The organism is Streptomyces aureoversilis (assembly GCF_042657885.1).
Classification (GTDB): Bacteria; Actinomycetota; Actinomycetes; order Streptomycetales; family Streptomycetaceae; genus Streptomyces; species Streptomyces aureoversilis.
Genome location: NZ_JBHSKJ010000026.1, coordinates 1 through 55960, shown reverse-complemented (window position 1 = coordinate 55960; position 55960 = coordinate 1). Strand labels below are relative to the sequence as shown.

Annotated in this window: 50 protein-coding genes, 2 tRNA genes and 2 pseudogenes; 33 read left to right on the top strand and 21 right to left on the bottom strand. The window is 72.5% G+C overall.

Annotation, left to right across the window (positions count from 1 at the left end; genetic code table 11):
• The first annotated feature begins 299 nt into the window (after positions 1-299).
• Together ACFPP6_RS32605 and ACFPP6_RS32600 are read left to right on the top strand one after the other, a co-directional pair.
• Positions 300-1529 carry a cytochrome P450 gene (locus ACFPP6_RS32605; protein ID WP_382049973.1) on the top strand — a complete coding sequence of 410 codons (1230 nt, stop codon included), beginning with the start codon at positions 300-302 and terminating at the stop codon, positions 1527-1529.
• A 122-nt stretch (positions 1530-1651) separates the two neighbouring features.
• Entirely contained in the window at positions 1652-2878 is a 1227-nt protein-coding gene (locus ACFPP6_RS32600; RefSeq protein ID WP_382049971.1) for a cytochrome P450, read from the top strand.
• 102 nt (positions 2879-2980) lie between these two features.
• Here ACFPP6_RS32600 and ACFPP6_RS32595 read toward each other — a convergent pair.
• From ACFPP6_RS32595 to ACFPP6_RS32585, 3 genes are all read right to left on the bottom strand, one after another.
• Positions 2981-3053: transfer RNA gene (locus ACFPP6_RS32595), tRNA-Arg, on the bottom strand.
• 39 nt (positions 3054-3092) lie between these two features.
• Positions 3093-3437 carry a hypothetical protein gene (locus ACFPP6_RS32590; RefSeq protein WP_382049969.1) on the bottom strand — a complete coding sequence of 115 codons (345 nt, stop codon included), beginning with the start codon at positions 3435-3437 and terminating at the stop codon, positions 3093-3095.
• A 1-nt stretch (position 3438) separates the two neighbouring features.
• Entirely contained in the window at positions 3439-3588 is a 150-nt protein-coding gene (locus tag ACFPP6_RS32585; RefSeq protein ID WP_335581768.1) for a hypothetical protein, read from the bottom strand.
• Positions 3589-3688: 100 nt separating this feature from the next.
• On the opposite strand from ACFPP6_RS32585, the gene ACFPP6_RS32580 reads away from it, so the two are divergent.
• Complete coding sequence (locus ACFPP6_RS32580) at positions 3689-4321, top strand: TetR family transcriptional regulator (protein ID WP_382049967.1); 633 nt, start codon at positions 3689-3691, stop codon at positions 4319-4321.
• On the opposite strand, the gene ACFPP6_RS32575 is transcribed toward ACFPP6_RS32580, so the two are convergent.
• The gene (locus tag ACFPP6_RS32575; protein WP_382049965.1) at positions 4287-5627 is read right to left on the bottom strand and encodes a M6 family metalloprotease domain-containing protein; all 1341 of its coding nucleotides are present in this window, start codon (positions 5625-5627) and stop codon (positions 4287-4289) included. The genes ACFPP6_RS32580 and ACFPP6_RS32575 overlap by 35 nt on opposite strands.
• 451 nt (positions 5628-6078) lie before the next feature.
• On the opposite strand from ACFPP6_RS32575, the pseudogene ACFPP6_RS32570 reads away from it, so the two are divergent.
• Both ACFPP6_RS32570 and ACFPP6_RS32565 read left to right on the top strand, forming a co-directional pair.
• Positions 6079-6702, top strand: a pseudogene (locus ACFPP6_RS32570) (TetR/AcrR family transcriptional regulator); the annotation flags it as partial.
• A gap of 265 nt (positions 6703-6967) precedes the next feature.
• On the top strand, positions 6968-8473 hold the full coding sequence (locus ACFPP6_RS32565; RefSeq protein ID WP_382049963.1) for an MFS transporter: 1506 nt from the start codon (positions 6968-6970) through the stop codon (positions 8471-8473).
• Positions 8474-8669: 196 nt separating this feature from the next.
• Here the strand turns inward: ACFPP6_RS32565 and ACFPP6_RS32560 are convergent, their stop codons facing one another.
• Positions 8670-9209, bottom strand: a complete 540-nt coding sequence (locus ACFPP6_RS32560; protein ID WP_382049961.1) for a MarR family winged helix-turn-helix transcriptional regulator — start codon at positions 9207-9209, stop codon at positions 8670-8672.
• 157 nt (positions 9210-9366) lie between these two features.
• Here ACFPP6_RS32560 and ACFPP6_RS32555 point away from each other — a divergent pair, with 157 nt between their 5' ends.
• The gene (locus ACFPP6_RS32555; RefSeq protein ID WP_382049959.1) at positions 9367-10161 is read left to right on the top strand and encodes a dioxygenase family protein; all 795 of its coding nucleotides are present in this window, start codon (positions 9367-9369) and stop codon (positions 10159-10161) included.
• A 190-nt stretch (positions 10162-10351) separates the two neighbouring features.
• On the opposite strand, the gene ACFPP6_RS32550 is transcribed toward ACFPP6_RS32555, so the two are convergent.
• Entirely contained in the window at positions 10352-10798 is a 447-nt protein-coding gene (locus ACFPP6_RS32550; RefSeq protein ID WP_382049957.1) for a hypothetical protein, read from the bottom strand.
• 449 nt (positions 10799-11247) lie between these two features.
• Here ACFPP6_RS32550 and ACFPP6_RS32545 point away from each other — a divergent pair, with 449 nt between their 5' ends.
• Entirely contained in the window at positions 11248-12252 is a 1005-nt protein-coding gene (locus ACFPP6_RS32545; RefSeq protein WP_382049955.1) for a sigma-70 family RNA polymerase sigma factor, read from the top strand.
• Positions 12253-12416: 164 nt separating this feature from the next.
• On the opposite strand, the gene ACFPP6_RS32540 is transcribed toward ACFPP6_RS32545, so the two are convergent.
• On the bottom strand, positions 12417-13379 hold the full coding sequence (locus tag ACFPP6_RS32540; protein ID WP_382049953.1) for a helix-turn-helix transcriptional regulator: 963 nt from the start codon (positions 13377-13379) through the stop codon (positions 12417-12419).
• Between the two features lie 121 nt (positions 13380-13500).
• Between ACFPP6_RS32540 and ACFPP6_RS32535 the strand changes: the two genes are divergently transcribed.
• Entirely contained in the window at positions 13501-14988 is a 1488-nt protein-coding gene (locus tag ACFPP6_RS32535) for an MFS transporter (RefSeq protein ID WP_382049951.1), read from the top strand.
• A 122-nt stretch (positions 14989-15110) separates the two neighbouring features.
• Here the strand turns inward: ACFPP6_RS32535 and ACFPP6_RS32530 are convergent, their stop codons facing one another.
• Positions 15111-15650, bottom strand: a complete 540-nt coding sequence (locus ACFPP6_RS32530) for a DUF6879 family protein (RefSeq protein WP_382049949.1) — start codon at positions 15648-15650, stop codon at positions 15111-15113.
• A gap of 78 nt (positions 15651-15728) precedes the next feature.
• Here ACFPP6_RS32530 and ACFPP6_RS32525 point away from each other — a divergent pair, with 78 nt between their 5' ends.
• Positions 15729-16118 (top strand): NUDIX domain-containing protein, encoded by a 390-nt coding sequence (locus tag ACFPP6_RS32525; protein WP_382049947.1) that lies wholly within the window; start codon positions 15729-15731, stop codon positions 16116-16118.
• Here the strand turns inward: ACFPP6_RS32525 and ACFPP6_RS32520 are convergent.
• Positions 16079-16399, bottom strand: a pseudogene (locus ACFPP6_RS32520) (DUF6879 family protein); the annotation flags it as partial. The gene ACFPP6_RS32525 and the pseudogene ACFPP6_RS32520 overlap by 40 nt on opposite strands.
• Positions 16400-16650: 251 nt before the next feature.
• On the opposite strand from ACFPP6_RS32520, the gene ACFPP6_RS32515 reads away from it, so the two are divergent.
• The 6 genes from ACFPP6_RS32515 (at position 16651) to ACFPP6_RS32490 (ending at position 21728) form a co-directional block, all read left to right on the top strand.
• The gene (locus ACFPP6_RS32515) at positions 16651-17580 is read left to right on the top strand and encodes a hypothetical protein (protein ID WP_382049945.1); all 930 of its coding nucleotides are present in this window, start codon (positions 16651-16653) and stop codon (positions 17578-17580) included.
• A gap of 109 nt (positions 17581-17689) precedes the next feature.
• Positions 17690-18121, top strand: coding sequence for a GntR family transcriptional regulator (locus ACFPP6_RS32510; protein WP_382049943.1), 432 nt, complete (start codon positions 17690-17692; stop codon positions 18119-18121).
• A gap of 55 nt (positions 18122-18176) precedes the next feature.
• A complete protein-coding gene (locus ACFPP6_RS32505) occupies positions 18177-19085 on the top strand; it encodes an ATP-binding cassette domain-containing protein (protein ID WP_382049941.1) in 909 nt (302 codons plus the stop codon).
• Positions 19082-20062: a transporter gene (locus tag ACFPP6_RS32500; RefSeq protein ID WP_382049939.1), complete on the top strand. Its 981-nt coding sequence runs from the start codon at positions 19082-19084 to the stop codon at positions 20060-20062. The genes ACFPP6_RS32505 and ACFPP6_RS32500 overlap by 4 nt, the downstream gene beginning before the upstream one ends.
• Before the next feature lie 121 nt (positions 20063-20183).
• A complete protein-coding gene (locus tag ACFPP6_RS32495) occupies positions 20184-20969 on the top strand; it encodes a class I SAM-dependent DNA methyltransferase (RefSeq protein WP_382049937.1) in 786 nt (261 codons plus the stop codon).
• Between the two features lie 27 nt (positions 20970-20996).
• Positions 20997-21728 carry a VIT1/CCC1 transporter family protein gene (locus tag ACFPP6_RS32490; RefSeq protein ID WP_382049935.1) on the top strand — a complete coding sequence of 244 codons (732 nt, stop codon included), beginning with the start codon at positions 20997-20999 and terminating at the stop codon, positions 21726-21728.
• Between the two features lie 374 nt (positions 21729-22102).
• On the opposite strand, the gene ACFPP6_RS32485 is transcribed toward ACFPP6_RS32490, so the two are convergent.
• Complete coding sequence (locus ACFPP6_RS32485; RefSeq protein ID WP_382049933.1) at positions 22103-23197, bottom strand: P1 family peptidase; 1095 nt, start codon at positions 23195-23197, stop codon at positions 22103-22105.
• A 13-nt stretch (positions 23198-23210) separates the two neighbouring features.
• Positions 23211-24422, bottom strand: a complete 1212-nt coding sequence (locus ACFPP6_RS32480) for a low temperature requirement protein A (RefSeq protein ID WP_382049931.1) — start codon at positions 24420-24422, stop codon at positions 23211-23213.
• An 86-nt stretch (positions 24423-24508) separates the two neighbouring features.
• Between ACFPP6_RS32480 and ACFPP6_RS32475 the strand changes: the two genes are divergently transcribed.
• Complete coding sequence (locus ACFPP6_RS32475) at positions 24509-24736, top strand: hypothetical protein (protein ID WP_382049929.1); 228 nt, start codon at positions 24509-24511, stop codon at positions 24734-24736.
• Between the two features lie 22 nt (positions 24737-24758).
• Here ACFPP6_RS32475 and mscL read toward each other — a convergent pair whose 3' ends face one another.
• The 5 genes from mscL to ACFPP6_RS32450 all read right to left on the bottom strand — a co-directional run bounded on the left by mscL (position 24759) and on the right by ACFPP6_RS32450 (position 29762).
• Positions 24759-25232, bottom strand: coding sequence for a large conductance mechanosensitive channel protein MscL (gene mscL, locus ACFPP6_RS32470; protein WP_382049927.1), 474 nt, complete (start codon positions 25230-25232; stop codon positions 24759-24761).
• Between the two features lie 148 nt (positions 25233-25380).
• A complete protein-coding gene (locus ACFPP6_RS32465; RefSeq protein WP_382049925.1) occupies positions 25381-26232 on the bottom strand; it encodes an S-methyl-5'-thioadenosine phosphorylase in 852 nt (283 codons plus the stop codon).
• 91 nt (positions 26233-26323) lie between these two features.
• Entirely contained in the window at positions 26324-26644 is a 321-nt protein-coding gene (locus tag ACFPP6_RS32460) for an FmdB family zinc ribbon protein (RefSeq protein ID WP_382049923.1), read from the bottom strand.
• Positions 26645-26710: 66 nt separating this feature from the next.
• Positions 26711-27982 carry an MFS transporter gene (locus ACFPP6_RS32455; RefSeq protein ID WP_382049921.1) on the bottom strand — a complete coding sequence of 424 codons (1272 nt, stop codon included), beginning with the start codon at positions 27980-27982 and terminating at the stop codon, positions 26711-26713.
• Between the two features lie 214 nt (positions 27983-28196).
• Entirely contained in the window at positions 28197-29762 is a 1566-nt protein-coding gene (locus tag ACFPP6_RS32450) for a potassium/proton antiporter (protein ID WP_382050037.1), read from the bottom strand.
• A gap of 253 nt (positions 29763-30015) precedes the next feature.
• Between ACFPP6_RS32450 and ACFPP6_RS32445 the strand changes: the two genes are divergently transcribed.
• Positions 30016-32877, top strand: a complete 2862-nt coding sequence (locus ACFPP6_RS32445; RefSeq protein WP_382049919.1) for a penicillin acylase family protein — start codon at positions 30016-30018, stop codon at positions 32875-32877.
• A gap of 121 nt (positions 32878-32998) precedes the next feature.
• On the opposite strand, the gene ACFPP6_RS32440 is transcribed toward ACFPP6_RS32445, so the two are convergent.
• Positions 32999-33640: a 5-formyltetrahydrofolate cyclo-ligase gene (locus tag ACFPP6_RS32440; protein WP_382049917.1), complete on the bottom strand. Its 642-nt coding sequence runs from the start codon at positions 33638-33640 to the stop codon at positions 32999-33001.
• A 51-nt stretch (positions 33641-33691) separates the two neighbouring features.
• Here ACFPP6_RS32440 and galU point away from each other — a divergent pair, with 51 nt between their 5' ends.
• The 7 genes from galU (at position 33692) to ACFPP6_RS32405 (ending at position 39105) form a co-directional block, all read left to right on the top strand.
• On the top strand, positions 33692-34594 hold the full coding sequence (gene galU / locus ACFPP6_RS32435; RefSeq protein ID WP_382049915.1) for a UTP--glucose-1-phosphate uridylyltransferase GalU: 903 nt from the start codon (positions 33692-33694) through the stop codon (positions 34592-34594).
• A 70-nt stretch (positions 34595-34664) separates the two neighbouring features.
• Positions 34665-35945 carry a molybdotransferase-like divisome protein Glp gene (glp, locus tag ACFPP6_RS32430; RefSeq protein WP_382050035.1) on the top strand — a complete coding sequence of 427 codons (1281 nt, stop codon included), beginning with the start codon at positions 34665-34667 and terminating at the stop codon, positions 35943-35945.
• A 71-nt stretch (positions 35946-36016) separates the two neighbouring features.
• Positions 36017-36520, top strand: coding sequence for a cyclic pyranopterin monophosphate synthase MoaC (gene moaC / locus ACFPP6_RS32425; RefSeq protein ID WP_382049913.1), 504 nt, complete (start codon positions 36017-36019; stop codon positions 36518-36520).
• Positions 36517-37023 (top strand): MogA/MoaB family molybdenum cofactor biosynthesis protein, encoded by a 507-nt coding sequence (locus tag ACFPP6_RS32420; RefSeq protein ID WP_382049911.1) that lies wholly within the window; start codon positions 36517-36519, stop codon positions 37021-37023. Before moaC ends, ACFPP6_RS32420 begins: the two co-directional genes overlap by 4 nt.
• 56 nt (positions 37024-37079) lie before the next feature.
• Positions 37080-37643, top strand: coding sequence for a GNAT family N-acetyltransferase (locus ACFPP6_RS32415; RefSeq protein WP_382050033.1), 564 nt, complete (start codon positions 37080-37082; stop codon positions 37641-37643).
• A 151-nt stretch (positions 37644-37794) separates the two neighbouring features.
• The gene (gene sepX / locus ACFPP6_RS32410; RefSeq protein ID WP_382049909.1) at positions 37795-38931 is read left to right on the top strand and encodes a divisome protein SepX/GlpR; all 1137 of its coding nucleotides are present in this window, start codon (positions 37795-37797) and stop codon (positions 38929-38931) included.
• A gap of 100 nt (positions 38932-39031) precedes the next feature.
• Positions 39032-39105: transfer RNA gene (locus tag ACFPP6_RS32405), tRNA-Ala, on the top strand.
• A gap of 82 nt (positions 39106-39187) precedes the next feature.
• Here the strand turns inward: ACFPP6_RS32405 and ACFPP6_RS32400 are convergent.
• The gene (locus ACFPP6_RS32400) at positions 39188-41524 is read right to left on the bottom strand and encodes an alpha-N-acetylglucosaminidase (RefSeq protein ID WP_382049907.1); all 2337 of its coding nucleotides are present in this window, start codon (positions 41522-41524) and stop codon (positions 39188-39190) included.
• A 241-nt stretch (positions 41525-41765) separates the two neighbouring features.
• Here ACFPP6_RS32400 and ACFPP6_RS32395 point away from each other — a divergent pair, with 241 nt between their 5' ends.
• Both ACFPP6_RS32395 and ACFPP6_RS32390 read left to right on the top strand, forming a co-directional pair.
• The gene (locus ACFPP6_RS32395; RefSeq protein ID WP_382049905.1) at positions 41766-43010 is read left to right on the top strand and encodes an ATP-binding protein; all 1245 of its coding nucleotides are present in this window, start codon (positions 41766-41768) and stop codon (positions 43008-43010) included.
• A gap of 37 nt (positions 43011-43047) precedes the next feature.
• Complete coding sequence (locus tag ACFPP6_RS32390) at positions 43048-43542, top strand: hypothetical protein (RefSeq protein ID WP_382049903.1); 495 nt, start codon at positions 43048-43050, stop codon at positions 43540-43542.
• A 29-nt stretch (positions 43543-43571) separates the two neighbouring features.
• Here the strand turns inward: ACFPP6_RS32390 and ACFPP6_RS32385 are convergent, their stop codons facing one another.
• On the bottom strand, positions 43572-44078 hold the full coding sequence (locus tag ACFPP6_RS32385; protein ID WP_382049901.1) for a GNAT family N-acetyltransferase: 507 nt from the start codon (positions 44076-44078) through the stop codon (positions 43572-43574).
• 35 nt (positions 44079-44113) lie between these two features.
• On the opposite strand from ACFPP6_RS32385, the gene ACFPP6_RS32380 reads away from it, so the two are divergent.
• Positions 44114-44902 (top strand): exodeoxyribonuclease III, encoded by a 789-nt coding sequence (locus ACFPP6_RS32380; protein WP_382049899.1) that lies wholly within the window; start codon positions 44114-44116, stop codon positions 44900-44902.
• A 211-nt stretch (positions 44903-45113) separates the two neighbouring features.
• Here ACFPP6_RS32380 and ACFPP6_RS32375 read toward each other — a convergent pair whose 3' ends face one another.
• The gene (locus tag ACFPP6_RS32375; protein ID WP_382050031.1) at positions 45114-45920 is read right to left on the bottom strand and encodes a MerR family transcriptional regulator; all 807 of its coding nucleotides are present in this window, start codon (positions 45918-45920) and stop codon (positions 45114-45116) included.
• A 162-nt stretch (positions 45921-46082) separates the two neighbouring features.
• Between ACFPP6_RS32375 and ACFPP6_RS32370 the strand changes: the two genes are divergently transcribed.
• From ACFPP6_RS32370 to ACFPP6_RS32355, 4 genes are all read left to right on the top strand, one after another.
• Positions 46083-47606, top strand: coding sequence for a flavin-containing monooxygenase (locus ACFPP6_RS32370; protein WP_382049897.1), 1524 nt, complete (start codon positions 46083-46085; stop codon positions 47604-47606).
• Positions 47603-48490, top strand: coding sequence for an SDR family oxidoreductase (locus ACFPP6_RS32365; protein ID WP_382049895.1), 888 nt, complete (start codon positions 47603-47605; stop codon positions 48488-48490). The genes ACFPP6_RS32370 and ACFPP6_RS32365 overlap by 4 nt, the downstream gene beginning before the upstream one ends.
• Before the next feature lie 99 nt (positions 48491-48589).
• Positions 48590-48772, top strand: coding sequence for a hypothetical protein (locus tag ACFPP6_RS32360; RefSeq protein ID WP_382049893.1), 183 nt, complete (start codon positions 48590-48592; stop codon positions 48770-48772).
• A 14-nt stretch (positions 48773-48786) separates the two neighbouring features.
• Positions 48787-48972: a hypothetical protein gene (locus ACFPP6_RS32355; RefSeq protein ID WP_382049891.1), complete on the top strand. Its 186-nt coding sequence runs from the start codon at positions 48787-48789 to the stop codon at positions 48970-48972.
• Positions 48973-49030: 58 nt separating this feature from the next.
• On the opposite strand, the gene ACFPP6_RS32350 is transcribed toward ACFPP6_RS32355, so the two are convergent.
• Positions 49031-52357: a S41 family peptidase gene (locus tag ACFPP6_RS32350; protein ID WP_382049889.1), complete on the bottom strand. Its 3327-nt coding sequence runs from the start codon at positions 52355-52357 to the stop codon at positions 49031-49033.
• Positions 52358-52568: 211 nt separating this feature from the next.
• On the opposite strand from ACFPP6_RS32350, the gene ACFPP6_RS32345 reads away from it, so the two are divergent.
• Positions 52569-53168 carry a TetR/AcrR family transcriptional regulator gene (locus tag ACFPP6_RS32345; protein ID WP_382049887.1) on the top strand — a complete coding sequence of 200 codons (600 nt, stop codon included), beginning with the start codon at positions 52569-52571 and terminating at the stop codon, positions 53166-53168.
• A 128-nt stretch (positions 53169-53296) separates the two neighbouring features.
• Entirely contained in the window at positions 53297-55513 is a 2217-nt protein-coding gene (locus tag ACFPP6_RS32340) for an MMPL family transporter (RefSeq protein WP_382049885.1), read from the top strand.
• Positions 55514-55960: the final 447 nt, after the last annotated feature.

Here is a 55960-nt window from a genome sequence, read left to right as displayed (position 1 = left end):
CCAGTGGTCAAGTCGACTTTAGCCGCCTGACGGACAATCCGATCAGCTGTAAGTCGTACGAGGGGGGTGGGGTGAAGGGGTGGCCGAAGGGGGCGGCTGGGGGGCGGGCCGAGGGGCCGGTCGGGGGCGGGCCGGGGAGGTGGCCACGGGTCGGCGGTCTGTAAGCCGTACGGGTGATTTTCCCGGCGTGCCCTGTTGCCGGTGCGGCTTTCCGGGGAGCTTGTCCTGGAAGAGCCGCGTACAGGCGTCCGGTTCGTGAGCAACGGTTCGTAAGCGACGGGGTGGGCGGGAGGGCACTGATGGTGACGACGACAGCATCCGAAGCATCCGACTCGGATCAGTACCCGGTGCGCTTCTGGGCCGTGGACGATCTGCGCGGGCTCGATTTCGACCCGTTCATGGCCGAGCGGCTCCGGGAGGAGCCCATCGCCCGGGTGAAGCTCCCCCACGGCGAGGGGCACGCCTGGCTCGTGACGCGCTACGAGGACGTCAAGTTCGTCACGTCCGACCCGCGGTTCAGCCGGCAGGCCGTGCTCGGCCGCCCGATCACCCGGCTCGCCCCCCACTTCATCCCGCTCGACGAGGCGGTGGGCTTCGCCGATCCGCCCGAGCACACCCGCCTGCGCAAGGCCGTGGCGCGCTCCTTCACGCCCGCCAGCCTCGAACGGCTCCGCCCCCGGGCCGAGCGCGTGGCCGCCGAACTCCTCGACGCCATGGAGCGCGAGGGGCCCCCGGCGGACCTCATGGCGCACCTGAACGGCCCGCTGCCCCTCGCCGTCATCAGCGACCTGATGGGCGTCCCCGAGGCCGACCTGCCGCGCATGGCGCACTGGACGGAGGTCCTGCTGTCCGCGGGCCACGGGCGGGAGGCCAGCGACCGGGCCAAGGCCGAGATGGCCGCCTATTTCGTTCAGATGCTGGCGCAGAAGCGCGCGGAGCCGGGCCCCGACCTGGCGAGCGAGCTGGCCGCCGCCGTCGCGAAGGGCGACCTCAGCACGGAGGAAGCCGTCGCCATCGCGCTCCTCATCCAGGCCAGCGCCGCCCACGCCGTGCGCAACAACAGCAGCAACATGGTCTACGCCCTGCTCACCCACCCCCACCACCTGGAGCGGCTGCGCCGCGAGCCCGGGCTGCTCCCGCAGGCCATCGAGGAGTTGCTGCGCTACATCCCGCACCGCAACGCCGTCGGCCTCGGCCGCATCGCCATGGAGGACGTCGAAGTGGGGGGCGTGCTGATCCGGGCCGGCGAAGTGGTGCACTCCTCGTACCTCACGGCCAACCGCGACCCCTCCGTCTTCGACCACCCGGACGAGATCGACTTCGACCGGGAGCACAATCCGCACCTGTCCTTCGGGCACGGACCGCACTTCTGCCTGGGCTCGATGCTCGCCCGCCTGGAATCCGAGATCATCCTCTCCAGCCTGATCGCACGCTTCCCGGACCTGCGCCTCGCGGAACCGGTGGAGAAGATCCGGTGGCAGCGGAGCGCGCTCATCCGGGGGCCGGAGCACCTGCCCGTCGCGTGGTGAGCGATGCCCGGCGAGCGAGGAAGGGTCCGATGGCCGAACCGCTGACGAATCCGACGCCCGATGCGACGCCCGATGCGAGGTCCGCCCCGGAGCCCTCCCCGGAGTCCGCTCCGGAATCTGCCATGGCCGGGGAATCCTGCCCGGCCTTCCGCAAGCCGGGCGAGACGGTCCACGACTGGCCGGTGGATCACCTCCCCGGCCTGGAATTCGACCCCCTCATGCACCGTCTGCTGCGCGAGGAGCCGATCGCGCGGATCCGGCTGCGGTTCGGCGAGGGCGACGCCTGGCTGGCCACCCGGTACGAGGACGTCAAGGCGGTCGCCGCCGACCCCCGGCTGAGCCGCGCCCTCACCGTCGACCGGCCGGTCACCAGCATGACGCCGCACGTCGTCGCCCCGGCCGGCGGCGTCGGCCGCACCGACCCGCCCGACCACACCCGGATCCGCCGGCACGTGGCCCTCACCTTCGGCCGCAAGCGCGTCGCCGCCCTGCGCCCCCGCGCCGAGGAGCTCGCCGACCAGATGCTCTCCCGCATGGCCGAGCACGGCTCCCCGGCCGACCTGACCGAGTGGCTCACCGACCCCCTGCCCGCCCAGCTCATCGGCGAGCTCCTCGGCGTCCCGCCCCACGACCTCGACCGGCTGCAGACCTGGCGCAGCGTCATCCTCTCCAGCAACCACTCCGAGCAGGAGAGCAACGCCGTCAAGGGCGAGATCGCGAGCTACTTCAAGGCCATGGCCGCGCACCGCCGCGAGCACCCCGGCGACGACCTGTTCAGCGCCCTGGTCGAGGCCCAGAAGGAGGGCGGCCTCAGCATGCCGGAGCTGATCTCGCTTGCGGTGATGCTCGTCCTCAACGGCATGGACGCGGTCCGCAACCAGGTCTCCAACATGGTGTACGCACTGCTCACCCACCCCGAGCAGCTGGCCCGCCTGCGCGCCGAACCGGCCCTGCTCCCACAGGCGGTGGAAGAGCTCCTGCGCTACATCCCGCACCGCAACGGCGTCGGCCTGCCCCGCGTCGCCACCGAGGACATGCAGGTCGGCGAGGCGGTGATCCGCAGCGGCGACGTCGTCTACGTCTCCTACCTCGCCGCCAACCGCGACCCGTCCGTCTTCCGCGACCCGGACCGCCTCGACCTCACCCGCGACGACGCCCCCAACCTGTCCTTCGGCCACGGCCCCCACTACTGCGTCGGCGCCCTGATCACCAGGATGGAGGCGGAAGTCATGCTCACCGCCCTCCTCAACCGCTTCCCGGACCTGACCCTCGCCGTCCCCGAAAACGAAATGCGCTGGCGCCGAGGCTCCATCAACCGCGGCCCGGAGTCCCTCCCGGTCGCCTGGTGAGCAGCGCCCGGTGAACGCCGCCCGGTGAAGTCGCCCGGGCAGCGTCGCCGGGGAACGCAGAAGCCCTCCCGTCCGGAAGGACGGGAGGGCTTTCTGTCCGTGTGCCCCCGGGCAGATTCGAACTGCCGACACCTGCTTTAGGAGAGCAGTGCTCTATCCCCTGAGCTACGGAGGCAAGGTAGCCGCCAGTGTAGCGGGTGGCGGCGGGCGGGGGTCAGGGGCCGAAGCTCCAGGAGAGGGTGTGGTCCGTGGTGGCCAGGGCGGCCAGGACGATCAGGTCGGCCGCGCCCAGGGTCAGGCCCAGGGCGGCGCGGCCGCGGCGGTTCGTGCCGCGGAGGAGGGCGAGGCCGGCCAGGGTCAGGGCCAGGGGGCCCAGGACGATGTTGAAGATCAGGAGGCCCACCAGGCCCAGGACGAAGGAGGCGACCGCCATGCCGTCGGCCTCCCGGCGGGCGGGCGGCTTCTCCGGCTGCGGCTGCGGCTGCGGGTGTGGTTGCGGCTGCGGTTGCCGTTGAGGCTTCGGCCGCTTCGTCAGGGTCGTCGTCGGAGTCGTCGGCATTTCAGTGCTCCCTCCTGCGCTCGCGGATCGCGAAGACCAGCAGCCACAGGGCGATCGCCGTCGCCGCCGGGATGATCACGGGGAGTGCGAGATGGGCGGCGGCGCCCACGAGGACTCCCAGGAGGAGTACGGCCGCCACTAGGAAGATCATGTCCTTCCCTTCTTGGGTGAACAGTTGGAATGACAGTTGTTCACTGAAATCCAGCGTAGCGCTCCTGGCGTCCCGTGGCAAACAGTTGTTTACTGAATCCATGAGCAGCAGCACCCACGCCACCCTCGGGGTCCGTCAGGCCCAGAAGCTGAAGACCCGTCAGGCCCTTCTCGACGCCGCGCTGCGGCTGCTGGAGGAGCAGAGTCTGAGCAGCCTCGGGCTGCGGGAGGTCACGCGGGTCGTGGGGGTCGCGCCCGCCGCGTTCTACCGGCACTTCCGGGACATGGCCGAGCTCGGGGTCGCGCTCGTGGAGGAGTCGCTCGGCAGCCTGCACGTGATGATCCGGGCCGTGCTGGCGGAGCAGCAGGAGGCCGAGGAGGTCATCGACCGCAGCGTCGAGGCCGTGGCCGGCCACGTGCGGCGGCACCCGGCGCACGTGCGCTTCATCGCCCGCGAACGGCACGGCGGGGTGCGGGCGGTGCGGGAGGCCATAGCGGCGGAGCTGGAGCGGTTCGGGGACGAGGTCGCCGCCGCCCTCGCCGCGCAGGAGGTCTCGCAGGGGTGGAGCGCCGAGGACGTGCGCATGCTCGCCGGGCTCTATGTCGACCACCTCGTGATGACCGCGTCCGCGTTCCTGGAGGCGTCCCCGGAGGAGGAGCGCGCCATCGCCGACACGGCCGGGCGGCAGCTGCGGCTGATCAGTCTCGGCCGCCGTCACTGGCACGCGGCCTGACCGTCCGCACCCGCACCTGCCAGTCGCCCTCGTCGTCCTCGCCGAGCACGTCGACGGACATGCCGGGCGGCCCGGTGTACCGCTGCCCGGCGGCGTACGGGGCGTCGCTCAGCGCCGCGTTCACGTTCAGGTCGGTGGTGTAGCAGCCCTTGCTGCCGGGGGTGGCGTCCGCCGTGCGCACGGGCCCGGAGCCCGTGGACATGGTGGTGGTGATCGCGGTGACCAGGACGCCGGGGCGGCACACCGCGTGGTCCAGCGGCCCGGGCGTCCGCGCCTCGAGAGTGATCACGGTGTGCCGGGAGACGGGGACGACCGCGAGCTTGAGGCCGCCCGGGACCGACGTGGGGGTCAGGGCGAACGAGCGGACGCCCGGCCCGTCGAGGCAGCGCACCTGCGCGGGCGCGAGCCAGCCCAGCTTCCACTTGTGCCAGGCGAGGAAGTCGTTGGACGGGCCCCAGTCCTCGTCCATCGGGTCCCAGTGGCCAACGGGCGTCTTCAGCAGCGCGGCGCCGCGGCCCGTGTAGTAGAGGTCGGGCAGGCCGAAGCTGTGCGCGTTCTCGTGGTTGAGGACGCGGAAGGGGCTGTCGCCCGTCTGACGGCTCCAGATGAACGAGACGTTCCTGAAGGGGGCGCCGTCGGCCGTGGTCAGGCCGGTGGAGGAGCCGGCGAACGTCACCGACCGCACGTCCTCGGTGGCCGGCGGCCCCGCGCCCGGCGTCACCAGCACGTTGATCAGGTCGTAGCGGCGGAAGTCGACGGTGTCGTCCACCGCGTCGAGGATCTCCGCCGCGATCGCGTGGTAGCCGTCGTCGCTGTCCGCGTCGAAGGGCGTGCCGCGCTCGATCCTGTAGGCGGCGTACGGGCGGGACATCCGGATCCAGCGCAGCACCGGCGTGGAGCGGTAGTCGAGCCGCCCGTAGGAGCTCGCCCGGTAGTAGTCCGCGACGGCCGGGAAGAACTCGGCGTAGCGCGCCTGCGGGGTGGTCGTGGCGGGGGAGTCCGGGAAGTCGATCAGGAAGGTGACGGCGCGGACGGTGCCGCTGGAGCGGGCGTAGCCGGGCGGCGTCCGCGCGGTCTCGGAGACGTTGTCGGTGGCGCCGGGCAGGGCGCACGGGCCGGAGGGTGGCCGGCCCCCGGTGTCCCCGGCGGCGGGCGGCCCGCCCGCCCCGGCCTCGGCGCCGGGCCCGAAGTGCCCGAAGTGCCCGGCGGGCACCGGTGAGGTCATGGCGATCGCGGTTGCCGCCATGACCACGATGGCCAGGGCCTTCATGCCGGCCAGGGCCTTCACGCCGGCGAGCGCTTTCATGTCGGCAGGGCCTTCATGTCGGCAGGGCCTTCATGCCGGAGTCTCCGGGCCGGGGCTCATGCGGGCACCTCCAGGACTGGCGCGCCTCCAGGGCTGGCGCCTCCAGGCCTGGCACTTCCAGGACCGGTACCTCCAGGACCGGTACCTCCAGGACCGGTACCTCCAGGACCGGCTCCTCCAGGGCGCGGCGCCGCCGCTCTCTGTGATCACCTTCTGCCGCCGCGGCCCCGCGCGCTTCCCGGACTGCGGCAGATGGGGGCACGCCCGTCGGCCGCCCGCGCGTCGGTGACAGGGAGTGACGTACGTCACCCTCCGCCCGTGAAATATCCGGGGACCTTCTCCCCGTTTACCCCTCGTCCGAGGAAAACGGGGAACCTCTCCCCGGTTCCGCCTCGGGCCGCGTCCCGCCCGTCCGTACCCGTACCCGCCCCCGCCCCGAAGGAGCAAGGCCGTGGCCACCGCTCAACCGCCGCGCCTCCGCGCGGACGCCCTGCGCAACCGCGAGCGGATCATCGCCGCCGCACGGGAGGCGCTGGTCGAATACGGGGCGGAGAGCTCCCTCGATGAAATCGCTCGACGGGCCGGGGTCGGAAATGCCACGCTGTACCGGCACTTCGCGGACCGCCGCGAGCTGATCCACCATGTCACCCTCTCCGTCATGGCCCGTCTAGCGGACCGGGCCGAGGCGGCACGAGCCGAGGAGCCCGATGCTTTCCGATCGCTGAGGCGGTTCGTCCACGCCGCCGCGGACGAACGGGTGGGCGCGCTCTGCACGTTGCTGGACGAGGGCGTCGACCCCAACCACCCCGAGCTGGTGGCTGCGCGCGACCGTCTCGACGAGCAGGTCGAACGCATCATGGCCGACGCCCGCGCGTCCGGTCAGCTGCGCGGTGACATCGGGCTCGGTGATCTCATCGTCGCCATCACGCAGTTGACCCGGCCGCTGCCGGGCAAGGGATGCGCGGCCTTCGATCAGTTCGTCCACCGGCACCTGCAGCTGTTCCTCGACGGCCTGATGGCCCCGGCCCGGTCCGAACTCCCGGGATCCGCCGCCACGCTGGAGGACCTGCGCCGTCACAAGCACTGTTCCGCGGCCGGCACCGACGTCGATGCCGGAGCCGGGGCCGGAGCTGACGCCGGCCTCGATGCCGGCCCGGCATCACGCCCGGATTCCGGCTCCGGCTCCGACTCCGGCTCCGGCGTCGACGTCGGCTCCCGCTCCGACTCCACCCCCCGGTGACCCCCCAGACTTCGCAGGCCCAGCCGGGCCCGCACCTTCACCACCACCACCACCACGACCCCACCGTCCCGCTCCACCGAGCGCCGAGGTAGACACACTCATGCCAGACATCCGTACCGCCCCCGACCCGAAGCGCTGGAAAGCGCTCATATTCATCGCCCTGGCCCAGCTCATGGTCGTCCTCGACGCGACCATCGTGAACATCGCCCTGCCCTCCGCCCAGGCCGACCTCGGCATCTCGGACGGCAACCGGCAGTGGGTCATCACGGCTTACGCCCTCGCCTTCGGCGGTCTGCTGCTCTTCGGCGGCCGCATCTCCGACCTGTGGGGCCGCAAGCGGGCCTTCGTCATCGGCCTGATCGGCTTCGCCGCCGCCTCGGCGCTCGGCGGCGCCGCGGTCAACACGGGGATGCTGCTGGGCGCCCGCGCCCTGCAGGGTGTCTTCGGCGCGCTGCTCGCCCCGGCCGCCCTGTCGCTGCTCGCCGTCCTCTTCACCGAGGCGAAGGAGCGCGCCAAGGCGTTCGGCATCTTCGGTGCCATCGCCGGTGCCGGCGGTGGCGTCGGCCTGATCCTCGGCGGCCTGTTCACCGAGTACCTCAACTGGCGCTGGACGTTCTTCGTGAACATCCCCTTCGCCGTCGTCGCCGCGGCCGGCGCGATCGCCGTCATCCGTGAGCCGGCCGAGGCCCGCAACCCCTCGAAGCTGGACGTCCCCGGCGTCATCCTGGCCACCCTCGGCCTGGTCTCGCTGGTCTACGGCTTCACCCGCGCCGAGTCCGACGGCTGGACGGCCGGCAGCACCCTCGGCTTCTTCGCCGCCGCCGCCGTCCTGCTGTTCGCCTTCGTGCTCGTCGAGAAGAAGGTCAAGGCCCCGCTGCTGCCGCTGCGCGTGCTCACCGACCGCAACCGCGCCGGTGTCTACGTCTCGCTGGGTCTGGCCGCCATCGCGATGTTCGGCCTGTTCCTCTTCCTGACCTACTACCTGCAGATCGTCCGGGGCTACTCGCCGGTCAAGACCGGTCTCGCGTTCCTGCCGATGATCGCCACGATGATCGCCGGTTCCACGCAGATCGGCGCCCGCCTGATGACCCGCGTCCCGGCGCGCTGGCTGATGGGCCCGGGCTTCCTGCTCGCGGCCGTCGGCATGGGCCTGCTCACCCGGATCGACCTGGACACCTCCTACGCGGCGGTGGTCCTGCCCGGTCTGATGCTGATGGGCCTCGGCATGGGTACGGCCTTCATGCCGGCCATGAGCCTGTCCACGTACGGGGTGCAGGCCCGTGACGCCGGTGTCGCCTCGGCGATGGTCAACACCTCGCAGCAGGTCGGCGGCGCCATCGGCACCGCTCTGCTGAACACGATCGCCGCCAGCGCCACCACCGACTACTTCAAGTCGCACGCGGGCGCCGGGTCCGACCCGAAGCTGCTCACCTTCCAGTCGATGGTGCACGGCTACTCCACCGCCGTGTGGTGGGCCGTCGGCATCCTGGCGCTGTCCGCACTGGTCGCGATGACCTTCGTCAACGCCGGTCACCAGGGCGGTGTGGTCGCCGGTTCGGGCGACGGCGAGGGCGCGGAGAACTCCGTCCCGGTCATGGCGCACTGACCCGCACGAAGCAAGCAGGAGTAAGCAACTGACGAAGGCCCCCGCCACGTACGGCGGGGGCCTTCGCGCATGCGGGCGCCGCGGACGACCCTCACGGACCGGCGCCGCGGACGGCCCCCCGGCGGACCGACGCCGCGGACGCCGCGGACGACCCCCGTGGACCGGCGCCGCTGACGACCCCCGCGAACCGGCTCCGTCAGCGCAGCCAGGGCAGGTCCGCGCCCGCCGGCTGCAGCCCCTCCGCGATCGTCCGGCACATCTCACCCAGCTGGACGACCTGCTCGGGGGAGAGCCGGTCGAAGAGCGCCGCCCGGACGGCGGCGACGTGGCCCGGGGCGGACCTCTGCAGCATCGCGAAGCCCTCGTCCGTGAGGACGGCCAGCTGGCCGCGCTTGTCGGAGGGACAGTCCTCGCGGCGCACCCAGCCGTTCTTCTCCAGCCGCGCGACGGCGTGCGAGAGCCGCGACCGGGTGATCTTGGCCTGCTGGGCCAGCTCGGTCATCCGCATCCGGCGGCGGGGCGCCTCGGAGAGCGAGACGAGCAGCCCGTAGTAGACGTGCGGCATGCCCGCGTCGCGCTGGAGCTGCCGGTCGAGATGGTCCTCCAGCAGGGTGGTGGCGTGCAGGAACGCCCGCCAGACGTCCTGTTCGGCGTCGGTGAGCCAGCGCGGCTCCGCCGCGGCGGCGGAGACCTTCCGCTCCGTTCGAGCGGTGTCCTCTTCGGGTCGTTTGGTCATGACATCCACTGTTTCACCCACCGGCTTCCTGTCGCTGCTGTCGCGCTCTCGGTCGCGCTCTGGATCCTTGAAGTTTAAATAAGGCCGAGTTAAGCTCATACCCAAGAGCTTGAGAGTTCAAGTACTCCTTCGAGTGCTGCCCCGACCAGGAGGGTCCATGCCGGCCACCGACACCCGTACCGGCGCGCGCATGCCCGCGCTCTACCTCTCCCACGGCGCCCCGCCCCTCGCCGACGACGAGCTGTGGACCGCCCAGCTCGCAGCCTGGGGCGCGGAGCTGCCCCGGCCCACCGCGATCCTCGTGGTCTCCGCGCACTGGGAGGAGGCGCCGCTCGCCCTCGGCGCCACCGGGACCGTGCCGCTCGTCCACGACTTCTGGGGCTTCCCCGAGCACTACTACCGGGTCCGCTACGCCGCCCCGGGCGCCCCCGGGCTGGCCGAGCGCGTCCGCAAGACGCTGCGCGGCGCGGGCACACCCGTCCAGGACGTCCCGGACCGGGGCCTGGACCACGGCGCCTACGTGCCCCTGGTCGAGATGTACCCCGAGGCCGACGTGCCCGTCCTGCAGATATCCCTGCCCACCCTCGAACCGCGCCGGCTGATGGAGATCGGGCGCAAGCTCGCGCCCCTGCGCGACGAGGGCGTGCTGATCGTCGGCAGTGGCTTCTTCACCCACAACCTGGCCGCGCTGCGGCACGCGGGCTCCGGGCCGCCCGCCTGGTCGGCGGAGTTCGACGCGTGGGGCCGCGAGGCGCTCGACGCCCGGGACGTCGACGCGCTCCTGGACTTCGAGCACAAGGCTCCCGCGGGACACCTCGCCCACCCGCGGACCGAGCACTTCGCACCCCTCTTCGTCACCCTCGGCGCCGCCGAGGACGAGCTGGACGGTCAGCGCAGCGTCATCGACGGGTTCTGGATGGGGCTGGCGAAGCGCTCGGTGCAGTTCGGGTAGCGGCAGTTCGGGTAGCGGCAGTTCGGACAGGTGCGGTTCGGATAGTGGCATCGGCCCTCACGCTAGGGCCGGTTGTCAGATACACGGAACCGTCTGAGGTCCTACGTCGCTGGGTCCGTCACCCCACCGGGCCCGCAACTCGCCCGGGCCCGCAACTCGCCCGGGCCCGTAACTCGCCCGGGCCCGTCCGTCACACGTCCGCCCGGTGCTCGTGCCAATAGAACACGTAGTACGAGGCGAGGCCCATGGCCATCCCCGTCAGCAGCCCGATGCCCGAGGAGCGCAGCACCGTGCCGCCGCTGAGGCTGTGCAGGAATCCCATGCTGCCCCCGAAGAGCGCCCCGAAGGCCGCCGCGCGGACCTCGGTGATCATCGTGTTGCGCTCGCGGAGCAGGGCGTAGCCGGCCGCCATCGCGATCAGGCCGGCGACCACGCCGATGAGCACGGCGGCGGCCACCGAGTAACCGTTGTTGCTCGCCAGGAAGATGGCGAACACGCCGAGCGCGATCCCGCCGACGACGGGTACGGCCCAGGTGGACCGGGATGCGTGCCCGGCGGGGAGGTGGGTGCCGCGCGCCACCGGGCCGGGGCCCTCGTGGGCGCGGTGGTGGCGCCCGGGCATGATCGAGTGCGTCATCGCGGGGCTCCTCTCTCGTCCCACCAGCGCACACCCGTGCGGGTGCACGGGCAACTCGATCAAACGGAACGTGGCAACCACGGGGCCGTCCGCGTCGTCCTTGAGGGTGGGAGCGCGGTCAAGGGCGACGGCTCCCGGCCGGGGCGCCGGCTGTCGCGCCCGCGTGACGGCCGTCTCACCCGGCTGCGGCGACAGGGGTCCATGAGGCCCCCGGGACGCCTTCCCGTGTGGTCTGACCTGCGCTTCCGTAGGTCTCTTCGGCATGCATTCCAGTCTGCGGCCGCACAGGGTACTGCATGATCACCAAAAATAAGACGTTCCGTGGGAATTCTGTCCGGATTCCAGTCGTTCTTTCCATCGGACGGGGCAACCGTGACAGGGTCCGCCCTTACAGGGAAGCCCTATCGAGCCCGTCCGTCCCGCGACCGACTCATCGCAAGGGAGTACGCATGGCAACCCGTGCCGTCGCCCGTCGTCAGACTGCCGACAAGGGCGCTGAGGGGGCGAGCAGCGCGCGCGCCGCCTCCGGCGAGATCGCCGACCGCGACCTGGTGGGGATGTACCTCGACGAGATCGCACGTACACCCCTGCTCGACGCCGCCAAGGAGGTCGAGCTCTCCCAGACCATCGAGGCGGGCGTCTACGCCCAGCAGCTCCTCGACGGCCATGAGGAACCGGGGAAGGGTGCCAAGGCCGCCTCGCGCGAGGAGCTCGAGGCCATCGCGGCCGAGGGCGCGCGGGCCAAGGACGTCTTCATCAAGTCCAACCTGCGCCTCGTCGTCGCCGTCGCCCGGCGCTATCCCCGCAGCGGCCTCCCCCTCCTCGACCTGATCCAGGAGGGCAATGCGGGCCTGGTGCGCGCGGTGGAGAAGTTCGATTACACCAAGGGCTTCAAGTTCTCCACGTACGCGACGTGGTGGATCCGCCAGGCGATCACCCGTTCCATTGCCGACCAGTCCCGCACGATCCGGCTGCCCGTCCACCTCGTGGAGGAGCTCGGCCGGATCCGGCGCGTCCAGCGCGAGTTCAACCGCGAGAACGGGCGCGACCCCGAGCACTCCGAGATCGCCGAGGAGCTGGGCACCACCGCCGAGCGCGTCGGCGACGTCCTGGACTGGGCCCGTGACCCGGTCAGCCTGAACATGTCCGTCGACGACGAGGGCGAGACCCAGTTCGGCGATCTGCTGGAGGACACCTCCGCGGTGTCGCCCGAGCAGTCGGTGATCGCCCTGTTGCGCAGCGAGGAGCTGGAGGATCTGATCGGCCGCCTCGACCAGCGGACCGCCTCGATCATCAAGGCGCGCTACGGCATCGAGGACGGCCGTGAGCGCACGCTCACCGAGGTCGGCAAGCAGCACGGCCTCACCCGTGAGCGGATCCGCCAGATCGAGAAGCACGCCCTGCTGGAGCTCAAGAAGATGGCCCATGACACGGGCTTCGACGCGGCGGCCTAGTGCGCCGTAGTGACGTAGCGGCTTAATAGGGCATAACCTCATAGACCGGGCCCCGGCGCCACCCCCCCTGCGCCGGGGCCCTCCTTTGTCCCGTACGTCGCCCCCTTACGTCGTACGTCGCCGCTGCGGCCCGCCCCGCGCCACCGCGGCAGGCCCCGCGCCCCTCACCCGGCCGCGGCGCGGGTGATCCTCGCCCCCAGCTCGCGCAGGTGGTCCACCAGCCCCTGCGGCTCGTGGACGGTGAAGTCGCAGTCCAGCAGCGCCAGCCGGAAGGCGATCCACTCCACCGAGTCGGTGAGCTCCAGGTCGAGGCGGCACGTGCGGTCGTCCAGCGGCTGCGGCGCGCCGACGTGCTGGGGGAGCCGCGCCGCGACGAACTCCGCCGGGGCGTGCAACGTCGCGACGACGCGCACCGTCGGCTGCATCCGGCCCAGCGAACGGTTCATGAACTCGGCCGCGTCCGCCGCGGGCAGCTCCCGCGGCGTGAAGCGCGCGCCCGTCGCGAACGGCTCGCTGACCCGGTCCACCCGGAACGTCCGCCAGTCCTCGCGGTCGATGTCGTAGGCGACGAGGTACCAGCGGCGGCCGGTGCTCACCAGCCGGTGCGGTTCGACGAGCCGCTGCATCTCGGTGCCGTCCCCCTTGCGGTAGGCGAAGCGCAGCCGCTCGTGGCCGGTGGCCGCCGCCGCCATGACGGTCAGCGTCCGCGGGTCGACCGTCGCGCCGTCGCCCGAGGTGATCGGCACCGTGGCCGCCTGCAGGGCCGAGACCCGGTGCCGCAGCCGGGACGGCAGCACCTGTTCCAGTTTGGCCAGGGCCCGTACGGACGCCTCCTCGATGCCGTCGACGGCGTGCCCGGCCCCCGCCCGCAGCCCGACGACGATCGCGACCGCCTCCTCGTCGTCCAGGACGAGCGGCGGCAGGGCGGCGCCGGCCGCGAGCCGGTAGCCGCCGACGGCGCCCATGGTCGCCTGCACGGGGTAGCCGAGGTCCCGCAGCCGTTCGACGTCGCGCCGGATGGTGCGCGTGGTCACCCCGAGCCGCTCGGCGAGTTCGCTGCCGGGCCACTCGCGGGGCGTCTGGAGCAGGGAGAGCAGATTCAGGAGCCGTGCCGGAGTGTCGGTCATAACACCAGGGTGGCAGCGAAGTGGGACACAAGCTGTCCTATATGGGGTCTACGGTCGGGTCATACGCAAAAACGCATCCCACGCACCTCACCTCCACACCACCGAAAGGCCAGGTCCATCCATGACCACCGATTCACCGCCCAACGACCGCCGCCGCTGGCTGGCGCTCGCGGTAGTGATGACCGCTTCCTTCATGGATCTGGTCGACGTGACGATCGTCAACATCGCGATGCCCAGCATCAGGCGCGACATCGACGCCTCGTTCAGCGTCCTGCAGTGGCTCAGCGAGGGTTACGCGCTGGCCTTCGCCATCGGCCTGATCACCGGCGGCCGGCTGGGCGACATCTACGGCCGCAAGAAGGTCTTCCTGCTGGGCATGGGCGGTTTCACGCTCGCCTCGATGCTCTGCGGCATCGCCAGCGACCCGCAGCTGCTCGTCGCGGCGCGCGTCCTGCAGGGCCTCATGGGCGCCCTGATGGTCCCGCAGGTGCTGTCGATCATCCACGTCACCTTCCCCGCGCACGAACGCGGCAAGGTCTTCGGCATGTTCGGCGCGGTCGTCGGCCTCGGCGCCGTCTCCGGCCCGCTGCTGGGCGCCCTGCTCACCCAGTGGAACCTCTTCGGCCTCGAATGGCGCCCGATCTTCCTGATCAACCTGCCGGTCGGCATCGTCGGCCTGCTCCTCGGCCGCCGCTTCATCACCGAGTCCAAGGCCCCGAAGGCCCTCAAGCTCGACCTCGTGGGCGTGGCCCTGGCCAGCGCCGGCCTGCTGATGCTGCTCTACCCGCTCACCCAGGGCCGCGAGCACGACTGGCCGCTGTGGGGCTTCATATCCATGGCCGCGTCCCTGCCCGTCTTCGCCGGCTTCATCGCGTACGAGCGCCACAAGACCCGCAAGGACGGATCGCCGCTGGTCGAGCTGTCGCTGTTCAAGGTCCGGAGCTTCGCGGGCGGCGTCGGCGTCCAGCTGGTCTTCGGCTTGACCACCGGCATCTTCTTCATGGTCTGGACGATGTACATGCAGATGGGCCTCGGCTGGTCCCCGCTGCGGGCGGGTCTGACCGGCATCCCGTTCTCGATCGCCGTCTCGGTGGCCGCGGGCATGTCCGTGCAGAAGCTGGTGCCCCGCTTCGGCCGCAACGTCCTCTCGGCGGGCGCCGTCGTGATGGCCGCCGGCGTGCTGACCTACATCTGGGAGGCCGACCGCTACGGCGCGGACATCACCTCCTGGCAGATGGCGCTGCCGCTGATCGTGATGGGCGCGGGCATGGGCCTGATCGTCTCCCCGATCACGGACGCGATCCTCTCCGAGGTGCCGCGCGAGCACGCGGGCTCCGCGTCCGGCCTGATCAACACCACGATGCAGCTGGGCAACGCGCTCGGACTGGGCCTGGTCTCGGTGGCGTTCTTCTCCGTCGTGGACAAGGCCGACCCGCGGCACGAGGCGGTGGCCGACATCTTCAGCGGCGCGTTCACCCATGCGATGTGGTGGGTCGCGGGCGGCCTGGTGGTGGTGTTCGGGCTGTTGTTCCTGCTCCCGAAGCACAAGACCGCGGAGGCGCCGGCGCCGGCGCCGGCGGCGGACGAGGCGGAGCTGGCGACGGCCTGAGCCTGCTTGAACCCCGGAGCGCCGGGCGGACTGGACCCTCCAGCCCGCCCGGCGCTTTTGTATGCGCTGAGCAAGGTTGCCTACGCCTTAGCGGTCGGCGGCCTCACCGCCCCCCAACGACCTCACACAGCCGGACGCAGCTGCGCCTGGAAATGCTCAGTGGCGACCGCGTGATGCCAGGCCGCGTCCCGGAACCGGCAAGCACGGACGACGCTCTCGGCGTCCTCAAGAATGCGGACGCCGAGATCCTGCCCGTGGCCGTCGAAGACGGACTCCACGACGGTCCGGGAATCAAACAGCCAGAAGTCGTCATCCGGCAGCCCGATGCGCACGGCATCAGCGCGGTACAGATTCCGGATGTCCTCGCCCGCCTCGACGTTCCCCAGCCCGGAAGCGAGGAGAAAGCGCTGCCCTTCCGTAGGCGGATCGTCCACGAGCCGCACCCGCTCGAACCGCTTCCCGAGCCCAGTCTGCTTCCGGACATTGGCATGCCAGGGCTGGTCGGGCTGGTAGCCGAACGCCGTCTCCCCGGCCTGGAACCGGGCCCACTTGGGCCCGAGCCGGTCCGAGGCGTACCCCCGTCGGGTCTCCAGCCGCCACGCCGTGTGCGCGAAGTCCTCGAAAAGCCAGGTGATTTCCTCGAAAGGCACGAGATCTGCCATGACCCTCCTCAAAGCCGGTTGAAATCTGCCCCCGTCACACGAGATCAACCGCTTCTGGGTGCGCCTCCGCCCAGTGCCGTGCTCTACAAACCGGGCTGGGACCTGCCCGGCGGCATGGCGGAGGCGAATGAGGCCCCGGACCGAGCCGTGCTCCGGGAGCTTGAGGAGGAGCTGGGGCTGGCGGTGGTGCTCCGGGGCCTGCTGGTGGTCGACTGGGTTGCTCCGCACGGGCCCTGGGACGATCAGGTGGCGTTCATATTCGACGGGGGAGTCATCGACGACGAGGCGGCCACTGCCCTCCGGCCTCGCGACGCCGAGCTCTCCGAAGCGCGTTTCACGCCTGGTGATGCTGCAGCCGCGATGCTTCGCCCCCGGCTCGCCCGCCGATTCGCCGCCGCAGTGGTCGCACTTGCCTCCGGGCGTCCGGTTTACCTCCGCAACGGAGAAGATTTCTCGAACTCGGCGTAGGGGATCGCGTGATGCCAGGCAGTGTCCCGGACCTGGCAGTAGCGCACGACCTTGGCGGGTTCCGTGATCAGCTCGACGCCGGTGATGCGGTCGGTTTCGTCGAAGTGCAGCAGGGCGACCACGTGTGAGTCGAAGAGCCAGAAATCCTCGGCGGGGAGGTCCAGCCGGTGGGCGTCGTTGCGCCACAGGTTGTGGATTTCCTCCCCGACGGCGGAGTTCCGCCGGGCCCCGTCGAGGAGGTAGAGCTGCCCCGGCGTCGGCGGATCGTCGACGATCCTTAGGTCGGCACATTACGGTGCGCTTGAGCTCCGGGCTTCGGGGGGCGGAATCCGGGCGCTCTTTCTGAGGAATGGGGGGTGGGTTCAACCCACCCTCCCTCCCAACCCCGCCTATACCACGGCCTGTTCACTTTTCGTGATCGGGTTGCGACATCCTGTCGTCCCGGCCTGGCGTTCGCAGCAACAAACAACCCCGGTCAGGCGCGGTAACGCCTGCCGGGGTTTGACCAACGAGATCGATGAGGCTCGATCCCATGGCTGACGCCGACTCTAGCGCTGCCCAGCGCTCCCCGCACCCGCATCCCGCCGCCGCCCCCGGCTACGGCAAGCGCACCGCACCCGATCAAGCCCCCCGCCGCCGTGGCGACTTCGCCCACTTACGGGCGCGTGAGGCCTCCATCGCCGCTTTCGTCGACCGGCTTCCCGAAGGGGCCGCGATGGATGCGAAGACCCTGGCCGCGCACCTCGCCGACTACGGGCAGGCCGCCTGCCGTACCGCCCTGCGGCGGCTGTCGGAAGCCGGGCATCTGCGGCGGGTGACCGAGCGGATCAAGGGTGACGGCGGGAGCTGGCACTGGGTCACGCGGACCTATTTCTCCCGTACCGCCAGGGATGATGCCTGGTGGGAAGCCCTCCTTGCCGGTGGCGTGCCGTCGCAGGCCGTCGCCCCGCAGCCCGTGCCCCGCGCGCCTCGCCCCTCCCGTTCCCGCGTCTACCTCCTCCTCGCCTCCGTCGGCCGCGTCGACCCCCGTATGACCCTCTCTGCCGCCGAGTGCCAGTCCCTCGAAGCGCTCGCCTCACAATGGCTGGATCTCGGCGCCCGCGAGGAGGAGGTCGTACGGGCCCTCACCGTCGGGCTGCCGCCCGAAGTGCACAGTGCCGGGGCCCTCGCCCGGCGGCGGCTCACCGACAAGATGCCGCCCGAGCGGGAGCCGGAGCCGGGGCCGCGGCCGGGATCCGGGCCCGAACCGTCCTCCCGTCGCCCCCTCCGCATTCTCGAGTGCACCATCTGCCGTACCTCCGGCCGCCCCGAAGCCCTCCCCGGCGGGCTCTGTCGTGACTGTCGCGGGCTTCCCTCCCCGTACGCCGATTGCCGCTCCGACCCCGCCGAGATTCATCGCCGCTCCGACGGCATTCGGCGCGCCATGCGGGCCGTCATGCAAGCCACAGCCCTCCCCTCATAGGCCCCACGTAACCCACCGTCGCCCCCCGAACGCGCACCGTTCGGATTTGACGACTTCCGCACCCCCTCCGCATCATTCCACTAACACGTTAGTGAAACGAGGGTGCCGAATGATCGCGTTCCGGATCGACCGGCGCAGCGGCGTGGCCACCTACCTGCAGCTCGTCCAGCAGGTCAGGCAGGCGCTCCGCCTGGGCGTCCTGGAGCCGGGGGACCGGCTGCCGACGGCCAGGGAAGTGGTCGAGGCCGTCGCCGTGAACCCCAACACCGTGCTCCGCGCCTACCGGGAGCTGGAGCGCGAGGGGCTCGTCGAGCCGCGGCCCGGCCGGGGCACGTTCGTGCGGCGGTCCCTGTCGCGGACCGCCTCGGCCGGCGACTCGCCGCTGCGGGCAGAGGCCGTCGCCTGGGTGGCCCGGGCCCGCGCGGCCGGGCTGGAGCGGGAGGATGTCGCGGCGCTCGCCGCCTCCGTCCTCGATGAATCCTTTCCGCCCCCCGAGCTGCCACCTCCCTTCATCCCGGCCCCCCGGCCGCCGCAGAACTAGACAGACGCGCAGACAGACGCGCAGGCAAAACACGCAGACGCTGGAGGAAGACAACGTGACCGACGACCCCACCACCGCCCTCCGGGCGACGCGCCTGGGACGGAGGTTCCGCGGTGGCTGGGCGCTCCGCGACTGCGACTTCGCCCTGCCCGCCGGGCGGATCACCGCCCTCGTCGGCCCCAACGGTGCGGGCAAGAGCACCCTGTTCCACCTGGCCACCGGCCTGCTCCGGCCCACCGCGGGCGAGCTCCGCGTCTTCGGCGCCGAGCCGACCGGCCCGGACGCCCGCGACCGCATCGCGTTCCTCGCCCAGGACAAGCCGCTCTACCCCCGCTTCACCGTCGACGAAACCCTGCGCTTCGGCCGCGAGCTCAACCGCGACTGGGACGCGGCCGCCGCCGAGCGCATCGTCCGCGCAGGGAACATCCCCCTCGACGCCCGCGTCGGCGCCCTCTCCCAGGGCCAGGCCACCCGCGTCGCGCTCGCCCTCGCCTTCGGCAAGCGCCCCGACCTGCTGCTCCTGGACGAGCCGCTCGCCGACCTCGACCCGCTCGTGCGCATCGAGGCCATGGGCCTGGTCATGGCCGAGGTCGCCGACCGCGGCATCACCGTCGTCATGTCCTCCCACGTGCTCCCCGAGCTGGAGAACGCCTGCGACCACGTCCTGCTGCTCAAGCACGGCGCCGTACGGCTGGACGGGGACGCCCAGCAGCTGTGCGACGCCCACGTCCGCATCAGCGGGCTCGCCGACCCGTCCACGGACGACGGACTGCCGTCCGCGATCGACCGCGCCGGCGTCGTCGAGGCCACCGTCACCGGGCGGCAGGTGCACGCCCTTCTCCGTCACACCGGACCGATCCCCGGCGACCGGTGGATCGCCGAAAGCCCCTCACTGGAAGACCTCTTGCTCGCCTACCTGCGTTCCGACCGCACCCCCGTACCCGCCGCCGAGGCCGCCGCATGAAAGGCACCCTCTGGCTGGCCTGGCGCCAGCAGCGCGCCCTGATACTGACCGGCGCCGCCGTCCTCCTCGCCGTCACGGCCTGGGTCGTCGTCATGCGCATGGACATGACGGACTTCATCAGCAGTCACCACATCGACACCGCCGCCTGCAAGGGCTGGGACGGCGACTGCCAGGACGGGGCCACCGGCGAGGCGGCCCGCAAGCTGCTGGACGACAACTCCGGCCCCCTCCGCACCCTAGGCTCCCTCAGCACCGCCGTGCCCGTCCTCATCGGCATCTTCTGGGGCGCCCCGCTCATCGGCCGCGAGCTGGAGAGCGGTACGTGGAAGCTCGCCCTCACCCAGGGCGTCGGCGTCGGCCGCTGGTTCGTCACCCGCTTCGGCCTCGCCGCCCTCTGCACGGTGTTCGGCTCGGCCGTCCTCGCCGCGCTCGTCGCCTGGTGGTGGTCGCCGATCGCCAACATGCTCAACGGCCTCTACTGGCACGACGGCTACATCTTCAACGCCACCGGCCCCGCCGCCGTGGCCTGCGCCTTCTTCGGCCTCGCCGCCGGCACGGCCGCCGGCCTGCTCATCCGGCGCACGCTGCCCGCGATGGCCGCGGTGCTCGGCGCCGTCGTGGCCGTGCGGTTCGCGCTCAACAGCTTCCGCTCCGACTGGTTCGCGCCGCAGGTGTGGCTCAGCCAGGGCGACGCGCCCCGCCGGGCGATCGGCAGCGGCTGGTCGACCGGCGAGTTCGGCTTCGTCGACGCCGCGGGCCGCAAACACGCCATCGCGGACGCCTGTCCCTGGGGCGAGGGGCTGCCCGACCTCAAGACGTGCATGGCCCAGAAGGGCTTCACCGGCCGCTACCGCACGGTCTACCCCAGCAGCGACTTCTGGTCCTTCCAGTGGATCGAGACCGGCGTCTTCCTCGGCCTCGCCGCCGCCCTCATAGCCGTCATCTGCATCGTGCTGAAGCGTCGTCCCCTCCCGTAGCCCCCAGCCCCCAGCCCGTAGCCCCTAGCCCGTAGCCCGTAGCCCGTAGCCCCTAGCCCGTGGCCCCGACGTCCTTGCCGTAGCCCGCTCGCCGCCTCTCCTGACCACGGAGGTCCCGCCCGTGTCCTCGCGCAAAGCAGCCGCCCTGCTCAAGAACCGCAGCAACCTCTCCCACAAGGTCCGCTACGCGGTGACCCACCCCGCCCGCATCGCCCCCTACCTCAAGCGCACCGCCCGCGACGGCTGGCTCCGCCTCAAGCACCCCGACCACGTCGACTACTACCGCGCGGTGATGGCCTCCGACACCGCCCGCAGCCCCGAGGCAGCGGTCGGCAGCAAGAGCCACGACCGCTGGCTCGCCCTCGGCAGGATGCAGTTCGACTACCTCAAGGAGCACGGCCTCACCCCGGGCCACCGCATGCTCGACATCGGCTGCGGCAACCTCCGGGCGGGCCGGCTCTTCATCGACTACCTCGACGCCGGCAACTACTACGGCATCGACATCTCGCCCGACATCCTCATCTCCGCCAAGCGGACCCTGACCACCTACGGGCTCCAGGAGAAGCTGCCGCACCTCACCATCACCCAGAACCTCACCCTCGACTTCCTCCCCGACGCGCACTTCGACGTCGTCCACGCCCACAGCGTCTTCTCGCACTCGCCCATCGAGGTGATCGAGGAATGCCTGGCCCACGTCGGCCGGATCCTCGCCCCCGGCGGCTTCTTCGACTTCACGTTCGACCGTACGGAGGGCGCCGAACACCAGGTGCTCCGCGAGGACTTCTACTACCGCACCGGCACCCTCGTCGCCCTCGCCGAGAAGCACGGGCTGCAGGCGCGCTTCATGGACGACTGGGAGAAGCGGCCGCACGGACAGTCGAAGATCCGGGTGTGCCTGCCCGGGTGACCACCGGGTCGGTGGGAACCTCGGCTCGTGAGCCACGAGCCGCCTCCCACTGACCCCACCGACCACCACGAGCCGCACGAGGGCGCCCTCGGCAACCGCCTCAACCGGCTGCGGGCCGCCGTCCTCGGCGCCAACGACGGCGTGGTCTCCACGGCCGGCCTCGTCGTCGGCGTCGCCGGCGCCACCGACGCGCGCGGCACGCTGCTGACCGCCGGGCTCGCCGGGCTGCTGGCCGGGTCCATGTCCATGGCGGCCGGCGAGTACGTCTCGGTGAGCACCCAGCGCGACTCCGAGCAGGCCGCCCTCGCCCTGGAGTGCCGCGAGCTCGCCACCGCCCCGCAGGCCGAACTCGACGAGCTCACCGAGCTCCTGGAGGGCAAGGGGCTCACCGGCGGCCTCGCCCGCGAGGTGGCCGAGCAGCTCACCGAGCACGATGCGCTCCGCGCGCACGCCGAGGTCGAGCTCGGCATCGACCCCGACGAGCTCACCAGCCCCTGGCAGGCCGCCGGGGCGAGCTTCCTCGCCTTCACGGCCGGGGCGCTGCTGCCGCTGCTCGCCATCGTCCTGCCGCCGGCGCACCTGCGGTTGGCGGTCACGGTCGTGGCGGTGCTCGCGGCGCTCGTGTTGTGCGGGTGGGGGAGTGCGCGGATGGGGGACGCCCCGGCGGGGCGGGCCATGCTGCGCAATGCGGGTGGGGGTGCGCTCGCCATGGCGGTGACCTACGCGGCCGGTTCGCTGCTCGGCGCGGCCGGGGTGTGAGCGGGGCCCATGGCTCCGCGGTGCGGTGCGGTGCGGCTCCGCCGGGGGTACGGGGTGGCTTCGCCGGATGCGTGGTCCTTCGGCCGCGGGCCGTCCGTGGCTTGTCGCGCAGTTCCCCGCGCCCCTTATCGGGGCGCGTTGCTGCTGCGGGCCCCGTATCGGGTGCGAGAGCTCTGCCGGGGTCGGTAGACCGGGGCGCGTTGCTGCTGCGGGCCCCGTATCGGGTGCGAGAGCTCTGCCGGCGTCGGTGAAGCGGGGCGCGTTGCCGCCGCGGACCCCAGATCGGGCGCTCGACCTCAGCCGACTTCGGCAGCCCGCACGCCTCCCGCACGCACCCCGGCGCACCCCGCTCCCAGGCGCCCCCGCAGGCCCCGCTACCCGTACAGCTCCCCGTACGAAGGGAACACCCCGCCCGGCCCGTCCACCGACTCCGCCGCGAGCGCGCCCTTTGCCACCGCGCGCGTCACGACGTCCGCGCCCGCCGCCAGGATCTCGTTGAGCGCGCCGGCCGCCAGCAGGACGGCCGTGTCCCCGAAGACGTCCTCGGCCACCAGGGGGCGGTCGCCCGTGGCCAGGGCGAACACCGTGTCGCCGTCGTTGAGCAGGTGCACCGGGCGGATGGCGCGCGCCAGGCCGTCGTGCGCCGTGCCTGCGAGCTTCTGCGCCTGGGCGCGGGTGAGCGCGGCGTCGGTGGCGACGACCACCAGGGTGGTGTTCAGCGGCGGCCGGACGGACGCCGCCGAGCGCTTCGCGGACTCCTCCCGGGCCGCGGCCAGCCGCTTCTGCGCGGCCGCGCGCCGCTCCTTCTCCGGAACCTCCACGGCGCCCTCGTACAGCCGCCCGTACAGGAGGCCCGTCGCCGGATCGGCCACCGAGCCCGCGGCGTTGACGACCGCCAGCGCCGCGACCGTCGTCCCCGAGGGCAGCACGGCGCTCGCCGTGCCGACCCCGCCCTTGAGCCCGCCGGCCACCGCGCCCGTGCCCGCGCCGACGTTGCCCTGCGCGACGGGCGCCCCCACGTCCTCGCGGGCGGCGGCCTCGGCGGCCTCCCGGCCCAGCGCGGCGTCGGGACGGGCCCGCCAGTCGCCGCCGCGGCCGAGGTCGAAGAGGGCGGCGGCGGGGACGACCGGGACGACCTGCGCGGGGTCGGGGCCGACCCGGAAGCCGCGGCCGGAGTCCTCCAGCCAGGCCATGACGCCGGACGCGGCGTCGAGCCCGAAGGCGCTGCCGCCGGTGAGGACGACGGCCTCCACGCGCTGGACGAGGTTGCGCGGGTCGAGGGCGTCGGTTTCCCGGGTGCCGGGGCCGCCGCCGCGGACGTCCACGGCGGCCACGGCGCCGCCTTCCGCGGTGAGGATGACGGTGGTGCCGGTGAGTGCGCCGGGGCCGGTACGGTTCGCGTGTCCCACGCGGATGCCGGGGACGTCGGTGAGTGCGTCCATGGCCCCGGGGGCGGGTGCGTTCGTCATACAGCCATGCGTATCACGCCTCGGCGAGCGGCGGGTTCCTTGTGGACAACCAGACCCCCGTCACCACCGTCGCCGACGCCACCAGCCCCGCCAGCAGCACCGCGTTGCCGCCCGCGAACGTGCAGACCAGGACGGCCAGTGCGGACACCGGGAGCACCAACTGCTGGGCCGGGCCCCGCTTGTAGTGCCGGGAGTGGACCAGCCAGACCGAGAACATGAACAGCGCCCCGGGGACCGTCACCGTGCCCGACGCCGCGAACGTGGAGATGTGCGCCTTGCCGACGGCCTGCTCGATCGCCACCTCGATGCCCGCACCGATCGCGGCCGCCGACCCGAAGACGAGGTAGTGCCCGTAGCCCCACAGGAACGCCTGCCGGTTGGAGGCCAGGTGCAGGTGGATGGGGACGGCGAAGTAGATCCAGAACGCGGCGAAGATCAGCAGCAGGCCGCCCGCCGCCATCGGCAGCAGCTCGTCGAGCGCCTCGCTCTCCTCCAGCGCCGACTGCACGGCGACCGTGGCCGCCGAGACCGTCTCGCCCAGCACGATGATGGTGAACAGCCCGTACCGTTCGGCGATGTGGTGCGGATGCCAGGCCGTCTGCCGCGTCATCTCGGCGAGGGTCGGGACCGCCATCTCCAGGAGGGCCATCACCAGGAACACCCACGGCTTGGCGCGGTCCGGCAGGAACAGCACCCCCAGCCAGCCCACCTGGCACAGGCACACCCCGGCCGCGTACTTCAGCGCCGTGCGCCGCTCCGCACCCGTCGTGGAGAACGCGGCCCGCAGCCACTGCGAGACCAGCGCCAGCCGCATCACCAGGTAGCCGAACCACACCACCGAGAAGTCGCTGTCGTCGAACGCCCGCGGGATGCCCGCCGACAGGATCAGCACCCCGGCGATCTGGACCAGCGTCACCACCCGGTACAGGACGTCGTCCGTGTCGTACGCGGACGCGAACCAGGTGAAGTTCATCCACGCCCACCAGATGGTGAAGAACATCATCAGGTAGCCGAGCACGCCGTGCGCCGCGTGTCCCTCGGCCAGCGCGTGCACGAGCTCCCGCCCCGCGACGGCCACCGCCACGACGAAGCACAGGTCGAAGAAGAGCTCCAGGGGCGTGGCCGCCCGGTGCTCCTCCTCGCGCCCGCGGCCCGCCATCCGGCGCAGCACGGGGGAGTGCGGCGGTCCGCCGTCCGGCAGGGGGCGGGGCGCGTCCTCGCTCATGGGGCGATTCTCACCGCGTATGCCGCGGTGCGCGCGCGGGAACGGTACGGACGGGGGTGCCGGGCTCCGCCCCGTACCCTGGGCGTATGAGTGACACCGCCCCCGAGAACGGTCCCGAGGCCACTGCCGAAGCCGCTCCGGCGCCCGCGCCGCGGCCGCGCAACCCCGCGGCCGCCGCCCTGATCTTCGACGACCCGCTGTCGCAGCAGTCCTCGGACGACACCGACCGCGGCTGGGGCGAGCGGCCGGCCGGTGGCGGCTCCGCCGCGGACCTGGCCCGCTTCCTGGACGAGAAGCCGCCGCACCACATCTGAGGACGCGGGCGCCCGCCGGCGACTACCTCTGCGCCGGCACCGTCTCCGAGCCCGGCTCGCGCCGCTGCTCCACGAGCGCGTCGCGGATCTGCCGGAGCAGCTCCAGCTCGGTCTCCTTGGCCGGGGCCGCCGGCGTACGGGCCGCCTGGCGGTCCTGCCAGCGCTTCATCGGCAGCAGCATCAGGAAGTAGACGACCGCGGCCGTGATCAGGAACGTGAGGGTCGCGCTGAGCACCGAGCCCCACTGGATGAAGACGCCCTTGGTGACCTCACCGGCCGCGTTCTTGACGCAGGGGCCCTTCAGGCAGGACGCGTAGTGATCGAGGTCCTTCGTGCCGAAGGCCCCCACCACCGGGTTGATCACGCCCTTGACCACCGAGTTCACGATGTTCGTGAACGCTGCGCCGATGACGACGGCGACGGCGAGGTCTATGACGTTGCCCCGCATGAGGAACGCCTTGAACCCGCCGAGGACCCCGGTCTTGGTCGTCGTCACTGCACAGCCTTTCTCGCCCTGTCTCCGGCCGAATGCCCCGGGTGCCCCAGATACCCCGGATGTTCCGGACACTCTGGATGTTCCGGATCTTCCGGATGCTCTGAATGTTCCGGAATAGAGGATTCCATATTCGGCCGGGACCCCGTCATCAAGGCAGTTCGATACCCAGGTCCCAGCCCCGGTGCACGTCCGTGCACAGGCAGTTGCGCTCCTTGGTCTCCGGGAGGGCCGTGACCGCCGCGAAGAGTACCCCGCGCAGCCGTCCCACGTTCTCCCCGAAGACCCGCATGACCTCGTCGTGCGAGACGCCCTGGCCCGTCTCGGCGCCCGCGTCCAGGTCCGTGACCAGCGCCATCGAGGTGTAGCAGAGCTCCAGCTCGCGGGCGAGCACGGCCTCGGGGTGCCCGGTCATGCCGACGACCGTCCAGCCCTGGGCGGCGTGCCAGCGCGACTCGGCCCGGGTGGAGAAGCGCGGCCCCTCTATGACGACCATCGTGCCGCCGTCCACCACCGGCTCCCAGCCGTGCCCGCGCGCCACCGCGACCGCCACCGCGCGCCCGGTGGGGCAGTAGGGGTCGGCGAAGGAGGTGTGGACGACGTTGGGCACCCGGCCGTCGGGCAGCATCTCGCCGTCGAAGTAGCTCTGTGCGCGCGCCTTCGTCCGGTCCACGAGCTGGTCGGGGACGACCAGCGTGCCCGGCCCGTACTGCGGCTGCAGGCCGCCGACCGCGCACGGGGCGAGGACCTGCCGCACGCCCAGCGAGCGCAGGGCCCACAGGTTGGCCCGGTAGTTGATGCGGTGGGGCGGCAGGTGGTGGCCGCGGCCGTGGCGGGGGAGGAAGGCGACCTTCCGCCCGGCGAGCTCGCCGACGAAGAGGGAGTCGCTCGGCGACCCGTACGGCGTCATGACCGTGACCTCGGTCACATCCTCCAGGAAGGAGTAGAAGCCGGACCCGCCGATGACGCCTATATCCGCACGTGCACTGTGCATTTCGACCATGGGGGTCACCCTAACGGCGCGTCAGGGCATGCCACAGAGCCCTTCGCCTCCTGCGGGGAGGCGAAGGGCTCTGCGGAAGAACTGCGTCCGGTCAGGCCGCCGACGTGCCGGTGGCGGCCGTGGCCGACGAGGACGCCGAGGAGGCCGAGGACTTCGTGTCCGAGCTCTTCGAGGCGGACGACGAGGTCGTTGCCGAGGTCGTCGAGGGCTTCGCGGGCGAGCTGCTGGACGACGAGCCGCGGCTGTCGTTCCGGTAGAAGCCGGAGCCCTTGAAGACGATGCCGACCGCGGAGAAGACCTTCTTCAGGCGCCCCTTGCAGCCGGGGCACTCGGTCAAGGCGTCATCGGTGAACTTCTGCACCGCCTCGAGGCCCTCGCCGCACTCGGTGCACTGGTACTGGTAAGTCGGCACTTGCTCCTCCTGGCACTCTCACTCGTTGAGTGCTAACGACGATCCATACTGCAGTATTCCTGTCCGTCAGTCCACCGGGACGGGCTCACGGTGACCGACCCCACGTGCCGCGACGACCGACTCCGAGTGCGGGGTCAGCGCCTTCCGCAGGAGCAGCAGGACCAGCAGCGCGACCGCCGTACCGCCCAGCGGCACCAGGAAACCGGTGCTCGCGTCGTGGGCGTCGATCAGCCGCCCGCCCACGGTCGCGCCGGCCGCCTGGCCCAGGCCGACGGCGCCGGTCAGCCAGGTGAACGCCTCGGTGCGGGCGCCCGCCGGCACCAGCTTCTCCACCAGGGTGTAGCCGGTGATCAGCGAGGGCGCGATGCACAGGCCCACCGCCATGCCCAGGGCGCCGAGCAGGACCATGTGGTGCGCGGCCCACAGCGGCGTCGTGGCCAGCACCAGCAGCGGGTAGGCCAGCAGCAGGCGGCGCTGCGGGCTGGTCTTCCAGGCGATGACGCCGCAGGCGATGCCCGCGATCATGTTTCCGGCCGCGAAGGCGCCGTACATCAGACCGTTCAGGCCCGGGTCGCCCATCTCCTTGGTGAAGGCGGTCATCGACACCTGCATGCCGCCGAAGACGGTGCCGATGCCCAGCATGACGACCGCCAGCACCCGCACGCCCGGCACGGACAGCGCGGAGACGCGCTTGCCGGCCTCGGCGGCACCCGCCGCCGCGCGGCTCGGCCGCGGCTGCGTGCGCCGCTGCGAGGCGAACAGCAGACCGCCGGCCAGGGTCAGCACGGCCTCCGCGACCAGGCCGGCGGCCGGGTGGACGCCGGTGCACAGCGCCGTGGCCAGCACCGGGCCGATCACGAAGGTGAACTCGTCGGTGACGGACTCGAAGGCCGCCGCCGTCGACATCAAAGGCGAGCCGTCGAGCTTGCTCGCCCAGCGCGCCCGCACCATCGGGCCGATCTGCGGGGTCGACGCACCGGCCGGCACGGCCGCCGCGAGCAGCGCCCACAGGGGCGCGTCCGACAGCGCGAGCACCGTCAGCAGCGAGATCGCCGCGGCGTGCACGACGACGCCGGGGATCAGGACCGCGGCCTGGCCGAAGCGGTCCGCGAGCTTGCCGCTCTGCGGAGCGAACAGGGCCATGGCCACGCCCGCCGTCGCCGAGACGGTGCCCGCGGTGCCGTACGAGCCGGTGGTGTCGTTGACGAGCAGCAGGATGCCGATCGTCAGCATGGCGAACGGCTGCCGGGCCAGGAAGCCCGGCAGCAGGAACGTCCACGCACCCGGGGTGCGCAGCAGCTGCCCGTATCCGGGCCGTTCGTTGACCGTGGATGCCACGGCCCAGGCCTTTCCGCCGCCTGGTAGCGCGCCACCGGACGGCAAGCCGCCACGGAGCGCGCCGAGAGCTGTCCTCTCGCGCAGGACCGTGGTAGATGCCTTCCGGCCGCCTCGTGCGACCGCGGCCGCCGTGCGGTCGCGCCAGCCCTGCATCAGGCAGAGTTGGTTCGGTGTGAATCTGGGGAAAACTCCCGCTGGGAGCGGGAGTGAATGATTACTTCCTCTTTATCATACGGGGACCCTTGGATATGCCTATGGCCTTCGTCACAGAAGGGTCCGCGGGCGGCTCCCGGTGGTTCCCCGTCGTGCCCAGCCAGCCCGCCAGCTTGCCGCCCTCGCCGACCGCCCGCAGCCGCTTCTCGGTCGCGTCGCGCACGGGGTCCGTGGCCACGACGAGCAGCTCGTCGTGGCGGCGCAGCACGGTCGCGGGCTGGGGCACGAAGCTCTTGCCGTCCCGGACGACCAGGGTGACCGCGGCCCCCGGCGGCAGCCGCAGCTCGGAGATCTCCACGCCGTGCATCCGCGAGCCCTCGGGGATGGCGACGGACAGCAGGTGGCCGCGCAGCCGCTCCAGCGGCGCCGACTCGATGCCGAGGTCCTCCGGCTCGTTCTCGCCGAGGCGCAGGCGGCGCGCCAGCCAGGGCAGCGTCGGGCCCTGGACCAGGGTGTAGACGATCACCAGCACGAAGACGATGTTGAAGATCGTGCGGCTGTCCTTCACCCCGGCCACCATCGGGATGGTGGCCAGCACGATGGGCACGGCGCCGCGCAGCCCGGCCCAGGACAGCAGGGCCTTCTCCTGCCAGGGGGTCCGGAAGGGCGCCGTGCTCAGGAAGACGGACACCGGCCGCGCGACCATGGTCAGGACCAGGCCCACGACCAGTGCGGGGATGATGTCGTCGCCCAGCTCGTGCGGGGTGACCAGCAGGCCGAGCAGGACGAACATGCCGATCTGGGCGATCCAGCCGAGCCCCTCGGCGAAGCCCCGGGTGGCGGGCCAGTGCGGCAGTTTGGCGTTGCCGAGGATCAGGGCCGCGAGGTAGACGGCGAGGAAGCCGGATCCGTGCGCGAGGGCGCCGCCCGCGTAGGCGGCGGTGGCGATGGCCATCACGGCGATGGGATAGAGGCCGGAGGCGGGCAGCGCCACGTGCCGCAGGCCGTACGCGCCGAGCATGCCGAACGCGATGCCGACGGCGGCGCCGATCGCCAGCTCCAGGGCGATCTTCCCGAGCAGCAGGTACCAGTGCTCGACGGGGCCGGCCGCCGAGAAGGCGACGACGAGGATGACGACGGGGGCGTCGTTGAAGCCGGACTCGGCCTCCAGGACGCCGGTGAGCCGGGACGGCAGGGGGACGTTGCGCAGGACGGAGAAGACGGCCGCCGCGTCCGTCGAGGACACCACCGCGCCGATGATCAGGGCCTGCCGCCAGTCGACGCCCGCCAGGTAGTGCGCGGCCGCGGCGGTCAGCCCGACGCTCACCGCGACGCCGAAGGTGGACAGCACGGCGGCCGCGGGCAGCGCCGGTTTGATTTCGTGCCACTTCGTGCCGAGACCGCCCTCGGCGAGGATGACGACCAGGGCGGCGTAGCCGATCACCTGGGTCAGGCCCACGTCGTTGAAGGAGACGCCGATGCCGTCCTGGCCGATGGCTACCCCGATGCCGAGGTAGATGAGCAGGCTCGGCAGCCCGCTGCGCGAAGAGATGCGTACCGCCGCGACTGCGACGAGCAGTACGAGGGAGCAGATCAGCAGGAGTTCGTTGAGGTGGTGGACAGTCAGGGGCCGGTCCCTTCACGAGCGTCTTGCGACGAGTGTCTTGCCACGGACGACGGCCGGAACGTTCCTCCGGCCGAGGGGAACTTCATTTCCTCATCTAATATTTTACGGGTTCTTGACGCCTGCCGGCCTCGCGAGGGTGCCGGGAGGGATTGATCTCACTGCACGGTCCGGCATCCGCGTCCGGGCGCTCAGCGCCCTGCGCCTATGGTTGCTTCCAGCACTCCAGGACCACCCTGCCCCTCTAAGGACAGCGATGCCCGCCAACAAGACCGGCCCTTCCGGCAAGAAAAAGAAGGGGCGACGTGCCCGCCTGCTCGTGATCACCGTCGTGCTGCTGCTCGTCGCGGGCATCGGCTTCGGCGCGTACTGGAGCGTCAGCACCGTGCGCGCCTCCTTCCCGGAGACCAGCGGCACCCTGCAGCTCAAGGGTCTCGGCGGGCAGGTGAAGGTCGCGCGTGACGACCACGGCATTCCGCAGATCTACGCGGACAGCGCCGAGGACCTCTTCCGCGCCCAGGGCTTCGTCCAGGCGCAGGACCGGTTCTGGGAGATGGACGTCCGGCGTCATCTGACGGCGGGCCGCCTGTCCGAGATGTTCGGTGACGACCAGGTCGAGACCGACGCCTTCGTCCGGACCATGGGCTGGCGGAAGGTCGCGCAGGAGGAGTACGACACCAAGCTGTCGGCGACCACCAAGAAGTACCTCCAGGCGTACTCCGACGGTGTCAACGCCTACCTCAAGGACCATCAGGGCAAGTCGCTGTCCGTCGAGTACGCGGCCCTGGAGTTCGAGAACGAGTACAAGCCGGAGAAGTGGACCCCGGTCGACTCGGTCGCCTGGCTCAAGGCCATGGCCTGGGACCTGCGCGGCAACCTGCAGAGCGAGATCGACCGCTCGCTCGCCTCGACGCGGCTGAGCCCCCAGCAGATCGAGCAGCTGTACCCGGCGTACCCGTACGGCCGGAACAAGCCGGTCGTCGAGGGCGGCGCCGTCGACCCGGCCACCAAGGAGTTCGACCCGAAGGCCACGCCGACGGAGGGTCAGACCGGGCAGGCGGGTCAGAACGGGCAGGCCGGTCAGAACGGCCGCAACGGACAGCCCGGCGGGACGGGCACGGCGGGCACGCCGGGCGCGAACGGCACCCCCGGCACCCAGAACAACAACGGCACCCCCGCCACCGGCGGCGGCGCCGGCGCGGCCGGCGGACTGCGCTCCGGCCTGACCGCCCTGTCCGGCACCCTGGACAAGATCCCGGCGCTGCTCGGCCCGTCCGGCAACGGCATCGGCTCCAACTCGTGGGTCGTCTCCGGCCAGTACACGACGACCGGCAAGCCGCTGCTCGCCAACGACCCGCACCTCGCCCCGCAGCTGCCCTCGCTCTGGTACCAGATGGGCCTGCACTGCACCAAGACGTCCGCGGCCTGCCCGTTCGACGTGGCCGGCTACACCTTCGCCGGCATGCCCGGCGTGGTCATCGGCCACAACCAGGACATCGCCTGGGGCATGACCAACCTCGGCGCGGACGTGACCGACCTCTACCTGGAGAAGGTCACCTCCGGCAGCTACCTCTACGACAACAAGCAGGTCCCCTTCGCCACCCGCAAGGAGACCATCAAGGTCGCCGGCGGCAGCGACCGCACCATCACCGTCCGCTCCACCCGGAACGGCCCCGTCGTCTCCGACCGCAACAGCGAGCTGGGCAAGGTCGGCCAGGACGCCCCCGTCAAGGACCCGGCGCCCGACCGCGCCGAGGGCTACGCCGTGGCGCTGCGCTGGACCGCGCTCGACGCCGGCCGGACGATGGACGCCCTCATGGACCTCAACCGCGCCACCGACTTCGCGTCGTTCCGCAAGGCCGCGGCCGGCTTCGAGGTCCCCTCGCAGAACCTGATCTACGCCGACACCAAGGGCAACATCGGCTACCAGGCCCCGGGCCGCATCCCCGTCCGCAAGGGCGACGGCCGCATGCCCGCGCCCGGCTGGGACCCCGCCTACCAGTGGACCGGCTTCCTCAAGCCGGGCGAGCTGCCGTGGGAGCTCAACCCCAAGCGCGGCTACATCGTCACCGCCAACCAGGCCGTCACCGACAAGAAGTACCCCCACGCCCTCACCGGCGACTGGGGCTACGGCGCCCGCAGCCAGCGGATCAACGACCTCATCCAGTCGAAGATCAAGGACGGCGGCAAGATCTCGACGGACGACATGCAGAAGATGCAGATGGACAACAGCAGCGAGATCGCCAAGCTGCTGACGCCCTACCTGCTGAAGATCGACATCAAGGCCGAGAACGAGCGCGAGACGAAGTACGTCCGCGAGGCCCAGAAGCTCCTCGAAGGCTGGGACTACACCCAGGAGGCCGACTCGGCCGCCGCCGCGTACTTCAACGCCGTCTGGCGCAACACCCTCAAGCTCGCCTTCGGCAACAAGCTCCCCAAGGAGCTGCGCGTCAAGGGCCAGTGCCTGCGGGTCCGCCCGGCCAACGACGCCGGCCCCCAGGAGGACCTCGACGGCAACACCCGCCTGGTCCGCGAGTGCGGCGAGCGCGACCCCGACTCGGCGCAGCCCGACGGCGGCGACCGCTGGTTCGAGGTCGTCCGCGGCATCCTCGACAAGCCGAACGACGACTGGTGGAAGACCGGCGGCCGCGCCGGCGCCGGCAACCGCGACGAGCTGCTCGCCCGCGCCATGAAGGACGCCCGCTGGGAGCTGACCTCCAAGCTCGGCAAGGACGTCAACTCCTGGAGCTGGGGCCGCCTGCACCAGCTGAACCTGAAGAACCAGACCCTCGGCAAGGACGGCCCCGGCATCGTCCGCTGGATGCTCAACCGCGGCCCGTGGAACCTCGCCGGCGGCGAGGCCGCGGTCAACGCGGCCGGCTGGAACGCGGCCGGCGGCTACGACGTGATCTGGGTCCCGTCCATGCGGATGGTCGTCAACCTCGCCGACCTCGACAAGTCCCGGTGGATCAACCTCACGGGCGCGTCCGGTCACGCGTACAACGCGCACTACTACGACCAGACGGACAAGTGGGCGAAGGGCGAGCTCTTGCCCTGGGCGTTCTCCGCGGACGCAGTGAAGAAGGGCACGGACGCCGAGCTGACGCTCAAGCCGTAAGGCTTGTCGGCGGCGCCCCAGGACGGGCTGGATTTTGCTGGGACCCCAGCAGAATCCAGCCCGTCCGGCGTTTGAGGACGAGCGCGTTCAGCGCGACACGGGGTCCGGGGCGGAGCCCCGGTTACGGGAAGGGGCGGGGTGGGGGAGAGAAGCGCCGCAGGCCGCCTGGGGTGACCACCGCGTCCACCCGGCGATCATGCGCCTCGACCGGCACCTGATCGAGCACCTCGCTGTCGTACAGCAGGACCACCAGCTTGGGAGCCCGTCCCGCATGGGACAACCGCGCCAGGACCCGGTCGTAGGACCCCCCGCCGCGACCCAGCCGCATCCCCCGCCCGTCCACCGCCAGCCCCGGCAGCAGCACCGCGTCCGCGGACGTCACGGCCTCCGGTCCCAGCCGGGGCCCGTCCGGTTCCAGGAGGCCGCGCCCGGCCCGTACGAGACGGTCCGGGCCGTCGTACACCGCCCAGTCGAGATCGTTGTCCTCCAGGAGGACCGGGAGCAGCACCCGTACCCCCCGGCGGCGGAGCGCCTCCAGGAGCGCGCGGGTGCCCGGTTCGCGCCCCACGGAGACGTACGCGGCCACCGTTCCGGCCTCCGCGAGCTCGGGGAGCTCCAGGGCGCGGCGGGCCAGCGCGGCCCCCGCTTCCGCCACGTCATCCGAGGTCAACCCGGATCTCACCGCCAGGAGACCGCGCCGCAACCCTGCCTTGCTACCGTCGTACTTGATCACTGTGCGTACAAACTCCTTGCCTGGGGGCATACTCGGTGGAGCCTCATCCTCCGCACAATCTCAACGGATAGTGTTCGGCCCATGACTCACTCGCGTCCTCGGATCAGCAAGGCTGTCATCCCGGCAGCCGGTCTCGGCACCCGATTTCTGCCTGCCACCAAGGCCACGCCCAAGGAAATGCTGCCTGTCGTGGACAAGCCGGCGATCCAGTACGTGGTGGAGGAGGCCGTCCTCGCCGGCCTCTCGGACGTCCTCATGATCACAGGGCGTAACAAGCGCCCGCTCGAGGACCACTTCGACCGGAACTACGAGCTGGAGGAGGCGCTGCGCCGCAAGGGGGACGAATCCCGGCTCGCGCGCGTGCAGGAGTCCAGCGACCTGGCGACCATGCACTACGTCCGCCAGGGCGACCCCCGGGGGCTGGGCCACGCCGTCCTGTGCGCCGCCCCGCACGTCGGCAACGAGCCCTTCGCCGTCCTCCTCGGCGACGACCTCATCGACGCCCGCGACCCGCTGCTGTCCCACATGGTGGCGATCCAGCGCAAGCACGGCGGCAGCGTGATCGCCCTCATGGAGGTCGACCCCGCCCAGGTCGGGATGTACGGCTGCGCGGCCGTGAAGCCCACCGACACCGACGGCGTGGTGCAGGTCACCGGCCTGGTCGAGAAGCCGGACCCCTCCGAGGCGCCCAGCAACTACGCGGTGATCGGCCGCTACGTCCTCGACCCGGCGGTCTTCGACGTGCTGCGCGAGACCCCGCCCGGCCGCGGCGGCGAGATCCAGCTGACCGACGCCCTGCAGGCCCTCGCGGCCGAGCCCGGCCTCGGCGGGCCCGTGCACGGCGTGATCTTCAAGGGCCGCCGCTACGACACGGGCGACCGCGGGGACTACCTGCGCGCCATTGTCAGACTGGCCTGCGAGCGTGAGGATCTAGGACCGGACTTCCGCGCCTGGCTCCGCCGTTACGTCACCGAGGAGATGTAGCACCTTGAGCAGTACCGCCGCCGACACGGCCACCGACCCCGTCCCCGCCGCGACGGACGACCCGGACCGCCTGTGGACGGTGGAGGAGCACCTCGCCGACGTCCTGGGGAAGATCCGGCCCCTGGAGCCGATCGAGCTGCAGCTGCCGGACGCCCAGGGCTGCGTCCTGGTCGAGGACGTCACCGTCCCCGCCGCCCTCCCGCCCTTCGACAACAGCTCCATGGACGGCTACGCGGTCCGCACGGCCGACGTCGAGGGCGCCACGGAGGAGTTCCCCGCGGTCCTCACCGTCGTCGGCGACATCGCGGCGGGCGGCAGCGGCGCGTCCGTCACGGTGGGCCCCGGCGAGGCGGCCCGGATCATGACCGGCGCCCCGCTGCCGTCCGGAGCGGAGGCCGTCGTCCCCGTGGAGTGGACCGACGGCGGCGCGGGCGCGGGTCCCGCCATCGCCATGGACGCCCACAGCAAGGTCCCCGAGCGCTCCGGCGGCGAGGTCCGCGTCCACCGGCCCGTCGCCGCCCGCGCCCACGTCCGCGCCCGCGGCAGCGACGCCCTCACGGGCGAGCTGGCCCTCGCCGCGGGCACCGTCCTCGGCCCGGCCCAGATCGGCCTGCTGGCGGCCATCGGGCGGGCCACCGTCCTGGTCCGGCCGCGGCCCCGGGTGGTCGTCATGTCCACCGGCAGCGAGCTCGTCCAGCCCGGCGAGGAGCTCGCGCCCGGCCGCATCCACGACTCCAACAGCTTCGTGCTGTCCGCCTGCGCCCGCGACGCCGGTGCCATCGCCTACCGCGTCGGCGCCGTCGACGACGACGCCGAGATCCTGCGCGCCACCCTGGAGGACCAGCTCATCCGCGCCGACGCCGTCGTCACCAGCGGCGGCGTCAGCGTCGGCGCGTACGACGTGGTCAAGGAGACCCTCTCCGGGCTCGCGGGCGACGAGGGCAGCGTCTCCTTCCGCCGGCTCGCCATGCAGCCCGGCAAGCCGCAGGGCTTCGGCCGGATCGGCCCCGACCGCGTCCCGCTCTTCGCCCTCCCGGGCAACCCCGTCAGCTGCTACGTCTCCTTCGAGCTCTTCGTCCGCCCCGCCCTGCGGGCCCTCATGGGGCTCGACCCCGTCGACCGCACCACCGTGCGCGCCGTGTGCACCGACGCCGTCGCCTCCTCGCCGCAGGGCCGCCGCCAGTTCCTGCGGGCCCGCCACGAGCCGGGCTCGGGCACGGTCTCGCTCGTCGGCGGCGCCGGCTCGCACCTGGTGAAGGCCCTCGCCCAGGCCAACGCCCTCGTCGTCGTCCCCGAGGAGACGACCTCCGTCGCCGCCGGCACGGAGGTCGACGTGGTGCTCCTCGGCTGACTCCTCGGCCGGTCACCCGCCGCGCGCTGCCGGTACGGTGTCTGCCCAACAGGACCCGGACCAGGAGAACCATGAGCAGCGCCCAGGACCCGCCCGAGCCCTCCCGCCTCACCCACATCGACAGTGCGGGCGCGGCTCGCATGGTCGACGTCTCGGCCAAGGAGGTCACCACCCGCACGGCCCGCGCCAGCGGGCGGGTCCTCGTCGCGCCGCGCGTGGTGGAGCTGCTGCGTGGCGAGGGCGTCCCCAAGGGCGACGCCCTCGCCACCGCCCGCATCGCCGGCATCATGGGCGCCAAACGCACCCCCGACCTGATCCCGCTCTGCCACCCGCTGGCCGTCTCCGGCGTGAAGGTCGACCTGTCCGTCGCCGACGACGCCGTGGAGATCACGGCCACGGTGAGGACGACGGACCGCACGGGCGTGGAGATGGAGGCGATGACGGCCGTCGCCGTCGCCGCCCTGACGGTCGTGGACATGGTCAAGGCCGTGGACAAGGGCGCGACCGTCACCGACATCAGGGTGGAGGAGAAGACGGGCGGAAAGTCCGGTCGATACGTGAGGGACGCCTCATGACCGAGCCGAACGGCTACCGCGCCCTCGTCGTCACCGCCTCCAACCGCGCCGCCGCGGGCGTCTACCCCGACACGGGCGGGCCCCTGCTCGCCGCCGGGCTGGAGGCCCTCGGCTTCGCCGTGGACGGGCCCGTCGTCGTTCCCGACGGGCCGCCGGTGGAGGCGGCCCTCCGCAAGGGCGTCACCGCCGCCTACGACGTGATCGTCACCACCGGCGGCACCGGCCTGTCGCCCACCGACCGCACGCCCGAGGCGACCCGCCCCCTCCTGGACCGGGAGGTCCCCGGCATCGCCGAGGCCGTCCGCGCCGAGGGGCTGGCCAAGGTGCCCACCGCCGCCCTCTCCCGGGGCCTGGCCGGGCTCGCGGGCCGGACGCTGATCGTGAACCTGCCCGGATCGACGGGCGGCGTCCGCGACGGCCTCGCCGTGCTGGGCCGGCTGCTGGTCCACGCCGTGGAGCAGGTGCACGGGGGCGATCACCCGAGACCGGGGGGCCCGCACTGAACGCCGGCCGGCCCGCCGAGCTCGTGGACGGCGACGTCCTCCTGCGCCCCATCCGGATGCGCGACCAGCACGCCTGGCGGGAGGTCAACCGGCGCAACCGCGACTGGCTGCGCCCCTGGGAGGCGACGATCCCGCCGCCCCCGCCGGGCGGCCCCGTCGCGCACCGCCCCACGTACCGGCAGATGGTGCGCCACCTGCGGGCCGAGGCCCACGCGGGGCGCATGCTGCCGTTCGTCATCGACTACCAGGGACGGCTGGCCGGCCAGCTGACCGTGGCGGGGATCACCTGGGGCTCGATGTGCTCGGCGCACATCGGCTACTGGGTGGACGCGGCCGTCGCGGGCCGCGGCGTGATGCCGACCGCGGTCGCGCTCGCGGTCGACCACTGCTTCCGCTCGGTCGGCCTGCACCGCGTGGAGGTGTGCATCCGGCCGGAGAACCTGCCCAGCCGCCGGGTGGTGGAGAAGCTGGGCTTCCGGGAGGAGGGGCTGCGGCCCCGCTACCTCCACATCGACGGCGCCTGGCGCGACCACCTGGTCTACGCGCTGACCGCCGAGGAGGTCCCGGAGGGGCTCCTGCAGCGGTGGCACCGCTCCCGGCCCGGGACACCCCAGAAATAGAATAGATATTCGAAAGCGACCGTCAATCGACGGTATTCGAGTGGACTCGGTCTCAACAATCACAAAAAAAGTTCGAGATATCAGCCGGATCGTGCGACACACCGGGCCAATTGGCGGAATCCCCTGCGCGTACCCCTCTACGGTGTGAAGTGTGAGCAGCAGCGGCCTCATCTACGCAGTCATCGTCGGGGCCTGGGCCGCCTACTTGGTGCCGATGTGGCTCCGTAGGCAGGACGAGCTCAATGAAGCCCGTCCGACGGAACGCTTCAGCACCGCCATCCGGCTTCTGTCGGGCCGGGCGGGGATGGAGCGCCGTTACGCCAAGGACCTGGAAGTGCGCGCCGCCGACGACGCGCCGGTCTCAAGCGAGCCCGGGGAGCCGGCGGCCCGTGTGCCCGAGCCGGAAGCGCCGACCGAAATGGTCGACGTCCGGCCCTTCGGCATGCCCGGAGCGGGGGGCGGGGCCCCGGCGGAAGCGCCGGGCTCCGCGGGCCCGCCCGGCGGCCCCCACGGCTCCGCGGCGTCCCCGGGCGCCCAGGGAGCCGCGGGGGAGCGCGCCGCGGCGTCCGCGACCCCGACGGCCGCCGCCGCACGCGCCCGGCGTACGAAGGTCCTCGCGCGCCGCCGCCGCACCACGGTCGTCCTCTTCCTGACCTTCACCCTCGGCGCGATCGTCGCGGGCGTCGGCGGGCTGGCCTTCCTGTGGGTCCCGGCCGTCCCGGCGGTGCTCCTCAGCGCGTACATCGTGTACCTGCGCATCCAGGAGCGGCGCCGCTTCGCCTTCACCATGGACCAGCGCCGCGCCGAACTGGCCGCCCAGCGCCTGCGCGAGGGCCGCGTCCGCCCTCGCCAGGCGGCGGACGCCCACGACGCCGCGGACCCCGTTGACACCGTCGCCCACCCGTCGCATGCTGCCGCCGAGCGCCCGGCCGAGCCCTCGCCCGCCGCGGGCCGCCGCGCCCTCGTGGAGCAGACCGACCACGCCGAGTGGGTCGACCAGCAGCGCGACCGCGGCGCGGCCGAGGGCTGGGACCCGGTCCCCGTCCCCCTGCCGACCTACGTCACCGCGCCGGTCGCCCCGCGCGCCGGCGACAGCGTCGACCTGGGCGCCCCGGACACCTGGAGCTCCGCGCGCTCCAGCACCGCCGACCCGGCGGCGGACCGGGCGCGCGCCGCCGCGGAGGAGCGCCGCGGCTCCCGCCCCCGCCGCCGCCCCCGCGAAGGGGGCCGCACCCCCCTCTTCGACCAGTACGCCGACGACGACCGCCCCCGCGCCGCCAACGAGTGACCCGCGCCACCGCGCCACCTTCACGGGGTCCCGCTGCTGACCAGCGGCGAGCGGATTTCCGAGCACCCGGATGGGGGTGCTAGAGTTTCACTCGTTGCAAGGGCCTGTGGCGCAGTCCGGTAGCGCACCTCGTTCGCATCGAGGGGGTCAGGGGTTCGAATCCCCTCAGGTCCACAACACATCAGAGCCCCCGTCGGAGAAATCCGGCGGGGGCTCTGACGTATTGTCGGGCGGCGCAGGGCCGGGCCGGGGGCGCTCAGAGCCGCCGCGCCACCTTCCGGGCCACCTTCACCACGTCCCCCGCCGGCTTCGTCCGCAGGGCCGGGAGGCGGCGGATCCAGTCGTCCTCCAGGGCGTACCAGTCGATCGGCTTCGGCTTGCGGCGGGCCGACAGGGACGCGTCCAGTTCCTTGAAGTACGCGGCCCAGCGCTTGCGGTAGAGGCCGCCCACCAGGCCCGACCACTCGCGGTTGGCGTAGTCGTGCAGCTTGCCCCCGTCGGCCGAGGGGCGCGGGCCCCAGGTGGTCAGCAGGGTCAGGGCGTCGTGTTCGAGGCGGTCGCGCTCGGCCCGCGAGGAGCCCCAGGCGCGGGCGGCCGTCGTCCAGCGGCCGAGCAGGTGGTGTTCGTCGGTGGCGACGGTCTCCTCCAGGAGGTCCATCCAGTCGAGCCATTGGCGCGTCAGGTCGCGGAGCCGGGACCGGTCGCCCGCCTCGAAGGCGTCCTTGATGCGGGGGAGGAGGGTGCGGCTGCGGTTGGAGATCGACTGGCGGGTCACGTCCAGCAGGTCGTAGCGGTAGGCGGAGCTGCGGCGCAGGGCCGGGGCCACCGCCAGGAGTTCGGGGAGGGCCTCGTCGAAGGCATCCGGGTCGTAGCGCAGTTGCCGGGGCGACCAGGCGGCGGCGTGGGTGACGGCCAGGTCGGGGCGGGCACCGAAGAGGCCGTCGGCGGCCTCGCTCCAGCCGTCGGCGCGGGTCGTGCCGTAGGCGGTGCGGCGCAGGACGTCCCAGGCGCGGGCGGCGTGCCGGTCGGTGCCGCCGTAGCGGTAGCGGGGCCACCGCGCGAACCAGTCCTCCAGGTCGACCCGGCCGTCCGTCCAGGCCAGGTCGCCGAAGAGGGCGAGGGCCGCGGGGTTGTTGTCGGCGGCCTCGGGCATCAGGGCGATGCCCTTGAGTGCGCTGCCCCGCTTGGTGCGCCAGTCCTCGAAGAGGGCGGCCCAGTCGCGGGTGTTGGCGCCCATGGCGGTGTGCCCGCCGAAGTTCCAGATGGAGCCGAAGGCGTACGGGGTGCCGCCCCAGTCGTCCTCGCGGTCGGTGACCTTGGGGTAGTGGTCGGAGACCCCGTCCAGGATGAGCATGCGCTTGCGGTCGACGGCGTCGACGATCTCGCGCCGCGGGTTCTCCTGCCAGCCCAGGATGGCCCAGACGGCGCGCGGGTGGGCGGCGCGCAGGGCCTTCTCGACGGCGCGGGCGGCGTCGGCCACGGGCACGTCGCCGGGCTTCCCGCCCTCGTGCAGCAGGTCCATCTTGTACATGGACGTGGCGCCGTAGAGCTCCTTCTGGACCCGGTAGAAGGTCGCCGCGACGCGGCGGAACTGCGCGGTGCGCGGGTCGAGCCAGTCGGGCCGGCGGAAGCCGCCCCAGGTGCCCTGCGGGACGGTGCGGGCGCCGGGGTTGCGCTTGGCGAAGCCGGGCGGCACGGTGCCGTAGTAGCCGGGGAACACCGGCGTCATGCCCAGCTCCCGCAGCCTGGCCACGATCTTCTTCGCGAGGGCCGTGCGGCGCTCCAGGAGCCCGGTGGACAGGGGGCCGCCGTAGGACTCCATGTTCTGCAGCAGCCACCACGGCTGGTGGGCCGGGCCGGGCAGCCAGGCGCGCAGCTCGGCGTCGCCGTAGCCGTGCGCGCGGAACGTGCGGTGGTAGACCGCGTCCGCGCCCGCGTAGACGAGGACCTCGTTGAAGCCGTGCAGCGCCAGTACATCGATTTCGCGCTGCCAGTAGTCCCACTCGTTGTACGGCCCGGTGTAGCCGTCGTTCGTGTCGTTGAGCACGAAGCGGTGGGTGACGTTCGCCGCCCGGACGAGGGGGGTACGGACGCCGGGGAGGCGGTCGGGGAGGGCGGTCTGCGCGCCGTTCCAGGAGAAGTGGGCGTGGGCGACGTGTCTGAGGTACCAGTGGAAGCCGGTGAGCTGCACCGCGGGCGTCGTGCCCGCCACCACGATCGCGCCCGCCCGCCCGGACACCCGGAAGGCGTCCGCGCCGCCCTTGCGCGGCACCGTGCGGAAGGTGACCTGGCGGTGGTGGCGGGGCAGCAGCCGGGCGAGGGCGGCCGCGGCGGCTCCGGCGGTGCCCGCGGCGGCGGGCGCGGCCCCGTCGTCCTGCTCGGCGCCGGGGATCCCCACCGAGGAGCTCTCGTCCCCGGCGGAGGTCACGTCCTCGAAGTCGGCGGCGGACTCCGTACCGGTGCTCTCGGCGCCTTCTGTGCCGTCCGCGCCTCCCGTGCCCCCGGGCACGGCCGCGGCGGCCACGCCGGGCACCGCGCCGGCGGCCGCCGCTCCTGCGAGGGCGCCGAGAAGCCTGCGACGGGCAATATGCATGAGTGACCTCCACCGTGACGAGCGTGACGCTGCAGCGACTGCAGCGACTGGACCGGACCACTGAGGCGCGGTGATCCTACGAGCAGATGACCGCCGCTCGGCAAGGACGCGGTCGGCAAACCAGCCACGCCGGTTACATTTGGCACGAATGGCCCCATCGGAACGACCCGACCTGATAGGCCCACCCCCGCCCGGGCCCCGCCACCAGCCGGTCCGACCCGCCGCCGAGGAGCCAGAAGCCATGGGACTGCGCACGAAGATCGGTGTGGCCATCACCGCCACCGCAGCCCTGGTCGCCGTCATCATGGGGCTCGTCGTGCACCACCGCACCGCCCGCAACCAGCTGGAGACCGCCCGCGAGGCCATCGAGGGCAGGCTCGTCACGGCCGTGGAGGACCACGCCGCGGGCGTCCACCGGCCGCGGACGCTCGTCAACCCCGAGCGCATACCCGGGCCGCTGCGGAAGGCCGTGGAAGGGGGCGGGCGCGCCACCTATCTCGACCGCAGCGGCTCCGTACCGATGCTGTGGGCCGCGGGCCGCCTCGGCGGCGACACGATCGTCGTCAAGCACCCCTACGCCCGGCAGGCCGAGAACCTCCGCAGGCTCGACGAGGCCCTGTGGTGGGCGGGCGGCCTGGGCACGGCCTTCGCGGGCGTCGTCGGCGTGGGCCTCGCGACCGTCGCCGGCCGCCGCCTCAACGCCTCGGCCCGGACGGCCGAGCGCATCGCCGACGGCGACTTCAGCGCCCGCCTCAAGCCGCGCGGCGGGCAGGACGAGATCGCCCGACTGATCGTCGCCGTCAACACGATGGCCGACGCGCTGGACGCCCGTCTGCAGGCCGAGCGCGAGGTCACCTCGAACATCGCCCACGAACTGCGCACCCCCGTCGCGGGCCTGGTCGCCGCGGCCGCGGTGCTGCCGCCCGGCCGGCCCGCCGAGATGGTGCGGGAGCGGGCGGAGCGGGTCCGGGCGCTGATGGAGGACGTGCTGGAGGTCGCCCGCCTGGACGGCTCCGCCGAGCGCGCCGACACCGAGGTCCGGGCGCTGGGCGAGCTGACGCGGCGCGCGGTCCGCTCGGCGGTGGCGGACGGCAAGGAGGCGAAGGAGGCGGCGGAGGTGCGGGTCGTGCGCGACTGCCTGGTCGAGACCGACGCCCGCCGCGTCGAGCGGATCCTGGCCAACCTCGTCACCAACGCCTTCCGGCACGGCGGCGCCCCGGTGACCGTGGAGGTCGACGGCGGCACCGTCCGGGTCCGCGACAGCGGCCCCGGCTTCCCGCCCGACCTGCTGGCCTGCGGCCCGCAGCGCTTCCGCACGGGCTCGGGCTCCGGCCTCGGCCTCGGGCTGACGATCGCGGCGGGGCAGGCGCGGGTGCTGGGCGCGGGCCTGGCCTTCGCCAACCCGGGCGGCGGGGGCGCGCAGGCGACGCTGGACCTGACCGCGTCGGTGCGGGACGGGGCCGGGCCGCCCGGCGAGCCGTCCTGAGGTGCGGGGCGGGCCGACTGCCCCAACAGTGGAAGCCATGAAGGAAGACAACGTCCTCTTCTTGAACGTCGCCTCGCCCGAGAAGGGTCACCGGGCGCTGGACGACCTCCGCGCGGGGCACACCGCCGGCCGGTTCACCCTCCGCGAGGGCGCGGTGATCGCCCGAGCGGACGACGGCAGCCTCGACTTCCCCGACGCCGTCGACAACTCCGGCACGGCCCGCGCCTTCGCCGTCGGCGGCCTGATCGGGGGCCTGCTGGGCATCCTCGGCGGCCCGCTCGGCGTCATGATCGGCTTCGGGGCGGGCGGCCTGGTCGGCGGCGTGCGCGACGCGCGCGAGGCGACGGCCGCGAACGCCGCCCTGGAGATGCTGGCGGCGGAGGTCCCGCCGGGCAGCACGGTCCTGGTCGCCGAGATCGCCGAGGACGGGCCGGAGGAGGCCGACGAGGTCCTCGCCCACTACGGGGAGGCCACGCGCTACCGGACGGAGGACATCCGCCACGAGGTGGAGGCCGCCATCGCGCGGAAGTGAGGCCGGGGGGGCCGGGGCGGAGGCCGGGGTCAGCGGGCCGAGGGAATCAGGGGAACCAGCGGCTTCGTGAAGCAGCGGCTGCCCTCGTGGTACCGGTACAGGCCGAACTTCTCCGCCGCCGGCACCGGCGCGTACCCGCACGATATGTACAGGGATATCGCCTCGGGCTGCTGGTCGCCGGTCTCCAGGACCATGCGCGTGCGGCCCGCCCGCCGGGCGCTGTCCTCCAGCTCCGCGAGGATCCGCCGCGCCAGGCCGCGCCCGCGCGCCTCCGGTACCACGTACATCCGCTTCAGCTCGGCGTCGCCGTCCGCGTAGCCCTCCTCGCCCGTCTCCTGGGCGCGCCAGCCGCCGGTGGCCACGGGCGTGCCGCCCGGTTCGTAGGCGATGAGATATAGGCCACGCGGCGGGGCGAACTGGGCCGGCTCCAGCGGGGTGAGATCGCCGTCCCCGTACCGTTCCACGTACTCCAGTTGCACCCGGTCCTGGAGCTTCACCGCGTCGGGATGGTCGTATGCGACCGGCAAGATCTGCATTCAAGGCATCGTACGGAAGTCGGTATCGTGCCGGAATGCTGACCGTTACGAGCGTAAATGTGAATGGGCTGCGCGCGGCCTCCAAGAAGGGCTTCGTGGAGTGGCTGGCGCGGACCGGGGCGGACGTGGTCTGCCTGCAGGAGATCCGCGCGGAGCCGCACCAGCTGCCGGACGAGGTCCGTGAGCCCGAGGGCTGGTTCACGGTGCACGCCCCGGCGGCGGCCAAGGGCCGGGCCGGCGTCTCGGTCTACTCGCGGCGCGAGCCGGAGGCCGTGCGCATCGGCTTCGGCTCGGCCGAGTTCGACGGCAGCGGCCGCTACGTGGAGGCCGACTTCCCGGGCGTGACGGTCGCGAGCCTCTACCTGCCGTCGGGCGAGGTCGGCACGGAGCGGCAGGACGAGAAGGAACGCTTCATGGCGGAGTTCCTGCCGTACCTGGTGGCCCTGAAGGCCCGCGCGGCGGCGGACGGCCGCGAGGTCCTGGTCTGCGGCGACTGGAACATCGCCCACACCGAGGCCGACCTGAAGAACTGGAAGGCCAACCGCAAGAGCGCGGGCTTCCTGCCCGAGGAGCGGGAGTGGCTGACCAAGGTCTTCGAGGAGTACACGGACGTGGTCCGCGCCCTCCACCCGGGCGTCGAGGGCCCGTACTCGTGGTGGTCCTACCGCGGCCGCGCCTTCGACAACGACTCGGGCTGGCGCATCGACTACCTGGTCGCGACGCCGGGGCTGGCGGCGCGGGCGCTGAAGGCGACGGTGGAGCGGGCGGCCTCGCACGACCTGCGCTGGTCGGACCACGCGCCGGTGACCGGCGTCTTCGGCTGAGCCCTCCAGGCACCGGGGCCCGGGCCCGCAAGGGCACGGGCCCTCCCGCGCTTTCGGCGCAATCACGCCGTTTGCGTGGGCAGACCTTGGCTTCCCGCCCTCCGGGGCGGGCCGGGCTGCTTCAATTCTCTTCTGCACGAGCCATGTTGGCCCGACCGGCCGGCGTGCGGGTGTGGTCGCGGCATGGCGCGCCCGTGCGTCCTCGCCGCCGTCAGCCGGGTCTGGCGGGTCCCGGTTCGCCGGCGGCGCCGTGCGCACCGAGCCGGTTCTCCAGCTCGGTGCGCACGCGCCGGTCCACGGCCATGGCGAACTCCGCGTCGACCACCGTCGTGGCGAGGGCGCGCAGCCGGTCCAGGGTCTCGGCGGCGGCGCCGTCCCCGCCCGGCGGCAGGCCGGCCAGCACGTGGTCCCGCAGGAGGCCGGTGAAGGTCTCGGCCAGGGCGTCCGCGTGGGCCCGCACCTCGCGGCCCGCGGCGAGCACCGCGGCCAGCGGGATGCCGTGCCGCACCAGGTCGGTCGAGGCGTCGAGGAGGCGCCGGCTGACGTGGACGATCTCCTCGCCGTCGACGCCGAGGTAGCCGAGGTCGAGCGAGGCGGTCAGGTTCTCCGGGGTGACCTCGCCGGCGAAGCGGTCGGCCAGCTCCTCCGGGGTGAGGCGGACGGCCGCCTCCTCCGCCCACGGGACGGTGACGGCCGCCCCCGCCAGCCCCAGCAGCTCGCCCACGTCCCGCCCGCACTCGAAGGCGCTCAGCAGCTCGGCGACCCCGCCGAGGGTGTGCCCGCGCTCCAGGAGCGCGCCGATCGTGCGCAGCCGGGCCAGGTGGTGGTGGCCGTACCAGGCGATGCGGCCCTCGCGGCGCGGCGGCGGGAGCAGCTTGCGCTCGCGGTAGAAGCGCAGGGTGCGGACGGTGATGCCGGCCTCCTCGGCCAGCTCCGCCGTGCGGTACTGCCGTGCGGCGGCTTCGGGCGGCCCTGCGGTGCGGGTCTCGTGCCCACGGCGGCCCCGTTCGTCGCCCATCGCGCCCCCCTCGTCCGTGGCCACCGCGAAGCGTAAGCGTACGTGCGACCGGCGGTAACTTCCTTTCCCTGTACCCCTATCGCTCCGCCGGGGCGCTGCCCTACGCTCCCCATCGTGCCAGTAATTGCTGGCGCAGTTGTGTCGGATCCGGGAGGCGGCGGCATGGCCGAGCATGAGCGTCAGCACATACGGGTGGCGGTGATCGGGTCCGGCTTCGGCGGGCTGGGGGCGGCCGTCCGGCTGCGGCGCGAGGGGATCACCGACTTCGTGGTCCTGGAGCGGGCGGACTCCGTGGGCGGCACGTGGCGGGACAACACCTATCCCGGCTGCGCCTGCGACGTGCCCTCGTACCTCTACTCCTTCTCCTTCGCCCCCAACCCCGCCTGGCCGCGCAGCTTCTCGGGCCAGCCCCACATCCGCGCGTACATGGAGCACGTCACCGACACCTTCGGGCTGCGGCCGCACCTGCGCTTCAACTCCGAGGTGCAGCAGCTGCGCTGGGACGCGGAGCGGCTGCACTGGGAGGTCACCACCTCGGGCGGCGACTACACCGCCGACGTCGTCGTCTCCGCCGCCGGCCCCCTCGCCGACCCGCGGGTGCCGGAGGTGCCCGGCCTGGACTCCTTCCCCGGCCGGGTCTTCCACTCCGCCCGCTGGGACCACGACTACGACCTGCGCGGCAAGCGCGTGGCGGTGATCGGCACCGGCGCCTCCGCGATCCAGATCGTGCCCGGCATCCAGCCGGAGGTGAGCCGCCTGACCCTCTTCCAGCGCACCCCGCCGTGGGTGCTGCCGCGCTTCGACCGGCCCGTCTCCGCCGCCGAGCGCTGGCTGCACACCCGGCTGCCCGCGACGGCGGCGCTGCGCCGCGGCGTCCTCTGGGGCATCCGGGAGCTGCAGGTCAGCAACTTCACCCGGCACCCGGAGCGGATGCGGGTGGTCGAGAAGCTGGCCCTGTCCCACCTGCACAAGGCCGTCAAGGACCCGGTCCTGCGCGCCCGCCTCACCCCCGGCTACCGCCTGGGCTGCAAGCGCATCCTGCTCTCCAGCGACTACTACCCGGCGCTCGCCCGGCCCAACGTGGACCTGGTGGCCTCGGAGCTGGCCGAGGTGCGCGGGTCGACGCTCGTCGCCGCCGACGGCACGGAGGCCGAGGCCGACGCCATCGTCTTCGGCACGGGCTTCCGGGTCACCGACCTGCCGATCGCTCAGCGGGTCACCGGCGTGGACGGCCGGACGCTCGCCGAGGCCTGGAAGGACGGCATGGCGGCCCTGCGCGGCACCAGCGCCGCCGGGTTCCCCAACTTCCTCACCGTCATCGGGCCCAACACCGCACTGGGGAACAGCTCGATGATCCTCATCATCGAGTCCCAGCTGAACTATCTGGCCGACTTCATGCGGCAGTTGGACACCCTCGGCGGCAAGGCGGCGCTCGACGCCCGCCCCTCCGCGGTGAACGCCTGGAACCGGCACGTCCAGCGCCGGATGGAGCGCACGGTCTGGAGCACCGGCTGCCGGAGCTGGTACCTGGACGCCAACGGCCGCAACACCACCGTCTGGCCCGGCACCACCGCCGAGTTCCGCAGGGGCACCCGCCAGGTGGACCTCGCCGAGTACCAGGTGCTGCGGCCGCCGCGCGCCCCGCGCAGGGCCGTGCCCGCGACGGCCGCGGAGGCCGCCCGATGAGCCGCGTGAGCCTGGAGGGGCAGGTCGCCGTCGTCACCGGGGCCGCCCGCGGCCTGGGGGAGCAGCTGGCCCGCAAGCTGTCCGCGCGCGGCGCGTGCGTCGCCCTGGTGGGCCTGGAGCCGGACCGGCTGCGGCGCGTCGCCGCCTCGCTGCACGAGGACGCGGCCCACTGGCACGCCGACGTCACCGACCACGAGGCCGTGGAGCAGGTGGCCCGCGAGGTCAAGGCCCGCTTCGGCAAGGTCGACGTCGTCGTCGCCAACGCCGGCGTCGCCGCGGGCGGCCCCTTCACCGGGTCCGACTTCGCGAGCTGGCGCCGCGTCGTCGAGGTCAACCTCGTGGGCAGCGCCGTCACGGGCCGCGCCTTCCTGCCCGTGCTGGCGGAGAGCCGCGGCTACCTGCTGCAGGTGGCCTCGCTCGCGGCGATGGCCCCGGCGCCGATGATGAGCGCCTACTGCGCGTCGAAGGCCGGCGTCGAGGCGTACGCGCACTGCCTGCGCGGCGAGGTCGCCCACAAGGGCGTGCGGGTCGGCGTCGCCTATCTGAGCTGGACCGACACGGACATGGTGCGCGGCGCCGACGAGTACCCCGTGATGCGCGAGATGCGGCAGCGCCTGCCGTGGCCCGCCAACCGCACCTACCCGCTCGGCCCGACCGCCGACCGCCTGGTCGACGGCATAGAGCGGCGCTCGGCGCACGTGTACGGGCAGGCGTGGCTGCGGCTGCTGCAGGGCTCGCGCGGCTGGCTGCCCGGGGTGCTGGCGCTCGGAGCGCAGCGCGAGATGCGGCGGTTCGATGCGGGTGCCGACGCGACCGCCGGGACGGGCGCGGGGCTGGTGGGCGCGGGAGGGGCGGCGGACGAGAAGGAGCGCACGGGTGCGTAGCGCAGCGTAGTCATACGATATGCGGTCTAAGATGGTGGATGTCAGGCTGTTTCGGGGTAAAACGCCCCGATTTCCCCTCGCTGAGGAGTGAGTGCAGCCATGGGCATCAAGGACGAGATGCAGGGCAAGGCCCAGAAGGCCAAGCAGAAGATGGAACAGGCCAAGCAGCAGGCGCAGCAGAAGGGCCAGGAGGCGCAGGACCGGCTCAAGGAGCGCCGCGAGCAGGAGAACCGCCAGCAGTCCTTCGACGACCTGCGTGACGAGCTCGACGACCGCACCTGAGGGAGCTGAGCCTCATGGCCAAGGGAGACAGGGCCAAGAGCAAGGCCGAACAGCAGAAGGAACAGGCCGACCGCGCCGGCCGGGCCGGCGGCAAGAAGGCCAAGGAGAACGCCAGCGAGAAGGCCCGCCAGGAACTGATCCGCAAGGAGCAGGAGGAGTGGGACCGTCGCGACACGTTCGACGAGAACTTCGAGATCTGACGGCGGATCCGCGTAAGGGGCGCACCTCTTGGAGGGGCGCCCCTTACGCCATGCCTGGTCAGCTCCGCGGCGGCAGCTTCGGCCGGCGCAGGTCCGGCGCTCCCGAGTAGTCCGGCGGCTGTGCCGCGCCGTGCCGCTCCAGCAGGTCGAGCGCGATCTGCACCGCGTCGTCCAGCTGCCGGTGCCGGCCCTCGGCCCAGTCGAGCGGGGTGCGGTCGATCTCGACGTCGGGGTCGACGCCGCGGTTCTCGACCGTCCAGCCGTACTCGTCGAACCACGCCGCGTTCATCGGCACCGTGATCGAGGTGCCGTCCCCGAGCCGGTGCCGGCCGGTCATCCCGACCACCCCGCCCCAGGTGCGCAGGCCCACCACCGGGCCGATGCCCTGCAGCTTGAACGCCGCGGTGATCATGTCGCCGTCGGAGGACGTCATCTCGTCGGCGATGGCGACGACCGGGCCGCGCGGGGCGTTGCTCGCGTACGACACGGGCTGGGCGTCGCGCGTGAGGTCCCAGCCGATGATGGTGCGGGTGAGCTTCTCCACGACGAGCTCGCTGATGTTGCCGCCCGCGTTGCCCCGGACGTCCACGATCAGGGCCGGGCGCGACATCTCCATCCGCAGGTCGCGGTTGAACTGCGCCCAGCCCGAGCCGCCCATGTCGGGGATGTGCAGGTAGCCGCACTTGCCGCCGCTCAGCTCGCGGACGACGGCGCGGCGCTTGGCCACCCAGTCCTGGTAGCGCAGCGGGCGCTCGTCGACCAGCGGGACGACGGCGACGCGGCGCGCGTGGCCCTCGCCCTCGGCCGGCCGGAAGGTCAGCTCGACGGTGGTGCCGCCGGCGGCGGCGAGCAGCGGGTACGGGCCCGCGACCGGGTCGACCGGACGGCCGTCGACGTGCGTGAGCGCCGCGCCCTCGCGGATACCCGAACCGGCCAGCGGGGAGCGGGCCTTGGAGTCGGAGGAGTCGCCGGGCAGGATCCGCCGGACCGTCCAGGAGCCGTCCTTCTGCCGCGTGAGGTTCGCGCCGAGCAGGCCGATGGCGCGCTGGTAGTGCGGCGGGCCCTCGTTGCGGCGGGCCGGGACGACGTAGGCGTGCGAGGTGCCCAGCTCGCCGAGGACCTCGCGCAGCAGGTCGGCGAAGTCGTCGGGGGTGGCGACCCGGTCGACCAGGGGCCGGTACTGGCCGAGCACCGCGTCCCAGTCGACGCCGCACATGCCCGGCTCCCAGAAGTACGCGCGGACGATCCGGCCCGCCTCCTCGTACGCCTGCCGCCACTCGGCGCCGGGGTCCACGTCGTGCAGGATGCGCCGCATGTCGATGAAGACCGTCGACTCGGGGTCGGGAGGGTCGGTGGCGGGGACGGCCCGCAGGTCGCCCTCGTCGTGGACGACCAGCCGGGTGCCGTCGCCGCTGACCGCGAACCAGTCGAGGGAGCTGGTGAGTTCGGTGCGCTTGGCCTTGGCCAGGTCGAAGTGCTCGAGGGTGGGGCGGCCGGAGGTGTCCGCGGGGTTGGCGAAGGTCTCGCCGAGCGCGCCGGAGATCGGCCAGCGCAGCCACACCAGGCCGCCGCCGCTGACCGGGCGCAGCGCCGAGTACTTCGAGGCCGCCACCGGGAACGGCGTCACCCGGCTCTCCAGCCCCTCCACCTCCACCAGCGTCGGCCCGCCGGGCCCGGTGTCCTCCTGGTCGAGCCCGCCGCCGGCGGGCCGGCCCTCGGCCGACAGCGCGAACGGCGAGGGCGTCGCCGAGGACAGCGGTACGAGGTAGGGGCGGCAGCCCAGCGGGAAGGACAGGTCGCCGGTGTGCACGTCGTAGACCGGGTCGAAGCCGCGCCACGAAAGGAACGCGAGGTAGCGGCCGTCGCGGGTGAAGACCGGCTGCTCGTCCTCGAAGCGGCCGTTGGTGACGTCCACGACCGTCCGGTCCTTGAGCCGTGCGATCTTGATCTGGCGCAGGGAGCGGCCGATGCCGGGGTGGGACCAGGCCAGCCACTCCGAGTCGGGGGAGAAGGCGAGGTCGCGCACGGGCCCGTTGTCCGACCGGACCAGCTCGCTGACCTCGCCGGCACCCGTGCCCCCGCCGGCGCCCGTGCCCTCGCCTGCACTTGTGCCCTCGTCCGCTTCCGTCCCCTCGGCCGAGGTGTCCACGAGCAGCAGCCGGCCGTCGTGCGTGGCCAGCGCCAGCCGCTCGCCGTCGGGGGAGGCCAGCGTCTCGTGCACCCGCCCGATCCGGCCCGCGCCGAGGCGGCGCGGCTCGGCGGGCCCGGCGGCGCGCGGCAGCTGGGCGATCTCGATCGCGTCCTCGCCCTCCGCGTCCGTCACGTAGGCCACGCGCCCGGAGGCGCCCAGCATCTCCGGCAGCCGCACCCGGACGCCGGGGGTGTCGGCGATGGTGCGGGCGGGGCCGTCGCGGTGGGTGAGCCAGTAGAGGCTGCCGCGGACCTGGACGGCGCTCGCGCGGCCCGTGGTGTCCACGGTGACGCCGTCGACGTTGGAGGCGGCCTGCACCTGGTACGGGCGGCGCCCGGCGCGCGGACCGCCCAGCGTCACCTCCAGGCGGCGCGGCTTCCCCTCCGGGCCGAGGTCGTCCACCAGCCACAGCTCGCCCGCGCACTGGTAGACCACGCGCTCGCCGTCGGTCGAGGCGTGCCGGGCGTAGAAGTCGTCGTGGTCGGTGTGGCGGCGCAGCTGCGAGCCGTCGGGCAGGCAGGAGTAGAGGTTGCCGACGCCCTCGTGGTCGGAGAGGAAGACGATGCGCCCGCCGGCGAACATCACCGAGTCGAGGTGGCCGCCGATGTCCGGCACCAGCCGGGTGCCGTGCAGCCACATCCGGCCCATGGCCCCGCCGCGGTAGCGCTTCCAGGCGGCGGGCTCGTGCGGCGGCTTGCCGGCCAGCAGCAGCGTGCGGTGCTCGCCGTCGACCTCGCCGATCGCGATGTCGGAGACCGGGCCCCAGGGCAGCCGCAGGCCCGGGCTGCCGTCGGTCGGCACCCGGTAGGCCCACGAGAAGTACGAGAAGGGCTGGCCGTGCGAGGAGACGGCGAGGACGTCGTGGCCGCCGTTGCGGTCCGAGGGGGCCCAGCCGCAGACGCGCGTGTCCGTGCTGCCCCAGTAGGTGAGCCGGCGGGCGGGGCCGCCGTCGACGGGGGCCAGATGGATCTCGGGGTCGAGGCTGCGCCAGTTCGTATAGGCGATGTGGCGGCCGTCGGGGGAGAAGCGGGGGTGGCCGACCCGGGTGCGGTCGACGGTCAGCCGCCAGGCCCGGCCGGACGGGGCCGGGGATCCGGCCGAGGGCTCCAGGGGGGCCAGCCACAGGTCGTCCTCCGCGGTGAAGCAGAGGAGACCGCCGTGGAGATGAGGAAATCTCAGGTAAGAATCACTCACTCCACCATCGTTTCGGCCCCCGGGTGGCGCGGCAACTCGGTCGGCCCGGCCCGCGTCGTGACCGGGGGCGTCGTGACCGGCCGTGACGGGGACCACCCGCCGTGACGGAGAACACCATCGAAACGGCGTCGTTTCGCTGCGCCCGCGCGTACGCTCATGGTGTACGAAACCGTTTCGTACGAGATGTGTTTCCCGCGTGGAGGAGGCGGACGTGTCCACGGAATCACCCAAGCCGGCGGCGCGCCGCACCCGGCTCACGCCCGAGCGCGAGGCCGAGCTCTACGAAGCGGTCCTCGCGATCCTCCGCGAGGTCGGCTACGACGCCCTGACCATGGACGCCGTCGCCGCCCGTACCCACGCCAGCAAGGCCACCCTCTACCGCCAGTGGAAGGGCAAGCCGGAGCTGGTCGCCGGTGCACTGCGCCACAAGAAGCCGATCAAGCTGGAAGAGATCGACACCGGCACGCTGCGTGGTGATCTCCGAGCGATGGTGTGCGAGGCCGACGATGAGCAGATGGAACAGGACGCCGCCCTTATGCGCGGCCTGGGGCACGCGATCCACGCGAACCCCGATCTGCACCGGGCGCTGCGCGAGCTGCTGATCGAGCCGGAGACCGAGGCTCTCCGGGCCATGCTGCAGCGCGCGGTCGAGCGGGGCGAGGTGGCCGCGGACAACCCCGCGCTCGACTTCGTCGCCCACATGATGCTCGGCGCGTTCCTCAGCCGCCCGCTGTTCGAGGACCGGCCCGCGGACGCCGCGTACCTGGTCCGCTACATCGACGCCGTGATCCTCCCCGCTCTCGGCCGCTGACCCCCCACTGCTCCACCTCCCCACCTCCCCCACCTCCCCCCACCGCCCACCTGACGCGCCGCTCTCGTCGTCGGGCTGGTTCCCCATGCCCTTGTTCATCCACTGAATCGACGGGAGCACCACTCCACGTGGCCACGTTCCTCTACAGACTCGGCCGTACCGCCTTCCGGCGGCGCTGGTACTTCGCCCTGATATGGGTGGCGCTGCTGGTCCTCGCCGGTTTCGGCGCCGCCACGGCGTCCAAGTCCACCAACAACGACTTCTCCATACCCGGCACCGAGGCGCAGCGCGCCTTCGACCTGCTGGAGAAGCGCTTCCCGGGCAACAACGAGCAGAACGCCTCCGCCCGCATCGTCTTCAAGGCCCCCGAGGGCCAGAAGCTCACCGACGCCAAGAACAAGGCGGCCGTCGAGAAGGTCATCGGCGAGCTCAAGCGCAGCCCGCAGGTCGCCCAGGCCGCCGACCCCTTCACCGGCCGGACCGTCAACCCGGCCGGCACCACCGGCTACGCGTCCGCCGCGTACAAGGTCAAGGCCGACGAGCTGACCGAGGACTCGCGCACCAACCTCAAGGACGCCCAGCAGCACGGCCGTGACGCCGGGCTGACCGTCGAGGTCGGCGGCAGCGTCCTGCAGCAGATGCCCGAGGGCGGCTCCGAGGCCATCGGCATCGCCGTCTCCGCGGTCGTCCTGCTGATCACCTTCGGCTCGCTGGTCGCCGCGGGGCTGCCGCTCCTGACGGCCATCATCGGCGTGGGCATCGGCGTCTCCTCCATCGCGGCCCTCGCCCCGCTGCTGGACCTCTCCAGCAACACCTCCACGCTCGCCATGATGATCGGCCTCGCGGTCGGCATCGACTACGCGCTGTTCATCGTCTCCCGCTACCGCGCGGAGCTGGCCGAGGGCCGCGAACGCGAGGAGGCGGCGGGCCGGGCCGTCGGCACGGCCGGATCCGCGGTGGTCTTCGCCGGCCTGACGGTCGTCATCGCGCTCGCGGGCCTCATGGTCGTCAACATCCCCATGCTGACGAAGATGGGCATGGCCGCGGCGGGCACGGTCACCATCGCGGTGCTGATCGCGCTCTCGCTCATCCCCGCCCTGCTGGGCTTCGCCGGCAAGCAGGTGCTCGCCCGCAAGGTCCGCAAGGCCGGGCCGGACGCCGCCGCCGGCGACAAGCCGAACATGGGCACCCGCTGGGCCCGCTTCGTCCTGCGCAAGCCGGTGCTCGTGCTCGTGGCCGGTGTGCTCGGCCTGGGCGCCATGGCCGTGCCCGCGGCCTCGCTGGAACTGGGCCTCCCGGACGACGGGGCGGCCTCCAAGAGCAGCACGCAGCGCAAGGCGTACGACCTGCTGTCGGAGGGCTTCGGCCCGGGCTTCAACGGCCCGCTCATGGTCATCACGGACGTGGCGGACGCCAAGGACCGCAAGGGTGCCGCCCAGAAGGTCGGCGACACCCTCAAGGGCCTGGACAACGTCGCCACGGTGACCCCGGCGCACTTCAACCCCGCCGGTGACACGGCCATGCTCACCGTCGTGCCCAAGTCCAAGCCCACCAGCAAGGACACCGAGGACCTCGTCCACGCGATCCGCGACAAGGGCGACTCGCTCAAGGCCGGCACCGGCGCCGAGGTGCTCGTCACCGGCGCCACGGCGATGAACATCGACGTCTCGCAGAAGCTCAACGACGCCCTGCTGCCCTACCTGGCGCTGGTCGTGGGCCTGGCCTTCCTGCTCCTGATGGTCGTCTTCCGCTCGGTGCTCGTGCCGCTGAAGGCCGCGCTCGGCTTCCTGCTGTCGGTGATCGCCGCGCTGGGTGCCGTCGTGGCGGTCTTCCAGTGGGGCTGGCTCGGCTCGCTCTTCGGGGTCGAGGAGACCGGCCCGATCATGTCGATGATGCCGATCTTCATGGTGGGCGTCGTCTTCGGCCTCGCCATGGACTACGAGGTCTTCCTCGTGACGCGGATGCGCGAGGCGTTCGTCCACGGCGAGCGCCCCGGACAGGCCGTCGTGACCGGCTTCAAGCACGGGGCGCGGGTGGTGACGGCCGCGGCCGTCATCATGATCAGCGTCTTCGCCGGCTTCATCGGCTCGTCCGAGCAGATGATCAAGATGATCGGCTTCGGCCTGGCCATCGCGGTCTTCTTCGACGCGTTCGTGGTCCGCATGGCGATCGTGCCGGCGGTGCTGGCCCTGCTCGGGAAGTCGGCCTGGTGGCTCCCGGGCCGGCTCGCGAAGATCCTCCCGAACGTGGACGTCGAGGGCGAGGGCCTGCAGAAGCGGCTCGAGACGCCCGGGACGCCGAAGGCGCCGGAGGCGGACGAGGACCGGGAACTGGTCAAGGCCTGACCTTCCCTTCTGCGACCGCGGCCCGGCGGTGCCGACCCCACGCAGGTGGGGGAGGCGCGGCCGGGCCGCGGCCGTTTTCGGCTGAGCGCCGGTGGCAAGCGGTTTGCGCTGCCGCGATGGGGCTCGGGTGGGTCCGGCACCGCCGGGCTGCGCCGTTCCGGCTGCTCGCCGCGGCGGCGGAGAGAAGTGCCCCTGACCCGCCCCTTCCCGAAACCGGGGCTCCGCCCCGGCCCCCCCGTTATCTTCTCCACGGCCTCGCAATGGGGCTCCCGGCCTCCGGGCCCGGCATGACTTCTCCCCCCTGTTGGACCACATGATCCGGGGGGTGGTGTCACCGGGCCCGGAGGCACTGACAGACCGCTGATAAGGGCAGGACCGCCACAGTTTCGGCAGGCTCTTCATAACGTGGATGCCGGGGATCAGTGCCGCAGGTGAGGCCGGGGTGGG

Coding starts and splice junctions, on each gene's coding strand:
- ACFPP6_RS32605 (WP_382049973.1), top strand. CDS start 300: ATGGTGACGACGACAGCATCCGAAGCATCCGACTCGGATCAGTACCCG.
- ACFPP6_RS32600 (WP_382049971.1), top strand. CDS start 1,652: ATGGCCGGGGAATCCTGCCCGGCCTTCCGCAAGCCGGGCGAGACGGTC.
- ACFPP6_RS32590 (WP_382049969.1), bottom strand. CDS start 3,437: ATGCCGACGACTCCGACGACGACCCTGACGAAGCGGCCGAAGCCTCAA.
- ACFPP6_RS32585 (WP_335581768.1), bottom strand. CDS start 3,588: ATGATCTTCCTAGTGGCGGCCGTACTCCTCCTGGGAGTCCTCGTGGGC.
- ACFPP6_RS32580 (WP_382049967.1), top strand. CDS start 3,689: ATGAGCAGCAGCACCCACGCCACCCTCGGGGTCCGTCAGGCCCAGAAG.
- ACFPP6_RS32575 (WP_382049965.1), bottom strand. CDS start 5,627: ATGAAAGCGCTCGCCGGCGTGAAGGCCCTGGCCGGCATGAAGGCCCTG.
- ACFPP6_RS32565 (WP_382049963.1), top strand. CDS start 6,968: ATGCCAGACATCCGTACCGCCCCCGACCCGAAGCGCTGGAAAGCGCTC.
- ACFPP6_RS32560 (WP_382049961.1), bottom strand. CDS start 9,209: ATGACCAAACGACCCGAAGAGGACACCGCTCGAACGGAGCGGAAGGTC.
- ACFPP6_RS32555 (WP_382049959.1), top strand. CDS start 9,367: ATGCCGGCCACCGACACCCGTACCGGCGCGCGCATGCCCGCGCTCTAC.
- ACFPP6_RS32550 (WP_382049957.1), bottom strand. CDS start 10,798: ATGACGCACTCGATCATGCCCGGGCGCCACCACCGCGCCCACGAGGGC.
- ACFPP6_RS32545 (WP_382049955.1), top strand. CDS start 11,248: ATGGCAACCCGTGCCGTCGCCCGTCGTCAGACTGCCGACAAGGGCGCT.
- ACFPP6_RS32540 (WP_382049953.1), bottom strand. CDS start 13,379: ATGACCGACACTCCGGCACGGCTCCTGAATCTGCTCTCCCTGCTCCAG.
- ACFPP6_RS32535 (WP_382049951.1), top strand. CDS start 13,501: ATGACCACCGATTCACCGCCCAACGACCGCCGCCGCTGGCTGGCGCTC.
- ACFPP6_RS32530 (WP_382049949.1), bottom strand. CDS start 15,650: ATGGCAGATCTCGTGCCTTTCGAGGAAATCACCTGGCTTTTCGAGGAC.
- ACFPP6_RS32515 (WP_382049945.1), top strand. CDS start 16,651: ATGGCTGACGCCGACTCTAGCGCTGCCCAGCGCTCCCCGCACCCGCAT.
- ACFPP6_RS32510 (WP_382049943.1), top strand. CDS start 17,690: ATGATCGCGTTCCGGATCGACCGGCGCAGCGGCGTGGCCACCTACCTG.
- ACFPP6_RS32500 (WP_382049939.1), top strand. CDS start 19,082: ATGAAAGGCACCCTCTGGCTGGCCTGGCGCCAGCAGCGCGCCCTGATA.
- ACFPP6_RS32485 (WP_382049933.1), bottom strand. CDS start 23,197: ATGACGAACGCACCCGCCCCCGGGGCCATGGACGCACTCACCGACGTC.
- ACFPP6_RS32480 (WP_382049931.1), bottom strand. CDS start 24,422: ATGAGCGAGGACGCGCCCCGCCCCCTGCCGGACGGCGGACCGCCGCAC.
- ACFPP6_RS32475 (WP_382049929.1), top strand. CDS start 24,509: ATGAGTGACACCGCCCCCGAGAACGGTCCCGAGGCCACTGCCGAAGCC.
- ACFPP6_RS32465 (WP_382049925.1), bottom strand. CDS start 26,232: ATGGTCGAAATGCACAGTGCACGTGCGGATATAGGCGTCATCGGCGGG.
- ACFPP6_RS32445 (WP_382049919.1), top strand. CDS start 30,016: ATGCCCGCCAACAAGACCGGCCCTTCCGGCAAGAAAAAGAAGGGGCGA.
- ACFPP6_RS32440 (WP_382049917.1), bottom strand. CDS start 33,640: ATGCCCCCAGGCAAGGAGTTTGTACGCACAGTGATCAAGTACGACGGT.
- galU (WP_382049915.1), top strand. CDS start 33,692: ATGACTCACTCGCGTCCTCGGATCAGCAAGGCTGTCATCCCGGCAGCC.
- moaC (WP_382049913.1), top strand. CDS start 36,017: ATGAGCAGCGCCCAGGACCCGCCCGAGCCCTCCCGCCTCACCCACATC.
- ACFPP6_RS32420 (WP_382049911.1), top strand. CDS start 36,517: ATGACCGAGCCGAACGGCTACCGCGCCCTCGTCGTCACCGCCTCCAAC.
- ACFPP6_RS32415 (WP_382050033.1), top strand. CDS start 37,080: ATGCGCGACCAGCACGCCTGGCGGGAGGTCAACCGGCGCAACCGCGAC.
- ACFPP6_RS32400 (WP_382049907.1), bottom strand. CDS start 41,524: ATGCATATTGCCCGTCGCAGGCTTCTCGGCGCCCTCGCAGGAGCGGCG.
- ACFPP6_RS32395 (WP_382049905.1), top strand. CDS start 41,766: ATGGGACTGCGCACGAAGATCGGTGTGGCCATCACCGCCACCGCAGCC.
- ACFPP6_RS32390 (WP_382049903.1), top strand. CDS start 43,048: ATGAAGGAAGACAACGTCCTCTTCTTGAACGTCGCCTCGCCCGAGAAG.
- ACFPP6_RS32385 (WP_382049901.1), bottom strand. CDS start 44,078: ATGCAGATCTTGCCGGTCGCATACGACCATCCCGACGCGGTGAAGCTC.
- ACFPP6_RS32380 (WP_382049899.1), top strand. CDS start 44,114: ATGCTGACCGTTACGAGCGTAAATGTGAATGGGCTGCGCGCGGCCTCC.
- ACFPP6_RS32375 (WP_382050031.1), bottom strand. CDS start 45,920: ATGGGCGACGAACGGGGCCGCCGTGGGCACGAGACCCGCACCGCAGGG.
- ACFPP6_RS32370 (WP_382049897.1), top strand. CDS start 46,083: ATGGCCGAGCATGAGCGTCAGCACATACGGGTGGCGGTGATCGGGTCC.
- ACFPP6_RS32365 (WP_382049895.1), top strand. CDS start 47,603: ATGAGCCGCGTGAGCCTGGAGGGGCAGGTCGCCGTCGTCACCGGGGCC.
- ACFPP6_RS32360 (WP_382049893.1), top strand. CDS start 48,590: ATGGGCATCAAGGACGAGATGCAGGGCAAGGCCCAGAAGGCCAAGCAG.
- ACFPP6_RS32355 (WP_382049891.1), top strand. CDS start 48,787: ATGGCCAAGGGAGACAGGGCCAAGAGCAAGGCCGAACAGCAGAAGGAA.